The sequence below is a fragment of the Variovorax paradoxus genome, assembly GCA_016806145.1.
Taxonomy (GTDB): Bacteria; Pseudomonadota; Gammaproteobacteria; order Burkholderiales; family Burkholderiaceae_C; genus Variovorax.
Window position 1 is genome coordinate 5,190,749 of sequence record CP063166.1, and the last position, 56,812, is coordinate 5,247,560.

The following is a 56,812-nucleotide window of genomic DNA, read 5'->3' on the forward strand; positions in this document are numbered from 1 at the left end:
CTCGCCGGGCGCGAAACTCACGAGGCGTTCGCCCTGCGTGCCCTGCAGTGCGGTCGCGTCGACGCGGCACTTGGCGAAGTCGAGCCGGAAGTCGCTGCGGCCATGGGCGCTGACGCGCAGGTTGACCAGCTCGAGTGGCTCATCGCTGCTGTAGCCGAAGGTCTGTTGGTAGAGCGCATGGAAGTCGCTCGCCAGTTGCTCGAGCACGGCCGTGTCGAGCGTGCCTGCGGGCAGCGCCACGGTGAGTTCCGAACTCTGGCCGAGGTAGCGCAGGTCGGCGAAGCGCTCCACGCGCACCGCATCGGCCGCGTAGCCTTCGGAGGCCAGCACCGTGAAGCCCTGGTCGGCGAGCACCGCGGTGGCGCGTGCCAGCGCGGCCGGTTCGCAATCCGCCAGCGGACGCAGCACCGCTTTCACGAAGTTGTGCTCGGCGTCGGCCGAGAGCATGCCGGCCGAGCAGAAGACGCCGGCCATGATCGGCGCGATCACGCGGCGGATGCCGAGCAGCCGCGCCACCGCCACCGCATGCAGCGGGCCGCCGCCACCGAAGGCGATCATCGACATGTCGCGCGGATCGCGGCCGCGCTCCACCGTCACCGCGCGGATCGCGCGCGCCATGTTCACGTTGGCGACCTGGCGGATGCCGTGCGCCGCGGCGAGGCGGTCGAGCTTCAGCGGCCCGGCCACGTGAGTATCGATCGCCCGCCCCGAAAGCTCGAGCGAGACCGGCAGGCTGCCGCCCGCGAGCGCTTGGGGATTGAGGTAGCCGAGCACCATGTTGGCGTCGGTCACGGTCGGGCGCTCGTTGCCGTTGCCATAGCAGGCCGGGCCCGGCGAAGCGCCGGCCGACTCGGGCCCGACGCACAGCAGGCCGCCACCGTCGATCCAGGCGATCGAGCCGCCACCCGCACCCACCTCGGCGATGTCGATCGCGGGCACCTTGAGCACGTAGCCACCGCCCTTGACGAAGCGGCTCGGCGCGCTGATGCCGTCGCGGAACTCGTATTCGTTGGTCAGCGAGGGCTGGCCGCCGACGATGACCGAGGCCTTGGCGGTGGTACCGCCCATGTCGAAGACGATCAGGTCGTCGTCGCCGCCCATCGCGCCGATGCGCGCGGCGCCGGCCACGCCGCCCGCCGGGCCCGAGGCCACGGCGAACACCGGCTTTTCGGTCGCGGAGGCGATGCCCATCATGCCGCCGTTGGAGGCCATCACCTGCAGCGAGGCATCGACGCCCATGTCGCGCAGGTCCTTCTTCAGGCGCGCGAGGTAGGTCTTCATCGCGGGCAGGATGTAAGCGTTGACCACCGTCGTGCTGGTGCGCTCGTACTCCTTGATCTCGGGCAGCACCTCGCACGACACGCTCAGCAGCAGTTCGGGAAAGTGCGCCTGCAGCGCGGCCTTGGCCTGGAGCTCGTGCGCCGGGTTGATGTAGCTGTTGAGGAAGCACAGCGCGACCGCGTTCACGCCGTCGGCCACCAGTTCGCCCGCCTGTTCGAGCAGGTGCTCGACGTCGAGCGGCACGACCACCTCGCCGCGCGAACCCATGCGCTCGCGCACGCCGCGGCGCCAGCGGCGCGTGGCCAGCGGCTGCGGCTTCTGCCAGCCGAGGTCGAACATCGTGGGCGTGCGGATGCGGCCGATCTCCAGCACGTCGCGGAAGCCATCGGTGGTGAGCACGCCGGTGTTGGCGCCGACCTTCTGCAGGATCGTGTTCGACGCGGTGGTGGTGCCGTGCACGATCTCGGCAATGTCTCCGGGCGCGATGCCGGCCTGGTCGATCAGTACGCGCAAGCCGTTGACGATGGCCTTGCCGAGGTCCTCCGGCGTGGTGGACGTCTTGTTGACGAAGAGCCGGCCGTCGGGCATCGCGAGCACGATATCGGTGAAGGTTCCTCCGATATCGCATCCGACGCGCACGCCTTTGCTTCGCTGTGGTGCAGAACCCATTGTGATGCTCCGTTCTAGCGGGGTTGGACGATAATGGGACCGGCCTTAACTAACTAACTGGCTAGTACCATTGAGGGCGAAATATATGAGCCGTGACCGCACGATGTCAACCTTTGTTTTGCATCTTTTTCGCGGCCGCGCCGGAAGTAGACTCGCGACCTCGGTGGTGCCTCGCCGACATCAGGACCCATGACACACGACACAAAGACGCCCAAGCCGCGGCAGCGCAATGCCGTGGCAACGCGAGACCGGATCTTGAAGATCGCGAGCAAGGAGTTCGCCGCGCACGGCTACGACGGCGCGCGCATCGACGCGATCGTGGCCCGCTGCAAGATCAGCAAGAACCTCGTCTATCACTACTTCGACAGCAAGGAGGCGCTGTTCATCGAGGTGATGGAGCGCGCCTACGGCGCGATGCGCGAGCGCCAGAACGAGCTCGCGCTCACGGGCGAGGACCCGGTGCGCGACATGCGCGAGCTGGTCGAGAAGACGGTGCAGCACTTCATCGACCAGCCCGAGTTCCACCAGCTGCTGTCGACCGAGAACCTGCACAAGGCGGTGCACATCCGCAAGTCGAAGGTGATCTCGGAGATGTTCAACCCGCTGCGCACCGCGCTGTCGACCATCCTCGAGTCGGGCAAGCAGAAGGGCGTGTTCCGCCGCGATGCCGACTGGGTCGACCTCTACGTCTCGATCTCGGGCCTGGGCTCGTACTTCATCACCAACCGCTACACGCTCTCGTACGTGCTCGACGTCGACCTCGGCGCCTCGGACCGCCAGCAGTCGCGGCTCAGGCACGCCTCGGACATGGTGATCAGCTACCTCTGCGACCGCAGCGGCGACGCGGCCTAGCCGCTTCGGCCGCTTCGGTCAGATCATCGCCAGCGCCGTCTTGCGCTTCGGCGGCGGATGCAGCCGGTCGAGCTTCGCGAGCACGCCGGCATCGAGCGTCAACGAGGCCGCCGCGAAGTTCTGCTTCAGATGCGCGCTGCCCACCGCCTTCGGAATCGCCGCCACGCCCGGCCGCGCGATGACCGCCGCCAGCGCGAGCTGGGCCGCGCTCACGCCGAGGTCCGCCGCGAGTTCGCCGAGGCCCTCGTCGTCGGCCAGCGCGCCCTGGTCGATCGGGCTGTAGGCCATCAGCGGGATGCCGCGCTCGCGCTGCCAGGGCAGCAGGCTGAACTCGGGACCGCGCTCGCCGAGCGACAGGTAGACCTGGTTCGCCGCGCACGAGGGACCGCCCTGCCCCAGCGGCGCCAGCTCCTCCATGTCGTCGGTGTCGAAGTTGCTCACGCCCCAGCGCGCGATGCGCCCGCGCGCCACCAGCGCCTGCAGGGCATCGACGGTCTCGGCCAGCGGATGGCTGCCGCGCCAGTGCAGCAGGTAGAGGTCGATGGCATCGAGGCCCAGGCGCTTCAGGCTGCGCTCGCAGGCCTCGGGCGTGCCGCGCCGGCTCGCGTTGTGCGGATAGACCTTGCTGACGATGAAGAGCTCGTCGCGCCGCAGCTCGTTGGCGCGCAGCGCCTCGGCCACGGCCTGGCCGACCACGGTCTCGGCGCCGCCCTCGCCGTACATCTCGGCGGCGTCGATCAGGCGGTAGCCGAGTGCGATGGCCTCGCGCACCGCGGCCACCTCGGCCTGGCGGCGGCCCGCGGCCTCGCCCATGCGCCAGGTGCCCAGCCCGAGCACGGGCATCTCGTTGCCGTTGCCGGCGCCTTGGGGAAAGGAGAGTGTTCGCATCGGGCCATGCTAGCGCCGCCCGAATGCCTGCACGCGAGCTACTTGAATTCCTCGGCCGCGATGCCGAGCTTGCGCAGCTTGTCGAACAGGGTCTGGCGCGCGATGCCCAGCGCGCTCGCGGTGGCCGGCTGGTCGCCCTGGTGCTGGCGCAGCGCCTCGACGATGACGGCGCGCTCGAAGGCCTCCACCTGCTGCGGCAGGGCCTGCGGCAGCACCTCCTCGTCGCTCGCGCGCAGCAAGGTGAGCCGCTCGCCGAGCAGGCCCAGCACGAAGCGGTCGGCCACGTTGCGCAGTTCGCGCACGTTGCCGGGCCAGGCATAGGCCATCAGGTCGGCGAGCTGCGCATGGCTGGGCACCGGCGCGGGCCGGTCGTATTTCTTCGCGGCCTGCAGCGTGAAATGCTCGAACAAGAGCGGGATGTCCTCGCGCCGCTCGCGCAGCGGCGGCAGCTCGATGAACGCAACGCCGATGCGGTAGTAGAGGTCGGCGCGGAACTTCTGCCGGTCGCTCAGCGCCTTCAGGTCCTCCTTGCTCGCGGCCACCACGCGGCAGTCGAAGGGGATCGGCTTGTTCGAGCCGATGCGCTCGATGCTTCGCTCCTGCAGCGCGCGCAGCAGCTTGATCTGCACCGCCATCGGCATGCTCTCGATCTCGTCGAGGAACAGGGTGCCGCCGCTCGCGTATTCGAACTTGCCCACGCGCGTGCGGTTGGCGCTGGTGAAGGCGCCGGCCTCGTGGCCGAACAGCTCGCTCTCGGCCAGCGCCTCGGGCAGGCCGCCGCAGTTCAGCGGCACGAAGTGCTCGCGCCGCCTTTCGCTGTGGTCGTGCAGGCAGCGCGCCACCATCTCCTTGCCGGTGCCGGTCTCGCCGTAGATCAGCACGTCGGCCGAGGTGCCGGCCAGCGTCATCACGTTGCGCCGCACCCGCTGCATCTGGGCCGAGCGGCCGATCAGCACCGACTGGATGCCGTTCCAGTTGTCGAGCGCCTCGCGCAGGCTGCGCACCTGCAGCGCCAGCTGCCGCCGCTCGATCGCATGCCGCACGATGGCCACCAGCCGCTCGGTGGTGAAGGGCTTCTCGATGAAGTCGTAGGCGCCGTCGCGCATCGCCGCCACCGCCATCGCGATGTGGCCATGGCCCGTGACCAGGATCACCGGCAGCTCGGGATCGATGCCGCGCACCTCCACCAGCCACTCGGTGCCGCTCATGCGCGGCAGCCGCACGTCGCACACCACCACCGCGGGCACGCCGAAGGCGATGTGCGGCCGCACCCGCTCCACGCTCGCGAAGGCCTCGACCTTGAAGCCCGCCAGGCCCAGCATCTGCGCGGTGCTCAGGCGCACGTCGTCGTCGTCTTCGACGAGCAGCACGCGGATAGCGGAGGCTTCGTTGGCGGGCGGTGGTGTCATGGGTGGGCGTGGGGGCTGGCGGCCGGCAGGTCGACGACGAAGTATGCCCCGCCGCCCTCCCGGTTGTCCGCCCGCAGGCCGCCGTTCATGGCGCGCACGAGTTGCGCGCACAGCACGAGGCCCAGCCCCAGCCCCGAACCCGCGGGCTTGGTGGTGACGAAGGGCTCGAACAGCTTCGGCACCACGTCGTCGCGGATGCCGGGGCCGGTGTCGCTCACGGTCAGCACCGCGCGGCCGTCCTCGTTCAGCCGCCCCTGCAGGCGCAGCACGCGCTGCGGCATGTGCTCCATGGCCTCGATCGCGTTGCGCATCAGGTTCACCAGCACGCTGCCGAGCGCGGCCTCGTCGGCCATCACGGCGAGCTGCGGCGGCTCGATGTCGACCTCGACCTGCACGCCGTGCTTCTGCTCGGCGCCGGCGACGATCACGCGCGCATCGTCGATCGCGGCGGCCAGCGCCACGGGCGAGGGCCCGAGCTGGTTCTTGTGCGAGAAGGTCTTGAGCTGCGCGGTCAGCCGCGCGAGCCGGTCGACCATGTCGCGGATGCGCTGGAGGTTGCCGCGCACCTCGTCGTGGCGTTCGTGGTCGAGCAGGATGGCCGCGCTCTCCGACAGCGTGCGCATCGCGGTCAGCGGCTGGTTGAGCTCGTGCGCGAGGCCGGCCGACATCTGGCCCAGCGCGGCCATCTTGCCGGCCTGCACCAGCTCGTCCTGCGCGGCGCGCAGCTGCGCGGTGCGCGCCGCCACCATCGACTCGAGGCCGTCGTGCGCGGCCTGCAGCGCGGCCTGGTTGGCGAGCTTCTGGCGCTCGGCGCGGCGGCGCTGCCACAGGGTCACGCCCAAGAGCAGCAGCGCGACCATGCCGAGCCCGGCGGTCACCGCGGCATTGCGCGCGGCCACGCGCAGCGGCGCCATGTCGTCGAGCGTGAGCAATTGCCACGGCGCATTGCGCAGGGTGCGGCTGGCGACGAGCCGGTCGGCGCCCTCCACGCGAATCAGTTGCACGCCCGGTGCCAGCGCCTCCAGCCGCTGCCAGCGCAGCGGCGCGAGCGCGGCCTCGCCATAGGGCCGCGAGCGCAGCACCTCGGCGCGCTGCAGCGCGTCGAGCGGCAGCAGCGGCCGGAACTTGAGGTCGTCGCGCGTGGCGAGGATCACCACGCCGCGCTGGTCGACCACCACCACGTCGCCCGGCAGCTTGCGCCACGCGGCCTCGTTGTCCTCGAGGTTGATCTTCACCGTGACCACGCCGGGCACGGCCGGCTCGCGGCGCAGCGCGTACGAGAGGTAGTAGCCGGGCCGGCGGCTCGTGATGCCCACGCCGTAGAAACGGCCGCGCCCCTGGGCCAGCGCGTCGATCATGTAGGGCCGGAACTCGTAGTGCTGGCCCAGCGTGGTGCCGGGCCGGTCCCAGTCGGAGGCCGCGAGCGAGGTGCCGCCGGCGTCGAGCACGTAGAGCATCTCGGCGCGCGCGGTGGCGTTGACGCCCGCCAGATAGCGGTTGGCGGCGTCGCGCAGCGAGGCGTCGGCCGGCGCGTTCAGCAGCGCGGGCACCACCGGCGTCATCTCGAGCAGCGCGGGCAGGTAGTCGAAGCGCGTGAGCTCGGCGTCGAGCCCGGTGGCGACCATGTCGAGCCGGTGCTCGGCGGCCTCGCGCAGGCGCGCCAGGCCGGCCTGCGTGGAAAGGTGGTGGCCGACCAGGGCGGACAGCGCCACCAGCACGAGCGCGGCGCACCAGCGCACCACCGCGCGCCGGGTGCGGGGACGGAAGGTCACGGTGGAAGTCTCCATGGAAGGGCGCGCCGCTCGGTTCGGTTCTCGGGGCGCAGGTTAATGCAGATCGCGGTCCGCAAGGCAGGACGCCCGCGCGAGGCGGGCGTCCGGGGAAAGACCGGCACGAACGCCGGCCCCGATCAGCGCCCGCTGCCCGCGGGCATGCGCGCTTCCTTGGCGTCGAGCACCAGCTCGGGCTCGTCGGCCTCGGCGCCGCTGCCCTGGTTCAGCTGGTTGGTCAGGCGCTCGGTGTCGAGGTCGCCGGTCCACTTCGCGACCACCATGGTGGCCACGCCGTTGCCGATCAGGTTGGTCAGCGCGCGCGCTTCCGACATGAAGCGGTCGATGCCCAGGATCAGCGCCAGGCCCGCCACCGGCACGTGGCCCACGGCCGAGAGCGTGGCCGCCAGCACGATGAAGCCGCTGCCGGTCACGCCGGCCGCGCCCTTCGAGGTCAGCAGCAGCACCAGCAGCAGCGTGATCTGCTGGGTGATCGACATCGGCGTGTTGGTGGCCTGGGCGATGAACACCGCGGCCATGGTCAGGTAGATCGAGGTGCCGTCGAGGTTGAACGAGTAGCCGGTGGGAATCACCAGGCCGACCACCGACTTCTTGGCGCCGAGGTTCTCCATCTTGGCCATCATGCGCGGCAGCGCCGCCTCGCTCGAGGAGGTGCCCAGCACGATCAGCAGCTCTTCCTTGATGTACTTGATGAACTTCCAGATGCTGAAGCCGTGCGCGCGCGCGATCGCGCCGAGCACCACGAAGATGAAGAACAGGCAGGTGGCGTAGAAGGTCGCCATCAGCGCGCCGAGCTGCACCAGCGAGCCCACGCCGTACTTGCCGATGGTGAAGGCCATCGCGCCGAAGGCACCGATCGGGGCCACCTTCATGATGTAGCCGACGATGGTGAACAGCACGTGCGAGAACTTCTCGATGAAGTCGAACACCAGCGTGCCGCGGCCGCCGAAGCGGTGCAGCGCGAAGCCGAACATCACGGCGAACAGCAGCACCTGCAGGATCTCGCCCTTGGCGAAGGCATCGACCACGGTGGTCGGGATCACGTTGAGCAGGAACTCGGTGGTCGAGGCCATCTTGCCCGGGCCGGTGTAGGCAGCGATCGACTTGGCGTCGAGCTGGCTCGGGTCCACGTTCATGCCGTGGCCGGGCTGCACGATGTTGATGATGACCAGGCCGACGATCAGCGCGATGGTGCTGACGATCTCGAAGTACAAGAGCGCGAGGCCGCCGGTCTTGCCGACCTTCTTCATGTCCTCCATGCCGGCGATGCCGACCACCACCGTGCAGAAGATGATCGGCGCGATGATCATCTTGATCAGCTTGATGAAGCCGTCGCCCAGCGGCTTCATCGCGGCGCCGGTGTCGGGATAGAAGTGGCCGAGCAGCACGCCGATGACGATGGCGGTGATGACCTGGAAGTACAGCGATCTGTAGAAGGGCTTGGGGGCGGATGCGGATACGTGGTCCACGGGAAATCTCCTTGAGGCCGGGGGCCGGCCGGGGCTGAACACTGGGATGGAAAAGGGGTGCGCCCGACGGGCGCGGTCGGACGGGGTCAGCGCGCCGGCGCGCCGCCGCGCGGGGCGGGGCATGCTGGCGAAGGGGGTCGCAAGGCCGGTCGGCTGAAGGTCATGGTTGTCTCCTGGGCTCGTTGTCGCCGGCTGCGCCTTCGGAAAAGGCGGCGCCGGCAGTGGAGAACACAGAGCAACGCACATGCCAGTCAAAATGGCACGTGAACCCGACTCAAGTCGTTGATTTCATTAAAGAAAATCGGGGGCCAACAAGGCCCCGCGCCGCGCTTCCGGACGCGGCCCGCGCAGGCCGTCCGGCGTTTCGGACGCACCCTTCAGGGAAAACCCTAGGCCGATGCGGAGGCGTGGAATTCCGCGCGCAGCCCGCGCACCACCTGCTCGACCGTGGCCAGCCCGGCCACCCCGCCGACCGAATGCCCGGCGCTCCACAGGTCGGCCCAGCGCTGGATCACGGCGCCCTCGGAGCCGCCGCCGAAGCGCTGGCGCGCCTGCTGCACCGACACCGTCTCGTCGAGCGCCGCCGGATCGAGCCCCGCGTTCAGCACCGAGGGCCGCAGGAAGTTGGCCGGCAGGCCGGTGAAGGCGCGCGTGGTCATCACGTCGTCGAGCGAGCTCGCGGCCAGCATCTTCTTGTAGGGCGCCGAGGCCAGGCTCTCCTCGGTGGCGATGAAGCGCGTGCCCATCGAGCCCAGGTCGCAGCCCAGCACGGTGGCCGCGCGCAGCGCCACGCCGTCGGGCAGGCCGCCGGCCAGCACCAGCGGGCCGTCGAAGAAGGCGCGCACCGCACGCACGAAGGCGAAGGGATTGGCCCAGCCGGTGTGGCCGCCCGCGCCCGCGGTCAGCAGCACCAGGCCGTCGGCGCCGGCCTCGATGGCGCGCTCGGCGTGGTGCACCGAGGCCACGTCGGCCAGCACCAGGCAGCCGCCGTCGTGCAGCGCGGGAATCACCGCCGCGGGCGAGCCCACGCTGGTGATCACGAGTTCGGCGCGATGCCGCACGATCAGCTCGACCTCGGCGCGCACGCGTGCCGGGTCGCGCCGCATGATCAGGTTGGGGCACCAGGGCGCATGCGCGGTGCCGGCATCGCGCGCCGCGCCCGCCTCGTCGTTGAGCCGCGCCATCCAGCCCGCGAAGGCCTCGAGCGACTCCGCATTGGCGGTCGGAAAGGCACCGACCACGCCGGCGCGGCAGGCGGCCGACACCAGTTCGATGCCCGACACGCGCAGCATCGGCGCGGCGATCGCGGGCACCGCCAGGCGGTCGAGGAAGGGCAGGCGCTGCGTCATGACGGCTCCGGTGCGGGGGAAACGAGGGAAGGCAGGCGCGCGAGCGAGGCCCGCGCCTGCGCCAGCAGCTCGGCCACGATGGCCGCCAGCGGCTCGATGCGCCGCGCGAAGGCGATCGATGGCCCCAGCGACACCATGCCGCGCTGCCAGTCGCCCTGCGCATAGCAGTGGTCGCGCGTCGCGCGGCCGTCGATCAGCGTGCCGAAGGCCGCATGGTCGGCCGCGCCCGCGCGCTCGATCGCCTCGACCTCGCGCGCGGTCTCATTGCGCAGCACGCGCCAGGTGTTGCCCAGCGTGTGCAGCAGCCGCACGGTGGACTGCTCGTCGCAGTCGAGCAGGTGCCGCTTGTAGGCCGGATGGGTGGCGATCTCCTCGGCCACCAGGAAGCGGCTGCCGATCAGCACGCCGTCGAGCCCCTGCGCGAGCACGGCCGCGAGCTGGCGCCCATGGCCGATGCCGCCGGCCAGCACCACGGGCACGCGCAGTTGCTCGGCCGCGAGCGCGCCCAGCAGCATGGTCGGCAGCTCGTTGGCGCCCGGATGGCCGCCCTCCTCCATGCCGACCAGCGCCACCGCATCGGCGCCCGCGCGCTCGGCCGCGAGCGCATGGCGCAGGCCCGGCGCCTTGTGGAGCACCACCGCGCCGGCCGCGTGCAGCGTGCCGATCAGCTCACCGGGCGCATAGCCCGCGGTCTCGAAATGGCGCACGCCGTGCGCGAGCGCGATCTCCATCCAGCGCCGCACCGCGGTGTTGGCCTCGGGCCGCTTCGAGAGCGTGAGGTTCACGCCGAAGGGCCGCCCACGCGTGAGCTCGCGGCATTGCACGAGCGCGGCCGCGAAGGCCGCGTCGTCGGCGAAGGAGCGCGGCGTGACGAAGCCCATGCAGCCGGCATTGACCAGCGCGGCCACGTAGCGTGCGTCCGACAGCCACATCAGCCCGCCGCCGAGGATCGGATGGTCGATGCCGAACAGCTCGGTGATGCGGGTACGGAAGAGCGGTACCGTCATGGCCGCTCAGCCGCGCGCGCGCTGTCGAGCCGCGGCGCGCCGCCGAGCCCGCCAGGCGTGACGCCCGCCATCGGCACCGGATAGCGCGCGAGCGCGAGCGCCGCATCGCCTTCGAACTTGCCGCGCTGCGCGAACTGCGGCAGCGTCGCGAGCGCGGCCGGTTCCACCACCGGCGCCACCGGCACGTCGTGCCGCTGCAGCAGCGCGAAGGCATCGTCGGCATCGAGCGCGGCCAGCGCCTCGGCCAGCCGCGCATTGATCGCCGGCGCCACTTTCTTGCGCGCACCATGCGAGCGAAAGGCCGCGTCGCCATAGGGCGAGAGATCGAGCGCCTCGCACAGGCGGGCCCAGAAGTGGTCCTCGAGCGCGGCCACCGACAGGTGCTTGCCGTCGCGGCACAGGAAGGCGCCGTAGGCCGCCTTCACCAGCGTGGCCTCGCGCTGCGCTTCCAGGTCCGCATCGCCCGACGAGCGCCAGGCGCCAAGGCGCGGATTCATCCAGTGCAGCGCGCAGTCGGCCAGCGCCACGTCGAGGTGCTGGCCCTGGCCCGTGTGCTGGCGCTGCAGCAGCGCGGCCAGGGTGGACGACAGCGCATACATCGCGCCGCAGAGGTCGGCCACCGGCAGGCCGAAGCTCTGCGCCGGACCGCCGCCGGGCACGCCCGAGACCGCGAGCACGCCGGCCGCGCCCAGGTAGTTGATGTCGTGCCCCGGCAGATCGGCCCACGGCCCCTGCTGGCCATAGCCGCTGAGCGACACGTAGACCAGCCGCGGAAACGCCGCGCGCAGGCCGTCTGCATCGAGCCCCAGCCGCGCCATCACGCCGGGCCGGTACGACTCCACCACCACGTCGGCCGTGGCGATCAGCGCGCGCACCTCGGCGCGCTGCGCCTCGTCCTTGAGATCGACCAGCAGGCTCTGCTTGCCGCGGTTCACGGCCTCGAACACGCCCGGGCCCATGCGCCGCACGTTGTCGCCATGCGGCGGGCGCTCGATCTTGATCACGCGCGCGCCGAGCTCGGCGAGGTTCTGCGTGAAGAAGGGGCCGGGCAGCAGCTCGCTGAAGTCGACCACCACGATGCCGGCCAGCGGCGGCGTTGCGACGTCCCGCGTCATGCCGGCACGCGCTCGATGATCACGGCGTCGAGCGGCAGCGCACCCTCGCCCGCCGCGCCCACCCAGACCGGGTTGAGGTCCATCTCCTCGATGCGGTCGGCATTCGCCACCACGAACTCCGACACGCGCAGCAGCAGCGCCTCGAGCGCCGCGAGGTCGGCCTTGGGCCGGCCGCGCGCGCCGTCGAGCAGCGCGAAGCTGCGGATCTCGCGCACCATCGCCGCCGCGTCGCGCGGACCGATCGGCAGCATGCGCCGCGTCACGTCGCGCAGTACCTCGACGTAGATGCCGCCGAGGCCGAAGGTCATGACATGGCCGAACACCGGGTCGCGCGTGACGCCCACCATGAGTTCGGTGCCGCCGCGCGGCGCCATCTTCTCGACCAGCAGGCCGTCGACCGCAGCCTCGGGATGGTGCTTCGCGGCCGCGGCCATGATCTCGCGCCAGGCCTCGGCGACCTGGGCCGCGTCCTGCAGGCCCACCTTCACGCCGCCGATGTCGGACTTGTGGACGATCTGCGCGCTCGCGATCTTCGCGACCACGGGGTAGCCCATGCCTTCCGCCAGCGTGCACGCCTGCTCGGCCGAGCTTGCGAGCCCTTGCGGCAGCAGCGCGATGCCCGCTTGCTTCAACTGCGCCTTGGCCTGCGATTCCGACAGGCTGCGCGTGGCGAACTCGCCCTCGGGCGCGCGCGTCGGCAGCACCAAATGCGCCTCGGGGTTCGACGGGTTCGCGCGCTTCCAGCGCCCGTACTCGACCCAGCGCGCGATCGCCGCGATCGACTTGTTGACCGAGCGCGGCGGCGCGAAGCCGGCCGCCACCAGCTTGCGATAGCCCTCGCCGAGCCGGTCGCTCATCCAGATCGGCACGATCGGCGAGGCGCTGTCCTTCTGCGCATTGATGATGTTGTCGGCCATGCGCGTGGTGGTCTCGCCGTAGTCGAGCGCGATCGGCACGATGGTCAGTCCCGTGTGCGGATCGTTCGCCACGCAGCCCAGCGTGGTCTCGACCACGGTCTTGTCGCTGAGCACCATCGCCGTGGTGTCGACCGGGTTGCCGATGGCCGCGTAGTCGGGCAGCTTGGCGCGCAGCACCGCGGTGGTCTCGGGCGCGAAGGTGGCCAAGGTGAGGCCGGCGGCGCCCACCGCGTCGGCGGTGAGCGCGGCCGTGCCGCCCGAGGAGCAGTAGATGCCCAGCGCCTCCTGCGCCCCCGGCATGGCGCGCGCGAACAGCCAGGCGGTATCGACCAGCTCGTCGATGTCGTCGACCTCGATCACGCCGAACTGGCGGAACACCGCGCTGTTGACCTCAGCCGAGCCCGTGAGCGAGGCGGTGTGCGACTGCGCGGCCTTGCGCCCGTATTCGGAGCGGCCCACCTTGAGCCCGATCACGGGCTTGCCGTTGGCCGCGCAGCGCTGCACCGCGGCCGCGAACTTCGCGCCGTCCTTGATGCCTTCGAGCAGCGTAACGACGACCTGGATGTCGGGCGCGTCGGCCATGTAGTGGATGAAGTCGGCCACCTGCAAGTCGACCTCGTTGCCGGTCGAGGCCCACAGGCCGATGCCGATGCCGCGCTCCATCGCCTGCATCACGTTGCGGCCCAGGCCGCCGCCCTGCGTGGCCAGGCCGATCGGGCCCTTGGTGAGGTCGTGCGGGAACGAGGGCGAGAAGGTCAGGCCCAGCCGGTGGTTGACGTTGGTCAGCCCCGGGCAGTTGGGGCCGTAGAGCCGCAGGCCGCCGCGCGCGGCGATCTCCTTCATGCGCTGCTGCTCGCGCTCGCCTTCCTCGCCGGCCTCGCCGAAGCCCGAACTCAGGATCACGGCGAAGCCCACGCCGCGAGCGGTGCACTCCTCGATCACGGCCAGCACGCCGCTCGCGGGCACCGCGACCACGGCCACGTCGGGCGTGGCGGGCAGCGCGGCCACGCTGGGCCAGCACTGGCGGCCGCGGAGCTCGGCCTTGGTGGGATTGACGAGATAGACCTCGCCATCGAATTCGGAGTGCTCGATCAGGTTGGTCAGCGTGCGCTCGCCGATGCTGCCTTCGCGCTCGGAGGCGCCGACCAGCGCGATGGAGCGCGGGCGGATCAGCCGTGCGATGTCGACCGGGCGCGTGTCCTGGGTGCCTTGCATTGCCGTGCTCCCCTCAGGCGATCGCCGACATGCCGAGGATCTCGCGCCCGACGATCAGCGTCTGGACCTCGGTCGTGCCCTCGGGAATGGTGCCGCCGCGGGTGTCGCGGAAGATGCGCTCGATCGGGTAGTCGGTGGAATAGCCGAGCCCGCCATGCACCTGCAGCGCCATGCTCGCGACCTCGTGCGCCGCCTCGGTGGCATAGAGCTTGGCGATCGAGCAGGCCATGCGCGCGTCGTCGGCATTGGCGTCGAGCGCCGCCGCCGCGCGCAGCGCCAGCGCGCGCGCCGCCTCCACGCGCACCGTCATGTCGACGATGAGCTTCTGCACCAGCTGGAAGCTGCCGATCGGCTTGCCGAACTGGGTGCGCGTGCGTGCATAGTCGATCGACAGCTCGAGCGCCGCGCGCGCGGCGCCGACCGCGCCCATCGCGATGTTCACGCGCGCGCCGTCCAGCCCCACCAGCATGCGCTTGAGCGCGCTGCCCTCCTCGCCCAGCAGGTTCTCGCGCGGCACCTTCACGTTGTCGAAGCTCAGCTCGGCGGTGCCGGTGCTGCGCAGCACCATGGTGTCGACGCGGCGCGCCTCGAAGGGCGAGACCTCGCGCTCCACGAGGAAGGTCGACAGCTGCCCCTGGCAGTCGGGGCTGAAGGTGCGCGCCACCACGATGCCGAAGTCGGCGAAGGCGCCGTTGGTGATCCACAGCTTGCGGCCGTTGAGCACGTAGTGGTCGCCCTGCAGGTCGGCGCGGGTCTGGATCTGCGCGATGTTCGAGCCGGTGCCGGGCTCGCTGATGGCGGTGAAGACGCGGCGCTCGCTCGCCAGCAGCGGCTCGAGGAACCGCTTCTTCTGCGCCGCCGTGCCCTCGCTCGCGATCTTGTGGATCGGCCCGTTCGTGATGTTGAGCATGGTGCGCAGCGACAGCCAGGTGTGGCCCGCCTCCTCCATCAGCATGGCCCAGGTCATCTGGTCCAGGCCCATGCCGCCATCGGACTCGGGCAGGCGGCCGCCGATGTAGCCGAACTGCGCGAGCTGCTTCAGGATCTCGAACGGGAAGGTCTTCTCCACGTCGTGCTTCGCCACCAGGGGCGCCACCTCGCTCTTCATGAAGCGCCGGATGCTGTCGCGCAGCAGTTCCTGGTCGGCGTCGGGGGTGAAATTCATCGAGATGTCTCCTGTGGCGTTGGATGGAAAGGGACGCACGCCGGGCGCCCGGCCCTCGGTCTACGAGGCGCCGGGCTCCCGGGCGTTGCGGGGACGGAAGACCAGCGCCTGCACTTCCTGCAGGGCGGCCAGGAAAGGTTCGCGCTGCTGGCGCAGGCGGTCGGTGGGGCCGGCGACCGAGAGCGCGATCGGCTCGCCGCCCACGTAGCCGGCGACGGCCAGGGCCGAGAGCCCGTCGCCGCCTTCGTTCTCGACCCAGATCCAACCCTGCTCGCGCGCGCGCGCCACCTGCGCCTCGAGCGCGGCGAGGTCGGTGATGGTTCCCTCGGCGAGCTGGCGCAGCGGCTTCAGGCGCAGCTGGCGCGCCGCCTCCTCGGGCGTGCCGAGCGCCAGCGCCGCCTTGCCGAGCGCCGAGACGTGCAGGCTCAGCTTGTCGCCGGGGTTCTGCATGTAGCGCAGCGGATGGCGGCCCTCGAAGAAGGCCAGCACCTTGACCACGCCGCCCTCGACGCGGCCGACCAGGCCGGTCTCGCCGGTCTTGTCGCGCAGCAGCTCGGCGGCTTCCGAAGCCACGGCATAGAGCGGGTCGCTGGCCGAGATCTCCCGGGCCACGGCCAGCAGCCGGGCCGTCGGATAGAAGCGCCGGCTGCGCGCGGTGCGCAGCAGGTAGCCGAGCTCGTGCAGCGTGTGCAGCAGATCCGAGCAGCTGCTCTCGGGCAGGTCCATGAGCCGCGCCAGGTCGGAATTGGAGAGCTCGCGCTTTTCGCGCGCGAACAGCTCGAGCAGCGCCATCGTGCGGGCGGCGGCAGGGACGAGTGTGGGCATATTTCCTCCGATATTTCGTAGAGACCCACGAATATTAACGAAGGGACGGTCTAGAACTTCCATTGGTGACGGGCAGTTTCTTCAGATACGGGTTTTCCGGCATCGGCGGATTTCCTCTTGTTTTTCTACGAATGGTCGAAGTATATTGCGATTACTCGTAGACAAACGAGACCCAAAACAAACCCGGAGACAAGGCATGCAGAAGTTCTGGAAGACAGCATTCGTGGGGCTGGCGGCCGTGTCCGCCCTGCTCGGCGGCACCGCCCGGGCGGCCGGCGAGGCCTGGCCCACCAAGCCCATCACCTTCGTGGTGCCGTTCACGCCCGGCGGCATCACCGACAACACCTCGCGCGTGCTCGCGAAGATCGTGGGCGACAAGCTGGGGCAGCCGGTGGTGGTCGACAACCGGCCCGGCGCGGGCGGCTCGATCGGCGTGGAGGCGGCTTCGCGCCAGGCGCCCGACGGCTACACCATGATCTACGGCACCCAGGGCACGCAGGCCGCCAACCTCGCGCTCTACAAGAACATCCGCTACGACCCGGTGAAGGACTTCGTGCCGGTGCACGCCATGTCCGAGACGCCGCTGATCCTGGTGATCAACCCGAACCGGCCGTTCAAGACCGTGCCCGAGCTGATCGCCTATGCCAAGGCCAACCCCGGCAAGCTCAACTTCGGCTCGGCCGGCCCGGGCACCGGCACGCACCTGACGGCCGAGCTGTTCCAGGTCGCCACCGGCATCAAGATGACCCACGTGCCCTACAAGGGCAGCAGCCCGGCGCTGACCGACCTGATGGCCGGCAACCTCGACCTGATGTTCGACTACCCGGTGGTGGTCATGCCCTTCGTGCAGGCCGGCAAGCTCAAGCCGCTCGCGATGACCGGCCGCGCGCGGCTGTCGGTCATGCCCGAGGTGCCCACCGTGGGCGAGCTCGGCTTCCCGCGCGCCGAGTCCACGGCCTGGAGCGCGGTCTTCGTGCCCGCGAAGACGCCGCCCGAGGTCGTGAAGAAGCTCGGCGACGCGATCGCGCTGGCCATCGTCGACCCCGAGATGCTGCAGGTCACCGAGAAGTTCGGCAGCGTGCCGCTCAAGGACCTGCGCGACGCCAGGCTCGGCGAGTTCGTCAAGACCGAGATGGTGCGCTGGCGCGAGGTGGTGCAGCAATCGGGTGCCCGCATCGACTGACCTCCGCCCTCTTCCTTCCCTCCGCGATCCCTTCCTCCATGACCCCAGACCTGACCACGCTCCAGCCCCTGCGGCCCACGCTCTACCGGCTCGCGGCCGACGGCCGCTCGCTCGACTTCCTGTTCGCGCAATGCCCGCAGTGCCGGCAATTGAGCTTTCCGGCCAACGCGCCGGGCTGCATGCATTGCGGCCACGCCATCGACGCCTCGGCGCAGGTGGCGCGGCCCGGCGGCGGCACCCTGCTCGAATACGTGACCCTGCACGTGGCGATGGTGCCGGGCCTGAGCGCGCCCAGCATCGCGGGCGACATCCGCATCGCCGAGCAGGTGGTGGAGGAAGGCGTGATCGGCGTGGCCGACGAAAGCCTGCTCGCGCCGGGCATGGCGCTGCGCGCGATCGCGGTGCCGCTGCCCTCGGGCGAGCACTACGGCTGCCACTTCGTACCCGCGGGCGCCCAAGGAGCCACGGCATGAGCGGCGGCAACTGGCTGGCCGGCAACGGCGGCGTCTACGTGGTCGGCATCGGCCTGCATCCCTACCAGTTCCCGAGCGACACGCCCTACACCCAACTGGGCCTGACGGCCGTGCGCGCCGCGCTGGCCGATGCCGGCCTGGCCTGGAAGCAGGTGCAGGCCGCGTACGTGGGCACCACCTCGATCGGCATGGCCGCGGGCCGCGTGATGCTGCGCCACCTGGGCTCGACCGGTCTCGCCGTGACGCAGGTCGAGAACGCCTCGGCCTCGGGCTCCTTCGCCTTCCGCCAGGCCTGCATGGAAGTGGCGCACGGCATCAGCGACGTGGTGCTCGCGATGGGCGTGGACAAGCACGGCGACGGCCGCCGCGCGGCCAACAAGGACGGGCTCGAACGCCTGAGCGACACCGCCACCATCCCGGCCGTGAAGTTCGCGCTGATGGCGCGCAGCTACCTGCGCGAGCACGGCGGCGGCATGGAATCGATGGCGAAGGTGGCGGTCAAGAACCACGGCAACGCCGCGCTCAACCCCTATGCGCAGTTCCGCAAGCCGCGCACGCTCGAGCAGGTGCTGGCCTCGCCCAGGGTGGCGGGCGACCTCACGGTGCAGCAGTGCTGCCCGCGCGGCGAAGGCGCCGCCGCGGTGCTGCTGGTGTCGGGCCAGGCGCTGGCGCGGCTCGGGCTGGATCCGGCGCGCTGCGTGCGCGTGCACGCATCGGCCGCCAGCAGCGAGCGCGACGAGACCCGCTACGGCGAGGGCCCGATCGATCTGGTGCGCGACAGCGCGCGCGCCGCGCTCGAGCAGGCCGGCATCGGCGCCACCGAGCTCGACCTGCTCGAGCTGCACGACGCCTTCTCGGTCGAGGAGCTGCTCTACAGCGAGGCCGTGGGCGTGTGCCAGCCGGGCGAAGGCGCGGCCTACCTCGAGCGCGGCGACTCGCGCATCGGCGGGCGCTGCGCCATCAATGCCTCGGGCGGGCTGATCGGCATGGGCCATCCGCTCGGGCCCACGGGCATCGGCCAGGTCGCCGAGATCGTGCGCCAGATCCGCGGCGAGGCCGAGGGCCGCCAGCACCCGGCCGCGCGCTGGGGCATGGCCCACATGATCGGCCTCGGGTCGGTGGCGATCGCGCACGTGCTCGGCGGCACGGCGCGCTGCTGAAGAACAGACGACACAGGAAGAAGCTCCCCATGAACCCGAACACCCCTGCCCTCGAAACCCTGCTGTACGAAGTGCGCGGCAACGTCGCCGTGGTCACGCTGAACCGGCCCGATCGCATGAACACGCTCGGCGGCTCGATGAAGCCCGACCTAGCGCGCGCCTTCTTCGAGTACGCGCGCGCCGACGAGCGCGTGCGCGCCGTGCTCGTCACCGGCAGCGGCGAGCGCGCCTTCTGCGCCGGCGCCGACATCAAGGAGCGCGCCGGCAACGCCACCATTGGCACCGACTACTTCGTGGCGCAGAAGGCCACGCACGACCTGTTCCGCAACATCGAGGAGTTCGAGAAGCCGGTGATCGCCGCCATCAACGGCGTGGCGCTCGGCGGCGGGCTCGAGATCGCGCTGTGCGCCGACATCCGCCTGGCCTCGCAGGCCGCGCGCTTCGGCCTGCCCGAGATCAAGCTCGGCGTGATCCCCGCGGCCGGCGGCACGCAGCGGCTGCCGCGGCTGATCGGCGAGGCGCGCGCCAAGGAGCTGATCCTCACGGCCGACCTGGTCGACGCCGACACCGCGCTGCGCTACGGCATCGTGAGCCGCGTGCTGCCGCAAGCCGAGCTGATGCCCGCCGCGCTCGCACTGGCCCAGCGCATCGCCGAGCATCCGCCGCTGGCGGTGCGCTTCGCCAAGCGCGCCATCAACCGCGGCATGCAGACCGACCTCGACTCGGGCCTCGAGTACGAGCGCTACGCGGCCGCCATGATCATCGACAGCGAGGACCGCAAGGAAGGCATGCGCGCCTTCGTCGAGAAGCGCAAGCCGGTGTTCACCGGGCACTGAGCCCCTCCCCCATTCCCCATCCACACAAGCCAAGGAACACATCCCATGAAACTCGGATTGGAAGGCCAGGTCGCGCTGGTCACCGGCGGCGGCCAGGGCGTCGGCCGCCAGATCTGCATCGAGCTCGCGGCCGAGGGCGCGCGCGTCATCGTCAACGACCTGTTCGCCGAGCGCGCCGAAGCGGTGGCGGCCGAGATCGCGGCCGCCGGCGGCCAGGCCATCGCGGCGCCGGCCGACATCACGCGCGCCGACCAGGTCGAGGCCATGGTCGCCAAGGGCACCGCGCACTTCGACGCGCCGGTCAGCGTGCTGGTCAACAACGCCGGCATCATTCCCGAGCGGCGCGAGAAGGGCGGGCGCACGCCGCCCTTCCTCGACATGCCCATCGAGGACTGGGCCAAGATCGTCAACCTCAACGTCTACGGCACCATGCACTGTTGCCGCACCGTGCTGCCGGGCATGGTGGCGCGCAAGGGCGGGCGCATCGTCAACATCATCTCGGAGGCCGGGCGCATCGGCGAGGCCAACATGGCGGTGTACTCGGGCGCCAAGGCCGCGATCGCCGGCTTCGGCAAGGCGCTGGCGCGCGAGCACGGCCGGCACGCGATCACCGTCAACTCGATCGCGCTGGGCGCGGTCTCGCACGCCGGCATCAAGGACGGCCCGCTGCGCGTGGACGCCACGGTCGAGAACGACGAGCGGCTGCCGAAGATGCTCAACGTGTATCCGATCGCCAAGGGCGTGGGCCGGCTCTCGCGGCCCGAGGACGTCTCGGGCGTGGTGGCCTTCCTGGCCTCGGACCGGGCGCTGTTCGTCACCGGCCAGACGCTGGGCGCCTCGGGCGGATTCGCGATGCTCTGAGCGCGCGTTCCTGAAGATCGGGCGGCGCCCAGGGTTCTCCCGCAGACCCCGGGCGGCACGGCCTTCGCGCGGCAATGCAGAATCCGGTCCCATGGCTGCGCTGCCCTCCGTCCTCGATCCCCGCTCCGTCATCATGCTGGCGGGGCTGATGGGCGTCGTGATGTCGGTGGTCGTGTTCTTCATGCGCCGCAGCTATCCGGCCACCATCCAGGGCCTGCGCGAGTGGGCCTGGGCGCCGCTGGTGGCCTTCGTCAGCACCCTGCTGTTCGCCGCGCGCGACGTGCTGCCGGACTTCATCACGATCGTGGTCGCGAACGTGGTGCTGTTCGAGGCCTGCCTCCTCTACTACGCCGGCAGCCAGCGCTTCCTGTACGGACGCAGCGACACCGCCGGCTGGCACGGCCTGACCGTGGTGATGGCCTGCGCGCTGTTCTGGTTCAGCGAATTCAGGCCCGACTACGAGGTCCGGCTGGTGATCGTCACGGCGGTGGTGGCCGCCCTGTTCCTGAGCCACGCCCTGCTCTACATCCGTCATCGCGGCAGCGTGGTCTTCGGCATGCGGCTGATGATCGGCCTGCTGCTGCTGCAGTCGCTGGTGGCCTTCGCGCGGCTGGTGTCGGCGCTGCTGGGCATGGCCGGCGTCGGCCTGCTCGACGCCACCGTGCTGCAGTCGATCTACATCTCGATGTATTCCTTCACCGTGCTGCTGCTGTCGATCGCCGCCATCCTGATGGCGACCGACCGCATGCACTCCGAGTTCCAGTTCCTCGCCACCCATGACCCGCTGACCGGCGTGCTCAACCGGCGCGCGCTGCTCGACGCCTGCCAGGCCCAGTTGGCCGCGGCCGGGCGCGACGGCGGCTCGAGGACGCGGCGCATGGCGCTGCTGATGATCGACGTCGACCACTTCAAGTCGATCAACGACCGCTTCGGCCACCAGACCGGCGACGCCGTGCTGCGCGAGGCCGTCGGCCGCATGCAGCGCGCCATCGGCGACAACGGCCTGCTCGGACGCTACGGCGGCGAGGAGTTCGTCGTGATGCTGCCCGAGGCCTCGCCCGCCGAGGCCACCGAACTGGCCGCGCGGGTCAAGGCCAGCGCCGGCGAGGCCTTCCCCGCCGACTCGCCGCTGGCCGCCGTGGGCGCCTTCACCGTGAGCATCGGCGTGGCGCCGCAGCAGCCGGGCGCCGACATCGACGACATGCTCGGCCAGGCCGACGAGGCGCTGTACCGCGCCAAGTCGCTGGGGCGCGACCGCGTGGTGCTGGCCGGCTGAGCGCGGCCGCATCGGCTGCGCCCTCCTTCCGACGCCCTCCTTCCGACGTCATCAGCCGCCGGCTTCCTACGCCCGGCCGATGCGCGCCTGGGCATCGTGTCGCCATGTCCCGGCCCCCGCTTCGCCGTCTGGCGGTGTTCGTCGAGGCGCCCGATGACGGCCGCTTCGAATGGGTGCTGGGCGAGCTCGACGAAGACGACCGCATGCAAACGATCGCCCGCGCGCGCCGCGGCGTCGACAGCTACCAGCGCGCGATGGCGGCCGGCCTGTTGAGGCTGCAGCAAGAGGTCGAGGACCTCGACGCGGGGCCGAGGGACGAGAACCGGGCCGACGACGAAGACGACGACAGCGCCGAGACCTCGCCCCGGCCGGCGCCCCGCGGCACGGCCTTCGGATTCGGCCGGCCCTCCTGAGCCTTCACTCCACACCACCACGAGGACCCCCACCATGGCCACCGGCACCCGAACCATCTGGAAAGGCGCGATCACCTTCGGCCTGGTCCACATCCCCGTCGGCCTGCACACCGCGAGCACCGAGCAGGGCGTGGACTTCGACTGGCTCGACAAGCGCAGCATGGACCCGGTGGGCTACAAGCGCATCAACAAGCGCACCGGCCGCGAGATCGACCGCGACAACATCGTCAAGGGCATCGAGTACGAGGACGGCAAGTACGTGATCGTCTCGCCGGCCGAGATCGAGGCCGCCTTTCCGCGCACCACGCAGACCATCGAGATCGAGCGTTTCATCGACGCCAACGACATTCCCTTCGTCTACCTCGAACGGCCCTACTACGTGGCGCCGATCAACAAGGGCCAGAAGGTCTACGCGCTGCTGCGCGAGGTGCTCGTGAAGACCGGCAAGGTCGGGCTCGCGAAGGTGGTGATCTCGACCAAGCAGCACCTGGCCGTGCTCGTGCCCTCGGGCAAGGCGCTGGTGCTGAACCTGATGCGCTGGGGCGACGAGGTGAAGTCGCTCGAGGGTCTGGAGCTGCCGCCCGAGGGCGTGAAGAGCGCGAAGATCACGCCGGCCGAGATGAAGATGGCCGAGCAGCTGGTCAAGGACATGTCGGGCGCCTGGGACCCCGAGGACTTCCAGGACGAGTTCAAGCACGCGGTGATGAAGATCGTGCAGAAGAAGGTCAAGGCCGGCGACACCGAGACCGTGATCGAGCCCGAGGAGGAAGCACCGCGCGAGGGTGCGAAGGTGATCGACCTGACCGAGCTGCTGACGCGCAGCCTCAAGGGCGCGAAGGCGGGGGCCGCCGCGAAGAAGGGCTCGCGCGCGGCGCCCAAGGCGGGGAAGACCGCGGCGAAGAAGACCACGCGCGCCAAGGCCGCGCCGACGAGAAAGTCGGACGAGCGCAAGGCGGCCTGAGGGCCGCGAGGGGGGGACAATCGGGCCCTCGTCCGAAAAGACCCCTCCATGCCGCCCACCCCCTACCTGTTCCTTTCCCTCTCGACCTCGCCAGCCTCGGACCGGCCGGACACGCACGCGCGCTGCCTCAATGCCGCGGGCCGCTGGGCGGTGCACGGCACGGCGGACGCGCCGCTGCTGGCCTGGCACGCGGACCAGGCCGACGAAGCGCGCGCCGCCGCCGAGCGCGCGGCCCAGGCCCAGGGCCGGCGGGTCGAGGTGCTGTCGCGCGGCGACGCCGCCTGGGAGGAAGGGCGCGAGATCCGCCTGTTCAGCGAAGCCGCGGCATCGGCGCTGCTCGGTGCGGCGGCCCCGAGCGCAGCCAGGGCCCGCCGCCTGCGCGTGGAGACCGACAAGCTCGAGGCCTTCTGCCTGGTGGTGCGCCAAGCCTCGGCCGCGACCGACCATGAGGCGTTCATGCGCGTCAGCCGCGCCGCGGGCAAGGCGCTGCAGGTGCGCTTCGGCGGCGGATCGGTCTCGTCGGCCTCCACCTGGCTGGCCGGCCCCAAGGGCCAGGAGGCGCTGCAACACGTGCTGGCCGGCGAAGCCGAACTGGCCGGGCGGCTCACGCTGCGCGGGATCGCCGAGACCGTCGCGCTGGCGCAGCAGACCGAACGCCTGCGCCTGGAAGCCGAGCACCCGGGCACGCTGCACTGAACCTCGCGCCGCTCAGCGCGCCGGCTCCGACGCCGAAGACAGCCGCCGTATCTGCGCCTTCGCGATCGCCCGCCGCGCGAGCGAGCGCGAATTGCCGATGAACCATTCGTAGGTCGCGATCGCCGCCTGGGTCTCGCCGCGTTCCTCGAGCTCGATGGCTTCCGCCATGCAGCGCGCGAACAGCAGGATGGCATCGCGCTCGCGCGGCGGCGCGGCCAGCGTCCGGAGCCGGAGCTCGGGCTGCAGGAGCTGGATCTGCCGCTGCACCTCCATCGCCTCGATCAGCGCGCGGCCTATTCTTTCGATGTTGTCGGACAGGGGTTGGAGCCGGGTCTTGTGGACGTCGTCCGCCGCCTGGTCCAGCAGGTGCGAAGCCACTCGCAGCAATTGATGAAGGCGCTTGAGCGTCATCGGACGACGATAGTTTTTCCGCCCCCGCCGCACATCCCCTCATGCGAGGGGCCAACGCACCGCCAGCCCCTCGATGGTGTAAAAACGCGGCCGCGCGGCCAGCACCGGCCCTGCGCAGGGAGAGGCACAAGATGAAGATTCTTGTCGTGGACGACCACGCGCTGTTCCGTGCGGGACTGCGCCTGCTGCTCGCCGGCATGGAGAGCCGCGCGGCCGTCTACGAGGCCGCCACCCTCGGCGAGGCGACCGCGCTCGCCGCCGAACATCCCGACCTCTCCGTCTGCCTGCTCGACCTCACGCTCGCGCGCGAACGCGGCCTCGATGCGCTCACGGCCTTCAAGGCGGCCGCGCCCGATGTCGCCGTGGTGATCGTCTCGGCCACCAGCGACCTCGCGACCGTGCATGCCTGCATCGATGCCGGCGCCATGAGCTTCGTGCCCAAGAGCATGCCGCCCGCGACCCTGACGCAGGCGCTGCAACGGGTGCTGGCGGGCCAGATCCATCTTCCCGATGAAGTGCTGAGCACCGTCGCGGTGGCCCCCCGGCGCCCGGCGCTGAGCCCGCGCGAGCTCGACGTGCTGCGCGGCCTGGCCCGGGCCCTGCCGACCAAGTCGATCGCGCGCGAGCTGCGGCTGTCCGAGTACACGGTCAAGGAATACATACGCGGGCTGTTCGAGGCGCTCGACGTCCACAACCGGACCGAGGCCGTGATCACCGCGGGGCGGCTCGGCCTGCTGGACCTGCCGCGTCCGTCCTGAGCCGCCGCGGGGTCCCGTGCCAGCGACACCCGCCCCTGCCGCCGAGGCCTCGTTCGAGCACGAGCTGCGGCGGGAGTTCGTCGAACTGCATGCGCGTGTTCTTCTGCGCATGCCGCTCGTGCAAGCGCTGATGGTCGTCGGATCTGCATTCGTGCTTCTGCCTCAGGTCCCCGTGATCGAGTTCGCGCTCTGGGCGGGAGCGGTCATGTGCATGGAGGCGGCAAGGGCGGCCCACTCATGGCACCTGCTGCGGCGTCTCTCGCGCATCGATCCGCGCAAAGCGTTGCGCCAGCAGTTCTTCTTGGCGTTCCTGGCGGGTGCCGAGGCAGGCGTGATGCTGCCTCTTTTCAAGCTTGACCTGAGCGCGTTGAATCAGACATTCCTGATGTTCATCCTGGTCGCGATGCCCGCCATCGGGGCCGCGGTCTCGATTTCCTCGCGCCTGGTCGCGGGCGCCTATGTGAGCGCCATCCTCGTTCCCACGTCCATCTCGTGGGTACTGATGCATCCGGAGCACCTGCTTGCGACCACGTTCATGACCATTGCCTACATCCTGGTGCTTCTGTTCGCATCCCACGAGAACGAGAAACTGCTCACGCGCTCGGTGGCGATCCGGCGCGAACGCGACGAGATGGTGCGCCACCTCGAGCGCAGCAACGAGGAGGTCAAGGCCGCGGTCACGCGCGCGGAGGCCGCGGCGCTGGCGCGCACGCGCGTGCTCGCGGCCGCGAGTCACGACCTGCGCCAGCCGCTGCACGCGCTGTCGGTCTACAGCGCGATCCTGGCCGCGAGCCCCACGCCGGCCACGCTGGACGAGGTGGCCACGCACATCGACCAGCTGGTACGTTCGCTCGGCGCGCTGCTGCACGGGCTGCTCGACCTGTCGCAGCTCTCCTCGGGCCACTACGTGCCGGTGCGGCAGCGTTTCGCGCTCGACGCGCTGATCGCGAGCGTCTGCGCCGAGTTCGAGGCGGCCGCCGCGGCCAAGGGCCTGTACTTCACGCGCGAGCTGCGGCCCGTCACGCTCGAGAGCGATCCCACCGCGGTGCTGCGCATCGCGCGCAACCTGATCGACAACGCCATCAAGTACACCGAGCGCGGCGGCCTGCGCGTGCGGCTGCGGCACGACGGCCTGTGCGCCATCCTGGTGGTGGAGGACAGCGGCCGGGGCATCGCCCCTGCGGAGCACGACCGCGTCTTCGAGGAGTTCTACCAGCTCGGCAACGCGGGGCGCGACCGCAGCCAGGGCGTGGGCCTGGGGCTGGCGATCGTCGAGCGGCTGGTGACGCTGATCGGCGCGCGCATCTCGCTGCGCTCGCGGCTCGGTGCCGGCAGCCGCTTCGAGGTGCGCATGCCCGGCGTGCGCGAGACAGCGCCGCCCGTGGCCGTGGCCACGCCACCGCCGCCGCCAGCCGCCGCGCTCGAGGCCGCGACCGGCGCCCGACCGACGATCTACCTGGTCGACGACGAACCCGACATCGTGCGCGGCATGACGACCCTGCTGCGGGCCTGGCAGCTCGAGGTGCGCACCGCCCTCGATGCCGCCGGCACGGCGGCGCTGTTCGACGCCGGCGGCTGCCCCGACCTGCTGATCGCGGACCTGCGGCTGCGGGGCAACGAGCACGGGCCGGCGCTGGTCGCGCGGCTGCGCGCGCTGCATGGCGAGTTCCCGGTGGTCTTCATCACGGGCGAGACCTCGTCCGAGGCCTTGCGCGAGGCACGCGCCACGCGCTGGCCGCTGCTGCACAAGCCTGTCGATGCGCAGACCTTGCGCGCGACGATCGCGTCGCTGCTGGCGCCGGCGGCGCGGCTTTGAACTTTATTTATCTTATGAAGAAATTAGACTGAATATTTTTCACGTCGATGTAACGAACAAACACCATCCTTTGGTTTTCATTTCGACGGAATCCTTCCGGCCGCGCAGCCCTGCATGGCGGAAGCCGTCTTCTTTTCCAGAGGTTCATGGTGTTCACGACGCCCCCGTCTTTTTCCAAGTGCTTCCTCGCGGTGGCCTGCGCTGTCTTTCTCGCCTCGTGCGGGGGCGGCTCGGGCGGCAGCGGATTCGCTTTCCTTCCCCCACCCGCCGGCCAGGGTTCGGGCGGCGCCGATGGCACCGGCACGCCCGGCACGCCCGACACCTCGAACGCGCGCCAAGCAGCGGCCGTGAGCGTGCAGGGCAACGGCAGCGGCGACGTGGAGTCGCTCGACACCGCGCTCGCCTGCGACACTCAGTGCAGCGCCGACTACGCCCAGGGCGCGAGCGTCAAGCTCATCGCCACCGCCGCGCGCGGCTCGGTCTTCGACGGCTGGCAGGGCGCCTGCGAAGGCACCGAGGCCTGCGAACTGACGATGGACCAGGCGCGCAACGTGGTGGCGAAGTTCTCGCTGGCCGCGAACGCCGCGCCCAGCGGCACCTGGTTCAAGGGCGACACCCATGTGCACGACGACCACTCCGACGACGGCAGCGCGCCGCGCCAGCTCAACAAGGACAAGGCCAAGGGCAACCTCTCGCTGGCCGACCAGATCGGCCAGGCCGGGCGCACCGGCCTGGACTTCGTGCCCTTCACCGACCACCGCACCTACGACCAGCACTACGACCCCCTGTGGGAGTCGTCGTCGCTGCTGCTGATCCGCGGCGAGGAAGCCAACGGCAAGCCCCATGCCATCGCGCTCGGCGGCGTGGACTCGGTCGAGCAGGGGGCCATGCATCCCGACCGCGCGCAGTTCGCGCTGGTCCAGCAGTCGATCTGGGACGCGCATTCCCAGGGCGCCATCTGGTCGGTCGCGCATGCCGACGACGGCGAGACGAATGCCGACGGCACGCCCAACGTGAACGCCAACGTGCAGGGCGTCAACCTGGTCGAGGTCTGGAACCGATCGAAGAGCCCCGACAAGCAGATGGACTACGCCGAGAACCGCTGGAACGCGGGCTTCCGCTTCGGCGTGGCCGGCGCCAGCGACAACCACTTCCGCGAGTACTGGGGCGCGCCCTATCTCAACAGCCCCGGCATGCCGGTGACCAAGGTGCTGGCCAAGGGCTACAACGAGCGCGGCATCCTCGAGGCGCTGCGCGCGGGCTACACCAGCCTGTCGATCAACCCGACCGGCCCCGGCGTCTCGATGACCACGGACCTCAAGGGCGGCGGCTACACCGCCATGAGCGGCGACGAGGTCTTCGTGCCCGCGGGCACCACCGGCCATCTGCGCATCGGCGTGCAGCGTGCCGCCGGCATGGACGTGCTGCTGTTCCGCATGCCCGGCAAGAGCGCCGGCCCGATGAAGACCTTCAAGCCGACCCGCGACGACGAGACCTACACCGTCGACATCACCGCCGGCTCGCAGCCCGACTGGTACCGCGTCGAGGTGCGCGGCATCAACGTGCCGATTCCGCCGGCCGCGCCCGCGATGGAACTCAAGGCCGCCGTGTCGCCGATCTTCGTCTCGCCGGCCCCGGTCGAGGCCAAGGCCGAGATCACCGTGCCGAAGGAAAACAGCGTGGCCGACGGCGCCCTGCGCGTCGCCGGTGCGCGCGGCGACTTCGCCGGCTTCCCCGACATCGTGACCGCCGACGGCGTGACGCACGTGGTCACCGAGATGCACGGCGACGCCACCAGCACCGTGGTCTACCGCCGCCGCGATGCCAAGGGCGCCTGGAGCGATGCCGGCCGCACGCTGAGCGGCAAGGGCCAGGCGCGCTTCCCGCGCGTGGCCGTGCGCGGCAACGACGTCTGGGTCGCGTGGGAGGAAGACGCGGTGCAGGTGCCGCACCGCCCGGTCATCAACCTGCGCCATTCGGCCGACGGCGGTGCCACCTGGGCCTCGACCGACACCGTGCGCTCGCTCGAGGGCCGCGCCGAGCATCCGGACGTCGCCGTGGCCGCGAGCGGCAAGCCGGTGCTGGCCTGGCAGGAGATCCGCGCCGACCAGCCCTTCGACATCATGGTGCAGGAGGTCGGCACCGACGCGCAGCCGCGCAACCTCTCGCGCGCCGGCAAGTCGGTCGACGCCGGCGTGCTCGACGACACGCGCTCGCCGCACTACCCGGCCTCGGTGCTGCCGAACCTGACGGTCGCGGCCGACGGCCGGGTCGCCGTGGCCTGGCAGGACAACCGCAACGACCAGGATCCGCTGTGGACCGGTGCCGCCGCCTACGGCGACGGCTCGAACCCCGACGACTGGCAGATCCAGGTCGCGGTGCGCGACGCCGCCGGCACCTGGAAGACGCCCGTGAGCCTCGGCGCCACCGACCGCGCCGATCGCCACCCCGACGTGGTTTTCGGCGGCAACGGCGACCTGGTCGTGGCCTGGGAGAGCAAGGAGCAGGAACCGGCCGGCAAGAACCTCGCGGTGCTCGCGGCCGTGTCGGCCGACGGCGGCGCGACCTTCTCGGCCCCCACGGTGCTGGCCGCGGAGCCGACCACCATGAGCCAGCGCCCGCGCCTGGGCGTGGACAAGGACGGCTCGGTGCGCGCGGTCTGGTTCGACTCGCGCTCGGCCGACTGGCGCTGGCGCGTGATGACCGCGGTCTACAAGAAGCCCGCGGGCTGGGACACCGGCACGCTGCTGAAGGGCACCGGCATCAACACCTGGCCCGTGACCTCGGGCGGTGTCATCGCCTTCGCGAGCACGCGCAACGCCACGCGGCTGCAGCGGGACCAGACGCAGCAGGTGTTCCTGCTGGCCACGAAGTAGACGGCCCGACCGCCTGGAGGCAGATGCCCCGCTCGCGGGGCATTCTTCATGGGCCGGACGCACGGGCCGAGGGCCCTCCTGCCCATGAAACAAGAACTGCCGCGCAGACCTGGCGAGATCTTCAGTCCGAGAACCAGCGCGCCGGCGTGGTGACCAGCGCCGGGAACAGGACCAGCAGGAACATCACGGCCAACTGTGCCGCCATGAAAGGCAGCACGCCCCGCGTGACGTCGTCCATTCGCATGCGCCCGACGCCCGCCACCACGTTCAGCACGGTCCCCACGGGAGGGGTGATCAGGCCGATGGCGTTGTTGATGATGAACAGCACCCCGAAGTAGACCGGGTCGATGCCCGCCGCCTTGACCACAGGCATCAGCACGGGCGTCAGGATCAGGATGGTGGGCGTCATGTCCATCGCCGTGCCGACGATCATCACGAGCACCATGATCGCCATCAGCAGCAGGGTCGGGTTGCCCATGAAGGGCTCGAGCAGCGCGATCACCTTGCCCGGCAGTTCGGCCACCGTGATGAGCCACGCGGAAACCATCGCCGCCGCAATGAGCAGCATGATCACCGAAGTGGTCTTGGCGGCCATGACGAAGATCGCGTGAAGCTGGCGCAGCTTCAGCTCGCGGTAGACGACGGTGGAGACGAACAACGCATAGACCGCCGCGACCACCGCGGCCTCCGTCGGGGTGAATACGCCCAGGCGCAGCCCGACGAGGATGATGGCTGGCAGCATCAGCGCCCATGTCGATTCGCGCAATGCCTTCAGCACCTGCGCGCGCGATGTCCTGGGCCCTGTCGCGATCTTTTCATACCGCCCCAGCCACCACCAGGTGCACCACAGCGCCGCGCCGAGCATGAGGCCGGGCGCAATGCCCGCGAGGAACAGCTTGCTGATGGAGACATTGGCCGCCACACCGAAGATCACGAAGCCGATCGAAGGCGGGATCACGGGGCCGATCACACCCGACGCCGCGATCAGGCCGCCTGAACGCGCCTTGTCATGGCCGGCCTGCACCATCATCGGCAGCAGCAGCGCGGTCAATGCGGCGGCATCGGCCACTGCCGAACCCGACAGGGCGGAAAGCAGCACGGCCGCCATGATCGTCACATAGCCCAGGCCGCCCTTCACAGGGCCGACCAGGGTCAGCGCGAGGTTGACGATGCGGCGCGACAGGCCACCGACGTTCATGATTTCGCCCGCCAGCATGAAGAACGGGATCGCGAGCAACGGAAAACTGTCGGCGCCATTGATCACGTTTTGCGCCAGGATCTGCGCATCGAAGAGCTCCAGGTGCCACATCAATGCGACGCCGGTCGCAAGCAATGCAAAGGCAATGGGAATGCCCAGCGCCATCGCACCCAACAGCGCACCGAGAAAGATGGCGATGGTCATGGCAATTGCCGCGGTGCGTCGACCCGCAGGGCGTCCTCACGCGCCAGTTCGGCCCGCAACGCCTCCAGTTCGCCCTGCTCCTCGGACTCCCTGACCATCACGAGGTCCGCTTCGCCGAGCCGGCCCGCCAGGGCCAGACACAGGTCGCGCAGGACCAGCACCGCTGCGGAGACGGCAAAGACCAGGCCGGAGGCATAGAAGATGGCACCCGATGCCCCTGTCACCGGCGCCGCGACGTCCCAATTGATCCTGATCTGCTCCAGGCTCCCCTTGAAAAGCAACCAGGCGACGAACAGCATGAGGAGGTGGCCCGCGAACAGGCAGGCCTTCTTGCCGGCCAGGGGAAGGCGCGAAACCAGCATGTCGGTGCCCAGGTGCGCATGCTCCTTCAGTGCCACGATTGCGCCCAGGAAGGTGAGCCAGACGAACAGCCAGCGCGACACTTCTTCGGACACAGTGATGCCCGAATTGAACCCATAGCGCAAGACCACATTGCCGAACACAAGCACCACCATGACTGCGAGAAACAAGGCGATCAGGCTGCTCAGCAGCCGGCAATAGCCGTCGACGCAGCGCGCCGCGAAGCCGGCTGCACGGTCCGCACACGTACCCGAGCGGCTACCTCGCGACACCGCGCACCTTGCCAAGCTCGGAGAAAAGTTCCTGCGTCAGCGCCGGATCGATCTGCCTGACGTACTTGTCCGTGACCGGCTTGAGCTTGTCGCGCAGGCGTTCTCGCTCCTGCGCCGAAAACTCGGTCAGCACCATCCCCTTGCTCTTCAGGAATTCGGCGGCCCTGGCATTCACGTCGCGGTTGGCGGCGCGCTGGAAGGGCTGCGTTTCCCTGGCGGCGTCGCGCAGAATCATGCGTTCGTCCTCGGACAGCCGGTCCCACACCTTCTTGCTGAACAGCAGCACGACGGGGTTGAACGCGTGGCGCGTGTCGGAACCGTACCTCTGGACTTCGTAGTACTTCGAGGCCTCCACCAGCGAGTACGGATTTTCCTGGCCATCGACGGCCCGTTGCTCCAGCGCGGTATAGACCTCGGGCAGCGGCAGTGGCGACGGATTGGCGCCCAGCGCACCGAAGGCATCGATCATCACGGGGATCTGCATCACGCGCAGCCTCAGGCCTTGCAGGTCTTCCATGCGGGCCACCGGCCGCCGCGAGTTGGTGACGTTGCGAAAGCCGTGCTCGAAGTAGGTCAGGCCGATCAGGCCCTTCTCTGGCAGCTTGTCCAGCAGCTTGCGGCCGACCGGACCGTCGAGCACCACGTCGGCCTCCTTCTCGTTGTTGAAGAGAAAGGGCAGGTCGAACAGCGAAAACTCCTTGGCCATGCCCGACAGCAGGCCCGGGATCGCCATGGTCAGGTCCACGGTGCCACCTTGCAGCGAGGAAATGACAGCGGCATCGCCCCCCAGCACGCCCGAGGCAAAGAGCTTGACCTTCATCTTGCCGCCGCTCTTCTTCTCCACGATCTCCGCGAAGCGCTGAGCCCCCATGCCTTGCGGATGCTCTTTCTGATTGACGAAGGCGAACTTGAAGTTGCGCTCCTGGATGTTCTGGGCATCGGCGACGCCGGCCATCCCCAGGGACGACAGGGCAACACAGAGAGCGGCCAGGCGATGCTGCAGTTTTCTTGGCATGGTGTTGTCTCGGTGAGGGCTGGGATGGTTGTTCACACAGGCTCGTCAGATCGCGACGCGCTCATGGGCGACGCTCCGGCAGTCCATCTCGTATTCGAGGTCGACCACGGGCGGGCGGTTGTAGTGCCAGGTCAGCCCGTGACGCGCGGCACCACGCTTGACGATTTCGTCGGCGATGAAGGGATGAATGTCGTGCACGGTGTAGAGCTGCGAGCCCGTGGTGTTCGCCCAGGTAAAGCCCAGCGATGCCAGACGCCGCTCCATCTCGTCGAGCACCCACCGGGCTTTTTGAAGGATGGCGGGCGGCGAGGTGTCGCCCAGGCACACGGCATGGTCGCGATAGGGCCCCTTGCCTTCAGGTGCTTCGGCGCTGCCCGCCACGATGAAGGAAGCCGCCGCCGTGGCGTCGGGCACGGTATAGCTGAAGGCATGGAACGAGGGCTCCGACGGAGGGAACAGCACGGGGCAGACGTTGCTTCGCGCAACCGGATTGAGGTGCCCGATGAAAAGCCCCCACTCCCTCAAGGTTCCCACGTAGAGGTTGTTGAACTCGACAAAGCCGTGTTCGGTGAACGGGGCCGGGGAACGCAGTTCGCAGGCGCAGAAGGCAGCCAGCGGGCGCGAGGCATGTTCGAGAAATTCCCTGATGCGCCGGAAGCCCTGCTTCAGCGGCAGCGGCTCCGGGAACCGCACGCGTTCGATGCGAAATCCGGGCTCGGCAGCCACGCCAGCCGAGTATTGGTCCACCCCCGGAATGAACCGATAGCCGCCGGGCAGGGAGATTGGAATTGCCGACACGTCGTTTCCTTTTGAGAGGCTGAGAGAGCGAGAAAAGAAGGACGGGAGGCAGGAACGTCATCAGGAAGGCGTCCGGCGACGGGATGCGTCGCGCTGCTTTCTCGATGCCTGTTTCATCCTCGCGAATTCGATCGGGACATCGTCCTTCGGGGAAAGGATTCGACCGAAATCTAGCAGCGGATGCGCGCGGGAACGGCATCGAATTTCGAAGGCAGCGTTCGAATATTTGGATCATCGATAGCGCCGGACCGCGATGTGTTTGCATCGGCCGTGCTTCACCGTTCGCGCCTCGAATCAGCGCCCCCTGCCTCCCCGTTGGCCCACCAAGAAGGGCCCGTACTCCACCCCTCCCCTGCCTGGCGCCCGCCCCGCCTCTCGGCCTTTTCCTCACGTAGAGTGCACGCATGATCGAATCGACAACCCTTCGGTACTTTCACGAGGTCGCGGCCTTCGGCTCGGTGCGCATGGCAGCGGAAAAGCTCTTCGTGGCCCAGAGTGCCGTGAGTCGCCAGATCGCGTTGTTGGAGGACGAACTGGGCGTTCCCGTCTTCGAGCGCCATGCGCGGGGCATGGCCCTGACCGCCGCGGGAGAACTGCTGCTTCGCTACGCGCAGGACAACAAGACCCAGCTGGCCGATCTGAAGGGCCGCATTCACGAGTACGAGACGCTGGTCAAGGGCCATGTCAGGGTCGGGTGTGTCGAAGGCATCCTGCACGGCCTCCTGTCCAGCTTCATGCCGAGCTTCATCGCCACGCACCCAGGCATCGGCTTTTCCCTCGATCTCATGGGATCGCATGCCGTGGGCGAAGCCGTCGCCGAACACAAGTACGACCTGGGCATCCTGTTCGGTGCCTCGCCCCGTCCCGATCTGATCGAGCTGCAGAAGATCGATCAACCCCTGTGTGTCATCGCCGCAGCCCGGCATCCCGCCGCCGGGTTGCGCAGTTGTGCACTCGCGCAGGTTGCGGACGTTCCCCTTGTGTTGCCCGACAGGTCCTTCGGTCTGCGCCAATTGGCCGATCGCGTCAGTTCGAAAGGCAAGTTCAAGCTGAACATCGCGATCGAGACGAATTCGCTTTCTTTTGCGAGCCAGCTGGTGGCGGATTCGGGGCTGATCACATTGCAACCAAGGGACGTCGTCGCCCCCCTGATCGACGCGGGAAAAGTGGTGGCGATTCCGCTGACCGACGCCCCGCTGCGATCCGCGCGCGCCACGCTGGTCGCCAGCTACTCCCGCCGACTGTCGCTCGCCGCCGACCATCTTTCCCAGTCGCTGATCGCCTACATGCGTGCATGGCAACGCTCTCCGAAGCAGGGACAGGGCGGGCGTTCGCGGCGTCCGAGGTCGAGTTCGGCCTGAGCATCAACGCCCCCAGTTCGTCGAAGCCGTTCGACCGCCGCGCGGCGGCCGCTTTCCTCCAGGCGGCGCTCCCGCAGGCCCGGGAATACCCTCTGCCGACCCGGGCCCTTTCTTGCCTACATTTCTTGTATGCAAGATTTCCGACGACTTGCATGCAAATAACACAGGAGATTTCCATGCGTCGTTTCACCCGCTCCCTGTTCGGCCAGGTCGTGCTCGCCCTGCTGATCGGCGTGGTGCTGGGCCTCCTGGCCCCGCAGTTCGCCGTCAAGCTCAAGCCGCTGGGCGACGGCTTCATCAAGCTGATCAAGATGATCATTCCCGTGCTGGTCTTCTGCGTGGTGGTGCATGGCATCGCCGGCGCGGGCGACCTCAAGCGCGTGGGCCGCGTCGGCGTGAAGGCGCTGATCTACTTCGAGGTGCTCACCACCGTCGCGCTGGCGATGGGGCTGGTGCTGGCCTTCGTGTTCCAGCCCGGCGTGGGCATGAACGTCGATCCGGGCAAGCTCGATCCGGCCGCGATGAGCGCCTATGCCTCCAATGCCGACAAGCTCACCAGCGGCGGCACGGTCGAGTTCCTGCTGAAGCTGATCCCCACCACGGTGGTGAACGCCTTCGCGACCGGCGACGTGCTGCAGGTGCTGCTGTTCGCGGTGCTGTTCGGCTGCGCGCTGTCGCTGCTCGGCGAGCGCGGCAAGCCGGTGGCGGTGGTGGTGGACGCGCTGTCGCTGGTGCTGTTCAAGATCATGGGCATCCTGATCAAGCTGGCGCCGCTGGGCGTGCTCGGCGCGATCGCCTTCACGGTCGGCCAGTACGGCGTGGGCTCGCTCAAGCAGCTCGGCATGCTGATCGCGCTGTTCTACCTCGCGGTGCTGGTGTTCGTGTTCGTGGTGCTCGGCTTCGTGATGCGCATGTCGGGCTTCAGCCTCTGGAAGCTGCTGCGCTACCTGCGCGAAGAACTCGCGATCGTGTTCGCCACCACCTCGTCGGACAGCGTGCTGCCGCAGATCATGGCCAAGCTGCGCCGCATGGGCATCCGCGACTCGACGGTGGGCCTGGTGATCCCCACGGGCTACTCGTTCAACCTCGACGCCTTCTCGATCTACATCACGCTGGCGGCGGTGTTCATCGCGCAGGCCACCAACACGCCGATCACCATGACCGACCTGCTGACGATCCTCGCGATCTCGCTGGTCACCTCCAAGGGCGCGCACGGCGTGCCGGGCTCGGCGATCGTGGTGCTGGCCGCCACCCTGCACGCGATTCCGGCGATCCCCGCGATCGGGCTGGTGCTGGTGCTGTCGGTCGACTGGTTCATGGGCATCGCGCGCGCGCTCGGCAACCTGATCGGCAACTGCGTGGCGACGGTGGCGATCGCCGCCTGGGAAGGCGACATCGACCGCGAGCGCGCCCATGCGGTGCTCGACGGCCGCGTGGCGCCCGACGAACCGGCGCTCGATCCGGCGCTGGCAGAATCCGGCGCGCCGCCCGCCGGCGCCGCCCTCGGCCGCCACTGAAACCACCCACGCCACCCGCCCCGCCACCGATGAGCTCCACCGAAGTCAGCCCCACCGTCATCGCCGAGCGCGTGGTCGAGGCGATCCTCGCGCAGAAGCTCGCGCCCGGCGAGCGGCTCGGCGAGCAGGCGCTGGCCGAGAACTTCGCGGTCAGCCGCACCATGGTGCGCGAGGCGCTGATGCAGCTGCAGGCGCGCGGCTTCGTCGAGGTGCAGTCGCGCCGCGGCTGGTACGTGGTCGAGCCCTCGGCCGAGGAGGCGCGCGACGCCTTCCGCGCGCGCCGCATCATCGAGTCGGGCATCCTCTCGGAGCCCGAGGGCCGGCCGCTGGCGAAGGTGATCCGCAAGCTGCGCGACCACATCGCCGACGAGCAGCGCGCGGTGGAAGGCGCCGACGCCGCCACCCGAGCCTTCCTGCTGGCCGACTTCCACGTCTGCCTGGCCGAGCAGCTCGGCCACCAGCTGCTGGTCGACGTGCTGCGCGACCTGACGGCGCGCACCACGCTCGCGGCCACGCTCTACCAGTCGAAGCACGAGGCCGGCCAGTCCTGCGCCGACCACGAGGCCATCGTGGCCGCGCTCGAGAACGGCGACCGGCCGCGCGCGCGCAGCCTGATGCTGGCGCACATCGGCAACGTCGAGCGCGCGCTCGAGGTCGAGGCCAGCGCCGAACCCGATGCCTCGGCGCGGCTGCGCGCCACGCTGGCGCCGGTGGCCTTGCCGCGCGCCAAGCGCTGAAAACGTGCACTAGGTCCGCGGCCACGGTCCGTGGCGGCGCACGAAGGCGCCCGCGACTACAGGGGAGGCCCGACGGGCTGGGCTACAGTCCGGTTCAACCATGAACTCACCCCAACTCCAGCGCGGCGTGTTCCTCGCCCTGCTCGCCGCCGTCACCGTCGCTTTCCTGTGGGTGCTGATGCCGTTCTTCGGCGCGGTGCTCTGGGGCGTGGCGCTCGCGATCCTGTTCACGCCGCTCTACAAGTGGCTGCTCAGGAAGATGCCCGGCAAGCGCAACGCGGCGGCGCTGTCCACGCTCGCGATCTGTCTGGTGATCGTGATCCTGCCGCTGGCGATGATCGGCGTGTCGCTGGTGCAGGAAGTGGTGCTGGTCACGCAGAGCATCCGCTCGGGGCAGATCGACTTCGCGGCCTACTTCCAGCAGATCCTGGCCGCCACGCCGCAGTGGCTGCTGAACCTGGTCGAGCGCTTCAACCTCGGCGACGCGGCGGCCTGGCAGGCGCGCATCTCGGCCATCGCCGGCCAGGGCAGCCAGCTGATCGCGAGCCAGGCGCTGGCCATCGGGCAGAACACCTTCGACTTCGTGGTCAGCTTCTTCGTGATGCTGTACCTGCTCTATTTCCTGGTGCGCGACGGCGCCTCGCTGTCGAAGACCATGCGCGACGCGCTGCCGCTGGCCAAGCCGCACACGCACTACCTGCTCAACAAGTTCACCACCGTGATCCGCGCCACCATCAAGGGCAACGTCGCGGTGGCGGTGGCGCAGGGCACGCTGGGCGGGCTGGCCTTCTGGTTCCTCGGCGTGCAGGGCGCGCTGCTGTGGGCGGTGCTGATGGCCTTCCTGTCGCTGCTGCCCGCCGTGGGCGCGGCGCTGATCTGGGGCCCGGTGGCGATCTACTTCCTCGCCACCGGCCACTTCTGGCAGGGCGGCATCTTGATCTTCGTCGGCGTGTTCGTGATCGGCCTGGTCGACAACATCCTGCGCCCGGTGCTGGTGGGCAAGGACACGCAGATGCCCGACTACATCGTGCTGATGTCGACCATCGGCGGCATGGCGATCTTCGGCATCAACGGCTTCGTGATCGGGCCGGTGGTGGCGGCGCTGTTCATGGCGGCATGGAGCCTGTTCGCCGACTCGGGCCATGTGGGCACGGGCCACGAGACGCCGGCCGACGGCGCCCGGGAAGACCATCCCAAGGGCCCGCACAAGGGCTGAAACCGTTCCGCAGGCCGGCCGTTCGCGCCGGCCTGCGCGCATTTCGCGCGCGCATTCGCGCGTTCCGTCGCATGGCGCTGGGCAGCATCCGCCGCCTTTGGGATCGTCGGGTCTTCCATCCACACGACGAGGACCGCCATGCACCTTCCCGCCTTTCTTCCCCGCCCGGCCGCGCGCACCCTGTACGCCGCGACCGCCATCGCGGCGCTCACCGCCGCCACGCTCGCGCCGCTGAGCGCGCGGGCCGCCGACCTCAGCCTCAACGTGGCCGAGGGCCCGGCCACCGAGGCCACGCTCTACATCGCGCTGTACGCCGATGCCGCCAGCTTCGGCGCCAGCAAGCCGCTGGCCTCGCAGAGCCTGCCGCTGCGCGAGGGCAAGGCGCGCGTGGTGTTCACGGGCCTGGCGCCGGGCCGCTATGCGGTGCGCGCCTATGCCGACGAGAACGGCAACGGCAAGCTCGACACCAACCTCGTGGGCCTGCCGACCGAGCGCTACGGCTTCTCGAACGATGCCAAGGGCAAGCTCGGCGCGCCCGACTTCGAGGCCGCGGCGATCGGCGTCGACGCCGACCTGCAGAGCGCCATCCACCTGCGCTGAGGAGGCCGCCATGCAACGACGCGAACTGCTGCGCCTGCTGGCCGGCACCGGCGCCCTGCCCCTGCTCGCGCCCTGGGCCCGCGCGGCGGGCGCGGCCGGCGAGGAGAACTGGCAGGCCCAGTTCGAGGCCGCCGACGCCCCCTGGAAGATCGGCTTCGCCACGCCGCCCGGCGATCTGCCGCCGACCCGCGCCACGGTGCGCGGACGCTTTCCCGACGCGGTGGCCGGCACGCTGTTCCGTGTCGGCCCCACCGGCCACGACCTGGGCGGCGAGCGCTACCACCACTGGTTCGACGGCGACGGCATGGTGCACCGCTTCGCGATCGAAGGCAGCGAGGTGCTGCACCAGGGCCGCTACGTGGCCACGCCCAAGCGCGTGGCCGAGCTGCGCGCCGGGCACCGGCTGGTCGAGGCCTTCGGCACCGTGCCGCCGGGCGTGGAGCCGCCGACCTCGCCCGATGCCATCAACGTCGCCAACACCAGCGTGCTGCCGCTGCAGGGCGAGGTGCTGGCGCTGTGGGAAGGCGGCTCGGCCACGCGCCTCGATGCGAGCACGCTCGACACGCTGGGCCTGAAGACCTGGCGCGCCGACCTCGCGGGCATGCCGTTCTCGGCCCATCCGAAGGTGGACCCCGACGGCACGGTGTGGAACTTCGGCGTGAGCTCGGGCGCGAGCCTGCTCGCGCTCTACGAGATCGCGCCCGACGGCGGCCTGCGCCGCGCCGCCGCGGTGCCGGTGCCCGACCTGCCGATGGTCCACGACTTCGCCGTGACCGAGCGCCACCTGGTGTTCCTGATGCCGCCGCTGGTGTACGACGGCAAGCGCAAGGAGGCCGGCGCCAGCTTCCTCGACGCCCACGTCTGGCGGCCCGAACTCGGCATGCGCGCGCTGGTGGTCGACAAGCGCGACTGGGAACGAAGGCAGATGCTGACCTTGCCGGCCGGCTTCCTGTTCCACGTCGGCAATGCCTGGGAGGAAGACACGCCGCGCGGCTCGCGCATCCACGTCGACTACGTGCGCACCGAGGACGCCGAGTCGGTGTTCACGACCAACCGCGAGCTGATGCGCGCGCGCCGCGTGCGGCAGAACGAACCGCGCCTGACCGTCGCGACGCTCGACCTGGCCGCCGGCCGGGCCACGCAGAAGGTGCTACCGCAGGAGGCCGAGTTCCCGCGCATCGATCCGCGCCGCGTCGGCCTGCGCCATCGCCAGGTGATCCATGCCACGCTGACGCGGCCCGACGTGCCGGGCTTCCAGGCGGTGGCGCGCACCGACGTCGAGAGCGGCCGCAGCGAGCGCTTCGTCCACGGCGCGCAGTCGATCGTCGAGGAGCATGTGTTCGTGCCCGACGGCGGGAAGCCGGGCTGGGTGCTGGGCACCTCGCTCGACTTCGGCCGCAAGTGCACGGTGCTCTCGTGCTTCGCGGCCGACCATCTCGCGGCGGGGCCGGTGGCGCAGGCCACGCTGCCCTATGCATTGCCGCTGGGGCTGCACGGGGCCTTCGTGAAGGCCTGAAGAAAACCAACCGTTCACGCTGAGCTTGTCGAAGCGCCGCGCAAGGCTTCGCCCTTCGACCTGCTCAGGACAGGCCAGGCTCAGCCCGAACGGATGTCGGCCGATCGCAGGACGCCTCAGGCGTCCCACCAGCCTTCGTCGAAGCGCCCCTGCAGGAAGGCCACGAAGCTCGACACCTTGCCCGGCACCAGCTTGGGCGAGGGAAAGACCGCGTGGATCTCCTGCTCGGGCAGCGCATGGTCGGCCAGCACCGCGCGCACCTTGCCCGCGGCCAGCGATTCGCTGGCCACGTAGCGCGGCATCAGCGCGATGCCCAGGCCGTCGCGCGCGGCCGCCAGCACGGCCGAGAGGTTGTTGGAGCGGAAGCGGCCCGACACCGGCACCGTCACCGGCTCGCCCTTGGGCGTGTGCATGCGCCAGAACTCGTCGCCCACCACGCTGCTGTAGATCAGCGCCACGTGCGCGCTGAGGTCCTGTGCGCGCTTGGGCGTGCCGTGCTTCTTGAGGTAGGCCGGCGAGGCGACCATGGCCCAGGGGTTGGCGCCCAGGTAGCGCGCGCCCAGCGAGGAATCGGCCAGCTTGCCCATGCGCACCGCCACGTCGATGCCCTGCGCGATCAGGTCCACGTAGCGGTCCTCGAAGCTCAGGTCGATCTGCACCTGCGGATAGCGGCGCATGTACTCGAGCGCGAGCGGCACCACCACGCGGCGGCCGAAGGCCACCGAGGTGCCGACGCGCAGCAGGCCCTGGGCCTGGTTCTGGCGCAGCTGCACCACGCTGTCGGCCTCCTCGGCGTCGCGCACGATCGACTTGCACTTCTCGTAGTAGAGCGCGCCGGGCTCGGTGAGGCTCACGCCGCGCGTGTTGCGGTTGAGCAGCCTGACTTTCAGGCGCGCCTCGGTGGCGGCGATCTGCTTGGTCACCGTGGGCTGGGTGGTGTGGAACTCGAGCGCGGCCTTCGAGAAGCTGCCGGTCTCCACCACGCGCACGAACATTTCCATTGCCAACAGCCGGTCCATCGCCACTCCTTCGGATCGCCGCCATCCTAGCCACTTATTCCGGATTGGAATAGGTTTTATGGCCCGGTGCCGTCTTCTTGGAATCCGCCCCGCTTCCTACAGTGGACCCAAGCTTTTAAGGAGACTTTCAATGGCAAAGATGACCGCGGTCCAGGCCGCCGTGCTGGTGATGGAGAAGGAGGGCGTGACGCAGGCCTTCGGCGTGCCCGGTGCCGCCATCAATCCGATGTACTCGGCGCTGCGGCAACGCGGCAGCATCGCGCACATCCTCGCGCGCCACGTCGAGGGCGCCTCGCACATGGCCGAGGGCTACACCCGCGCCGTCGCCGGCAACATCGGCGTGTGCATCGGCACCTCGGGCCCCGCGGGCACCGACATGATCACGGGCCTGTACTCGGCCTGGGCCGACTCGATCCCGATCCTGTGCATCACCGGCCAGGCACCGCGCGCGCGCCTCTACAAGGAAGACTTCCAGGCGGTCGACATCGAGTCGATCTCCAAGCCGGTCACCAAGTGGTCGGTGACGGTGCGCGAACCCGGCCAGGTGCCGCAGGTGTTCCAGCAGGCCTTCCACCTGATGCGCTCGGGCCGCCCGGGCCCGGTGCTGATCGACCTGCCCTTCGACGTGCAGATGGCGCAGATCGAGTTCGACATCGACAGCTACGAACCGCTCAAGCCCTACAAGCCGGCCGCGAGCCGCGCCCAGATCGAGCGTGCGATCGAGATGCTGAACGCGGCCGAGCGCCCGCTGATCGTGGCCGGCGGCGGCGTCATCAACGCCGACGCGAGCGAACTGCTGGTGCGCTTCGCCGAAGCCACCGGCGTGCCCGTGATCCCCACGCTGATGGGCTGGGGCTCAATCCCCGACGACCATCCGCTGATGGCCGGCATGTGCGGCCTGCAGACCAGCCACCGCTACGGCAACGCCACCATGCTGGCCTCCGACTTCGTGCTGGGCATCGGCAACCGCTGGGCCAACCGCCACACCGGCTCGGTCGACGTCTACACCAAGGGCCGCAAGTTCGTGCACGTGGACATCGAGCCCACGCAGATCGGCCGCGTGTTCACGCCCGACTTCGGCATCGTCTCCGATGCCAAGGCCGCGCTCGAGCTGTTCGTGCAGGTGGCCGAGGAGATGAAGGCCGCGGGCCGACTTCCGAGCCGCCGCGAGTGGGCCAACGCGTGCATCGAGCGCAAGAGGACCATGCTGCGTAAGACCAACTTCGACGAAGTGCCGATGAAGCCGCAGCGCGTGTACCAGTGCATGAACAACAACTTCGACAACGACACCTGCTACGTCAGCACGATCGGGCTGTCGCAGATCGCCGCGGCGCAGTTCCTGCACGTCTACAACCCGCGCCACTGGATCAACTGCGGCCAGGCCGGCCCGCTGGGCTGGACCATTCCCGCCGCGCTCGGCGTGCGCGCGGCCGACCCCACGCGCAAGATCGTCGCGCTCTCGGGCGACTACGACTTCCAGTTCATGATCGAGGAGCTCGCGGTGGGTGCGCAGTTCAAGCTGCCCTACATCCACATCGTGGTCAACAACTCCTACCTCGGCCTGATCCGCCAGGCGCAGCGCGGCTTCGAGATGGACTACTGCGTGCAACTGGCCTTCGACAACATCAACGCGGGCCCCGACGCCGGCATCGAGAGCAGCTACGGCGTGGACCACATGAAGGTGGTCGAAGGCCTGGGCTGCAAGGCGATCCGCGTCAACCGCCAGGAAGAGATCGCCCCCGCGATCCGCCGCGCCGAGGCGCTGATGGCCGAGCACGGCGTGCCGGTGGTGATCGAGGTGATGCTCGAGCGCGTGACCAACATCGCGATGGGCACCGAGATCGACAACATCACCGAGTTCGAGCCGCTCGCGGAAACGCCGGCCGATGCGCCCACCGCCGTCGCAGCGGTGCTGTTGGACTGAATGCGGGCAGCCGGACGCAGAGGACGCGAAGGTTTCGCGAAGGACGCCAAAGAAATTCAAGAAAACTTTTGTGGCTGTTCTTTCGCGAACTTCGCGGAACCTTTGCGTCCTTCGCGTCCGGAAGTCCGATCCCGATTTGACTTGCTTTGATTGAGAGACCCCCATGCCCAAGTTCGCAGCCAATCTCACCATGCTCTTCACCGAGCTGCCGTTCCTGCAGCGCTTCGAGGCCGCCGCCAAGGCAGGCTTCGAGGCGGTGGAGTACCTGTTCCCCTACCCCTTCGAGAAGAAGGACCTCACCGCCGCGCTGCGCGCCAACGGCCTCGTGCAGGTGCTGCACAACCTGCCGGCCGGCGACTGGGACAAGGGCGAGCGCGGCATCGCCTGCCATCCGGAGCGCACCGGCGAGTTCCGCGAAGGCATCGCGATGGCCATCGACTACGCCACGGCGCTCGGCTGCCCGCAGGTCAACTGCCTGGTCGGCAAGGTGCCGGCCGGCGTGAGCCACGACATCGCCCACCGCACGGTGGTCGAGAACCTGCGCATCGCCGCTTCCGAGCTCGAGTCGGCGGGCATCCGCCTGCTGGTCGAGCCGATCAACCCCTTCGACATTCCCGGCTTCTTCCTCAACCGCACCGAGCAGGCGATCGCGCTGATCGACGAGGTGGGCTCGCCCAACCTGCGCGTGCAGTACGACATCTACCACGCGCAGCGCACCGAGGGCGAGCTGGGCAACACGCTCACCCAGCACTTCGCGCGCATCGGCCACATCCAGCTGGCCGACAACCCGGGCCGCGGCGAGCCGGGCACGGGCGAGATCAACTACCCGTGGCTGTTCCAGCACATCGATGCGCTCGGCTACGACGGCTTCATCGGCTGCGAATACAAGCCGCGCGCCACCACCGTCGAAGGCCTGGGCTGGCGCGAGACGCTGACCCGCGCGCAGTGAACGACGACACGACCAGATTCAAGGAAACCAAGACATGACGCAACAAGCATCGCAACGCATCGGATTCATCGGCCTGGGCATCATGGGCGCGCCCATGGCGGGCCACCTGCTCGAGGCCGGCCACCAGCTGTTCGTGAACACGCACGGCAACACGCCCGAGCCCTTCATCTCGCGCGCCACCATCTGCGCCTCGCCGGTCGAGGTCGCGCGCCAGGCCGACATCGTGTTCGTGATGGTGCCCGACACGCCCGACGTGGAGAAGGTGCTGTTCGGCGAACCGGGCCGCGAGGGCGTGGCCGCGGGCCTGAGCAAGGGCAAGATCGTGGTGGACTGCAGCTCGATCGACCCGATCGCCACCAAGGGCTTCGCGCAGCGCATCGAGGCGCTGGGCTGCGGCTACATCGACGCGCCGGTCTCGGGCGGCGAGGTGGGCGCCAAGGCCGCGAGCCTCACGATCATGTGCGGCGGCGACGAAGGCATCTTCGGCCGCGTGCGTCCGCTGCTCGAGAAGATGGGCAAGAACGTGACGCTGGTGGGCGGCGTGGGCGACGGCCAGGTCTGCAAGGTGGCCAACCAGATCATCGTGGCGCTGAACATCGCGGCCGTGGGCGAGGCACTGCTGTTCGCGAGCAAGGCCGGTGCCGATCCGGCCAAGGTGCGCCAGGCGCTGATGGGCGGCTTCGCGAGCTCGCGCATCCTCGAAGTGCACGGCGAACGCATGATCAAGCGCACCTTCGCGCCGGGCTTCCGCATCTCGCTGCACCAGAAGGACCTGAACCTGGCGCTGCAGAGCGCGCGTTCGCTGGGCGTGGCGCTGCCGCAGACGGCCGGCGCGGCGCAACTGATGAACGCCTGCGCGGCACTGGGCCATGGGCAGCAGGACCACTCGGCGCTGGTGCGTGCGCTGGAGGCGCTGGCGCAGCACACGGTGGCGCCGGACTGAAACCATCGAAATCGGGCAGCCGGACGCAGAGGACGCAAAGATTTCGCGAAGAACGCGAAAGGGACCGAAGACAACTTTGAGATTTCTTTTGCGTCTTTCGCGAAACCTTCGCGTCCTCTGCGTCCGGAAGCCAGCTCCCTACTTCGCCGCCTCCAGCGACTCCTTGAGGTTGCGCCGCCGCCAGGCCCAGGTCTTGATGGCCTGCGGCAGGATGCCGAGGCAGGAGGCGTAGTAGGTCACCTTGAAGCCCCAGAAGCGCGGGCCGATGGGGGTGTCGCGGAACAGGTCGCCGGCCAGGATCGACAGCAGCGCCTCCTGCATGCGCCAGATGTTGCGCGGCGCCATGAACAGGCGCCGGATCGCCGGCGAGGTGATGCGGTAGATGAACCACGAGAACATCCTCGGCCCGCGCTTCATGACCTTCTCGTAGTGGCGGAACGCGCGCTCGGCCTCCTTCGCCTCGCCGCGCAGCCACAGATCGGCGGCTGCCGCGGCCTCGAAGCCGCTGTTCATCGCGAGGTAGACGCCCGAGGAGAACATCGGGTCGACGAAGGCATAGGCGTCGCCCACCATCATGAAGCGGTCGCCGCGGCAGAACTTGGAGTCGTAGGCGTAGTTGCCGGTGGCGGTGGCGCCCTCCATCAGCGTGGCGTTCTTCAATCGCGCGGCCAGCTTGGGCGCGAGCGCGATGGTCTCCATCAGGAAGTCCTCGAGCGAGGCGCCCTGGCGCCGCTTGAAGTAGGCCGGCGAGGCCACCGCGCCGACGCTCACGGTGCCGTCCTTGAGCGGGATGTACCAGAACCAGCCGTGGTCGAACCAGAAGAGCGAGATATTGCCCTCGAAGCGGCCCGGCCGGCGCTCGGCGTTGGCGAAGTGGCCGTACAGCGCGGCGCTCGCGTGCTTGCGGTTGCGCTGCTTGGCGTCGAACTGGTTCGACAGCAGGGTGTCGCGCCCGCTGGCATCGATCACGAAGCGCGGGCGCCAGGCGGTCTCGGTGCCGTCGTCGGCCTTGATCTTCACCAGCGGGCGGTTGTCGGGCGTGCCCTTGCCCGCGTCCATGTCGACGCCCGTGACGCGCTGGCCTTCGAAGGTCCGCGCGCCGCGCTTGCCGGCATGGCGGAACAGCAGTTCGTCGAACTCCGAGCGGCGCACGTGCACCGCGTACGGGAAGCTCTTGTCCATCGCCTCGCCGAAGTCGAAATGGCTGCTGTGGTCGTGCCAGGGCGAGACGAACTCGGCGCCGTGCTTGCGGATGCCGATGGCCTCGACCTCGGTGCGCACGCCGAGCCGGTCGAACAGCGGCATGTTCATCGGCAGCAGCGATTCGCCGATGTGGAAGCGCGGGTGCTGCGCCTTCTCGAACAGCACCACGTCGTGGCCCTTGTCCGCGAGCAGCGCGGCCACGGTGGAGCCCGAGGGGCCGCCGCCGATGACCACGACGTCGGGTTCGGTGCCGGTGAAAGGTCCGGAAGTCATTCGCTGCAAGCCCCTTGTTGTCGTTCTGTCATGTGGAGGATGAAGCCGCCCTCGCGGCCGGGCCGTAAACGGCCGGAGCGCAGTTTAGCGGCCCCCCGGTCCGCGCCGGGAGCGTCGCGGTGCGCGGTCGCGGCCGCCGCGCGCCCATCGGCGCCCGTGCCCGCTATGGGTTCAGGCCGTTTCGGCATCGCCCTGGCAGGAAGAGGTAGCGCTTTTGCGGTAGCCTCGTTCCCCGTCAGAAACAAGGAGACTTTCCATGGCCGCCCCCCTGTCACCGGCAGAAGAAGCACTGCGCGAAGCTGCCCGTGAATACCATCGCTCGCCCGTCAAGGGCAAGATCTCGATCACCCCGACCAAGCCCCTGCTGAACCAGCGCGACCTGTCGCTGGCCTATTCGCCGGGCGTGGCCTATCCCTGCCTCGACATCGCGGCCGATCCCGCCACCGCCGCCGAATACACCGCGCGCGGCAACCTCGTGGGCGTGGTCACCAACGGCACGGCCGTGCTGGGCCTGGGCAACATCGGCCCGCTGGCCGCCAAGCCCGTGATGGAAGGCAAGGGCTGCCTGTTCAAGAAATTCGCCGGCATCGACGTGTTCGACATCGAGCTGGCCGAGAACGATCCCGACAAGCTGGTCGACATCATCGCGGCGCTCGAGCCCACGCTGGGCGGCATCAACCTCGAGGACATCAAGGCGCCCGAGTGCTTCTACATCGAGAAGAAGCTGCGCGAGCGCATGAACATCCCGGTGTTCCACGACGACCAGCACGGCACGGCCATCATCTCGGCCGCCGCGCTGATCAACGGCCTGGAACTCGTCGACAAGAAGATCGAGGACGTGAAGATCGCCGTCTCGGGCGCGGGCGCCGCCGCCATCGCCTGCCTCGACGTGATGGTGGGCCTGGGCGTGAAGCCCGCCAACATCCACGCCTGCGACTCCAAGGGCCTGATCTACACCGGCCGCGCGGGCGGCTTCGACGAATCGAAGGCGCGCTACGCGCAGCCCGACACCGGCGCGCGCACGCTGGCCGACGTGGTGAAGGACGCCGACGTGTTCCTCGGCTGCTCGGCCCCGGGCGTGATGACCGCCGACATGGTCAAGACCATGGCGCGCCAGCCGATCATCCTGGCGCTGGCCAACCCCGAACCCGAGATCCGCCCCGAGCTCGCCAAGGCCGTGCGGCCCGACTGCATCATCGCCACCGGCCGCTCGGACTATCCGAACCAGGTCAACAACGTGCTGTGCTTCCCGTACATCTTCCGCGGCGCGCTCGACTGCGGCGCGAGCAAGATCACGGAGGAGATGAAGCTGGCCTGCGTGCGCGAGATCGCCGACCTGACCAAGGCCGACATCAGCGAGGAAGTGGCCACCGCCTACGCGGGCCAGGAACTGGCCTTCGGCCCCGACTACATCATTCCCAAGCCCTTCGATTCGCGCCTGATCCTGCGCATCGCGCCGGCCGTCGCCAAGGCCGCGCAGGCCTCGGGCGTGGCCACGCGCCCGATCGAGGACATGGAGGCCTACCGCCAGCACCTCACGCGCTTCGTCTACCAGACCGGCATGTTCATGCGCCCGGTGTTCACCGCCGCCAAGCTGGCCACCGCCAAGCGCGTGGCCTATGCCGAGGGCGAGGACGAGCGCGTGCTGCGCGCGGCCCAGTACGCGGTCGACGAAGGCCTGGCACGGCCGATCCTGGTGGGACGCCCCGCCGTGATCGAGACGCGCATCAAGAAGGCCGGCCTGCACATCCGCCTGGGCACCGACTTCGAGGTGGTCGATCCCGAGGACGATCCGCGCTTCCGCATCTACTGGGAGAGCTACCACAAGCTCATGGGCCGCCGCGGCATGACGCCCGAGGCCGCCAAGGCCGCGGTGCGCCGCTCGAACACCGTGATCGCCGCGCTGATGATCCACCTCGGCGACGCCGACGCGATGATCTGCGGCATGGTGGGCCGCTTCGACGCCCACCTCGAGCACATCCGCGACCTGATCGGCCTGAAGCGCGGCGCGCCCGGCTTCGCGACCTTGAACGCGCTCACGCTCGACAAGCGCACCATCTTCATCACCGACACCAACGTGAACGAGGACCCGAGCGCCGAGATGCTCGCCAGCATCGCGCTGATGGCGGCCGAGGAGATTCACCGCTTCGGCCTGCCGCCGAAGGTGGCCTTCCTCTCGCACTCGAACTACGGCAGTTCCTCGCGCGGCTCGGGCCGCAAGATGCGGCTGGCGCGCGACCTGTTCGCGCAGATGGCGCCCGACATCGAATGCGATGGCGAGATGCACGGCGACGCGGCACTCTCGGAAGAGATCCGCCGCACCGCGCTGCCCGACAGCACGCTCTCGGGCGAGGCCAACCTGCTGGTGTGCCCGAACCTCGATTCGGCCCACATCCTCTACAACGTGCTGAAGATGACCGGCGCCAACGGCATCACGGTGGGCCCGGTGCTGCTGGGCGCCGCGAGCTCGGCGCACGTGCTCACGCCCTCGTCGACGGTGCGCCGCATCATCAACATGACGGCGCTGGCGGTGGCGAAGGTCACGGTCGACAAGTAAGCGGGTCGCTTCCTCGGAAGCTTCTCACGCAATGGCGTCCTCGGCGGGTGCGAAAGCCTCGCCGAGCGACTGCTCGAGCGGCCGGTAGAGCTCGGGCATGAACATGGTGCGCGACAGCAGCAGCCGCGCGCGCGGCGCGACCAGCACGCGCAGGCGCGCGCCCTCGCGCACATGGGCCGACACCACCGGCCGGCCTTCGTCCGAGAAGGTCATCACGAGGTCGGGGAAGCGCGCGACGCGCCGGCCCTGCTGCTCGAGCAGCATGTATTCGTTGATGAAGCGCAGCACGGTGCGCGATGCATCGTCGAGCTCGACCACGCCCACGTCCAGCCCCTCCTGCTGCTCGCAGCGGTAGCCGCGCACCGTGCCCTCGGCCACGATGCGGCCCTCGAGCGAGCGCGCCACGGCATCGACGCCGCCGTCGAGCCAGGCCTGGCCGAGCGCGATCGCATGGCTGATCGCGCCGGGCGCGCCGTGCCGCTGCGCATAGCCCACCTCGACCGGATTGCGCGCCACCGCCACCAGGCCGCCCGCCTCCACCGAAGCACGCCGCACCACGGCCGAGGTGCGCTCGAGCCGGCCCGACACCACGCCCTCGACGTAGCGCTGCGGCTCGCCGCCCGCATAGGCCTGCACCGAGAGGTAGTCGGGCTCGGTGTGCAGGCCCAGCGCGCCCATCACGCTCGACGGATGGGCGCGGCCGTTGCAGGCCAGGTCGATCACCGGCAGGCCGCTCATCGCGGCATGGAACCAGCCGTTGACCGTGGTCTCGGCGCCGTTCTCGTTGGCATGCAGGCCGACCAGCTCGCGGCCCGGCGGCAGTTCGCGGCGCAGCAGCTCGAGCGTGCGCAGCAGGTGCGCGGGCTGCACGTGCGGATCGGGCGCGGCCGGCGCGCCGACCAGCGCCATGGTGGCGGTGAGCGCCGAGGGCTCGAACTCGTCGACGCTCCACAGCTGCGGCGTGCCGACCTGCAGCGCGAGCGTGGCGGCGCGCTCGCCGGCCGCGATCAGCCCGCCGCCGCCACCGCCGAGGATGGCGCCGCCCCAGATGGCCGCGCGGACGTCGTCGGGGGTCAGATTGCGTTTCATGGATGCATGGCTCCTGTGTGTGACGAATGAGAAGAAGGGATGGCTACTTGCGCAGGCTCTTCACCGCGCCCGAGAAGAAGCTGTAGAGCGCGTCGCCCGCGATCACGCCGCCCGCGAACACCTCGAGCCGCTCGCGCGCGGCGCTGCCGAGCACGCGCTGCACGAGCAGCCGGCAGGCGATGCCGGCCGCGACCATCCAGCCGGCCAGCGGGCTCGCGATCAGCAGGCCGGTGGCGAACAGCACGCCGAGCTGTTGGCGCGCGCCGCCCGCGAGCTGCAGCAGCGCGCCGGGCACAGCCCACAGCGCGAGGTTGCGCGCGGTGTCGCCCGAGATGCCGGCCTTGATGGCCGCGACGTAGGCCGCGTTGATCGGCGCCGTCTGGTGGTTGGCGAAGAACAGCCGCCAGCTGCAGGCCACGACCACGATCGCCACCGCGAAGCCCACCATGCCGGCGATCATCTGTTCGCGCCGGCCCGCGGTCTCGAAGGCCGTGCCCGAGGTCTCACCGCGCAGCAGGTGGCCGGCCTTGAGGTCGTAGCCCATGTCGGCGAAGGCCGGCCCGGTGGCGGCCGAGAAGCCCGCGAGCACCACCAGCGCCTCGGGCGGAAAGCCGATCAGGATGCCGATCAGGAGCGAGATCAGCGCCACCGCGAAGGCCGGGAACCAGCCCGAATGCATGGCCGCGATGCCCACGATCAGCTCATGCACGAAGGCCGCGAAGGTGCCGTAGAGCACGAAGCCCACGAGCATGCCCAGCGACATGCCGTGGTAGACGCCCGTGCCCACGGCCAGCAGCACCATGATCGCGAGGTAGCCGATGCCGCCCAGGCGCAGCGAGCGGCCCAGCGCGCGGGCGCCGCGCGCATCGGGCGCGCCTGCAGTGACGCCGTGCTTCTTCAGCACCACGCGGCCCACCTGCGCCAGCGCCACGATGCCGGCGCCGATCATCATCCCGTGCGGCAGGTAGAGCGCGCCGATGTCGATGCCCGTCAGCGGCAAGGCGTAGCCGCGCACCAGCAGCCCGATGCCGAATGCCGTCATCGCGCCCAGCCCGCCGATCAGCGCCACGCCGAAGGCCGACATCGGCAGCTTGAACACCGCGCCCAGCGCGCCCGTGGCCAGCCCGCCCAGCAGCAGCCAGGCCTGCTTGCCGCCGCCGTCGCCGGCCTTGATCGCCTCGGCCGCCGCGATGCCCAGCGGCCACGGGTTCTTCGCGGGGAAGGCCGGCGTGTCGAACATGCGATAGAGCAGCCAGGCATCGAGCAGCATCGCGAGGCTCACGCCGACCAGCATCGGCACCACCATCTCGGGCAGGCCGAACAGGAACGGGATGCCGATCGGCAGGAACAGGCTGTTGGCCGCGCCGAAGGTGGCCGACGAGATGCTGGTCTGCGCGAGGTTCTGCGCATGCACCGAGCGGAAGCCGCGGAACATGGCCAGCGGCACGCGCGCCAGGGTCATGGCCGCGAGCGCGCCGATCAGCGAGGTGCTCGGCGTGATGCCCAGGCTCGCGAGCATCTGGATACCGACGATGGCGCCGAACACGCTGAGCACCAGCGTGAGGACCAGGTTGGCCGGTGCCAGGGCCTTGGGGTGCAGCGCGGGCGGGGTGTGGTCGTGCAGCGGCGCGAGCGCCGTGGCCTCGGTATCGATGCTCATCTTTTTGGTAGTTCCATTTTTTGGAACTTGATGCAATAATATCGAACCGCATCATAGGACCGGTCCGGGCGCTGTCAAGCGCGGTTCACCCGAGCCCGTATGGCCGTCGCGCGCCGAACCTATGATTCCCCTCGATCCACCGACCCCAGATATGAGCACCCTCGCCAACGCCATGGACGTCCTGAAACTGATCGCGCGCCTGCGCCGCGACATCACGGTGACGGACGTGGTGAACGAGCTCGGCCTGCCCAAGAGCTCGGCCTCGCGCACGCTGAGCATGATGGCCGGCTACGGTTTCCTCGACCGCGACGCCGCCACGCGCGCCTACCGCCCGGGCGGCGTGATCATGGAAGCCTCCTACCACTTCCGCGCCTCGCGCAACGCCGCCTCGCTGGTGGAGGAGGCGCTCGCCGCGCTGGTCGACCAAACCCGCTTCACGGGTTACATCAACGTGCTCGACGGCGCCGACACGCTGGTGATCCAGATGCGCGCCGGCGCGGGCGCGCTGCAGATCTACACGCCGCCAGGCAGCCGCGCGCCGGCCTACTCGAGCGCGATGGGCCGCGCGCTGCTCGCGCGCCTGAGCGACGCGGAAGTGACGGCGCTGCTCGGCGGCCGGCTCGACCAGGGCCGCGGCGACGCGCCGCGCACGCGCAAGGACCTGATGGCGCGGCTGGCCGTGATCCGCGAGACCGGCTGGGCCCTGTCGCGCGGCGAGTACGTGACCAACGTGGCGGGCATCTCGTCGGCGGTGTTCGACGCGGCCACGCGCCAGACCTATGCCTTCGGCGTCGCGCTGCCGGCCGAGCTGCTGTCCGAGCCGCTGGTCGAGCGCTACGGCGCCGTGGTGCGCGATGCCGCGGCGAACGTGGGCAAGCGCATCGGCGACCCGTATTGGCTCGCTTTCGGTGCCAACGTCCCCTGAATTTCGAAGGTTTTTCCCGTGTGCGGTGCAGTTTTTCGCTGGGCGCGCACCGCCTTGAATCGCGGGAAGGGTTCGCACCAATCACGTGCGGGCACCGTTTTTGCTTGAATCCGGAAGCATTCACCTTCACGGAACCAAGCCCGCATGAACAAGCGCCATCTGCTCCAGTCCTTCCTCGCCGCCTCGGCCCTGAGCTTCGGCCTGCCCTCGGCCTTCGCCCAGGCCACGACGCCGATCAAGTTCCAGCTCGACTGGCGCTTCGAGGGACCGGCCGCGCTGTTCCTGCATCCGGCCGCCAAGGGCTACTTCAAGGCCGCCGGCCTCGACGTGACCATCGACGCGGGCAACGGCTCGGGCGGCACGGTCACGCGCGTGGCCTCGGGTGCCTACGACATGGGCTTCGCCGACCTCGCGGCGCTGATGGAATTCCACGCCAACAACCCCGACAGCCCGAACAAGCCGGTCGCGGTGATGATGGTCTACAACAACACGCCGGCCTCGGTCATGACGCTCAAGAAGAGCGGCATCACCAAGCCCGCCGACCTCACGGGCAAGAAGCTCGGCGCGCCGGTGTTCGACGCGGGCCGCCGCGCGTTCCCGATCTTCGCCAAGGCCAACAACATCGGCACGGTCAACTGGACCGCGATGGACCCAACCCTGCGCGAGACCATGCTGATGCGCGGCGACATCGACGCCATCACCGGCTTCACCTTCACCTCGCTGCTCAACCTCGAGGCACGCGGCGCCAAGACGGCCGACGTGGTGATCCTGCCCTACCCCGACTACGGCGTGAAGCTCTACGGCAACGTCATCATCGCCTCGCCCAAGCTCATCAAGGAGAACCCCGAGGCGGTGAAGAAATTCCTCTCGGCCTTCGCCAAGGGCGCCAAGGAAGTGATCGCCAATCCCGCGCAGGGCATCGAGTCGGTGAAGGCGCGCGACGGCATCGTCGACAGCAAGCTCGAGACGCGCCGCCTGCAGCTCGCGATCGACACCGTGATCAACAGCCCCGACGCGCGCGCCGACGGCTTCGGTGCGGTCAACGCGGGCCGCCTGTCGCTGATGGCCTCGCAGGTGTCGGACGCCTTCAACACCAAGACCCGCGTGAGCCCCGAGGCCGTGTGGTCCGCCGCGCTGCTGCCGCCGGCGGCCGAACTCAGCGGAATCCTGCGCAAGTGATGGCGGACACCGCGAACGAGGCCGCCCCCTTCGTCGACTTCCAGGACGTCTGGCTCGCCTACAACGAGGAACTGCTGCGCGCCAACCACTTCGCGGTCGAGGCCATCGACCTGAAGGTGAAGCGCGGCGAGTTCATCGCCATCGTCGGCCCCTCGGGCTGCGGCAAGTCGACCTTCATGAAGCTCACGACCGGGCTCAAGATGCCGTCGATGGGCCGTATTCGCATCGACGGTGCGCCGGTGACCGGGCCGCTCAAGATCTCGGGCATGGCCTTCCAGGCGCCCTCGCTGCTGCCCTGGCGCACCACGGTCGACAACGTGCTGCTGCCGCTGGAGATCGTCGAGCCCTATCGCTCGAACTTCAAGGCCAAGCGCAAGGAGTACGAGGAACGCGCGCGCCGCCTGCTGCAGAAGGTGGGCCTGGGCGGCTACGAGGACAAGTTCCCGTGGCAGCTCTCGGGCGGCATGCAGCAGCGCGCGAGCATCTGCCGCGCGCTGATCCACGAGCCCAAGATGCTGCTGCTCGACGAGCCCTTCGGCGCGCTCGACGCCTTCACGCGCGAGGAGCTCTGGTGCATCCTGCGCGACCTCTGGACCGAGCAGCAGTTCAACGTGATCCTGGTCACGCACGACCTGCGCGAATCGGTGTTCCTGGCCGACACGGTCTACGTGATGAGCAAGAGCCCGGGCCGCTTCGTGGTCAAGCGCGAGATCGAGCTGCCGCGTCCGCGCGAGCTCGAGCTCACCTACACCAAGGAGTTCACCGACATCGTGCTCGAGCTGCGCAGCCACATCGGCGCGATCCGCGGCAATGCCGCCGGCGCGACCGGTGCCGCGGCGGTGGCCCACTGAGGAGCGGCCATGAAGAACAACAAGCAACTCGAACGCTGGTCGCCGTGGCTGCTGCTCGTGGCGGTGATCCTGCTGTGGCAGGTGATCTGCGCGGGCTTCGGCGTCTCGGACTTTATCTTCCCGAGCCCGCTGCGCATCTGGAACCAGTTCTGGGAGTTCAAGGAGATCATCGCGGGCCATGCCTGGCGCACCTTCTGGGTCACGATGGCGGGCTTCGGCCTCGCGATCGTGGTGGGCGTGCTGCTCGGCTTCGTGATCGGCAGCTCGCGCCTGGCCTATGCGGCCATCTATCCGCTGATGACGGCCTTCAACGCGCTGCCCAAGGCGGCCTTCGTGCCGATCCTGGTCGTGTGGTTCGGCATCGGCATCGGGCCCGCGATCCTCACGGCCTTCCTGATCAGCTTCTTCCCGATCATGGTCAACATCGCGACCGGCCTCGCCACGCTCGAGCCCGAGCTCGAGGACGTGCTGCGCGTGCTCGGCGCCAAGCGCTGGGACGTGCTCATGAAGATCGGCCTGCCGCGCTCCATGCCCTACTTCTTCGGCTCGCTCAAGGTCGCGATCACGCTGGCCTTCGTGGGCACCACGGTCAGCGAGATGACCGCGGCGAACGAGGGCATCGGCTACCTGCTGATCTCGGCCGGCTCGTCGATGCAGATGGGCCTGGCCTTCGCGGGGCTGATGGTGGTGGGCGCGATGGCGATGCTGATGTACGAGCTCTTCAGCGTGGTCGAGAAGCACACCACGGGCTGGGCGCACCGCGGTTCGCAGAACCAGTGAGGCGCTTCAGGGGCCGAGCGCCGACAGCGCCCAGGCCGCGAGGTAGAGGCCCAGCCCGAACACCGCGTGCGTGGCGAGGCTGTGCCAGCGCGCCACCCACGGGCGCGGCGTGCGGCGCGCGGCGAGGCCCGCGCCCATGCCGGGCTGCATCAGCAGCCACGGCGCCGCCACCGTGCCGATGCCCACCAGCAGCGCGAGGCCCGGTGTCGGCCGGCGCGCCCAGTCGAGGCCGCCGATTCCCAGCAGCACGAGCGCGAACGCGATGCCTGTCGCATAGTGGAGCGCCCAACCCAGCAGGCGCTCGCCTGGCACGGGCGCGGTGGCCGCGATCGGCCGATGGACGAAGCGCCCGCGCGGCAGGTGCGCGGCCCAGCGGCCGACCAGCGCGTAGTCGAGCGAAGGCAGGCCGAACACGCGCCGGCGCACGCAGGCCCAGAGGTCCATCACGGCCGTGGCGCCGATGCCGATCGGCACGGCGCGCGCCAGCAGTTCGGCGAGTTCAGCCATGGAACACCTCGTGCGGCGCGGCCGCCTCGGCGCTGGCCAGCCAGCAGGCCGCGGTGAAGCGCACTTCTTCGCCCTGCACGAAGGGGTCGAAGGCGGCACGCACGGTCTCGATGACGCGCTCGCGCGTCGCCGCATCGACCTGCTCGAGCGCGAGGCCGACGGGCCCGAGGCGGCTCAGGTAGGGCACGAGTTCCCGCGCGGGCAGGCTGCAGGCGAGATCGACGGGACGGAGCGCGATCGCGCCCCAGCCGGCCTGCGCGAGGATGGCCTCGACCTGCTCGCGGTCGGCGAAGCCGAACTGTCCCGGCGCGCCCGGCCGGCGCGCGGGCAGTTGCGGCAACAACGGCGCCGCGGCGCGTTCGGCCGTGGTCATGAACGGGTTCTCCGCGGCCGCGCGCCACGCGAGGAAGCGCAGCGCGGCACCGTCGCGCGCGGCACGCCGCAGGTTCGCGAAGGCCGCGACCGGGTCGTCGAAGAACATCACGCCG

The 56,812-nt window shown here is 69.7% G+C and carries 49 protein-coding genes (2 of these 49 cut by a window edge); 27 read left to right on the forward strand and 22 right to left on the reverse strand.

All coding sequences use genetic code 11. The features are described from left to right. Window positions 1-1,950 carry the 5' portion of a hydantoinase/oxoprolinase family protein gene (locus INQ48_24130; protein ID QRF56412.1) on the reverse strand. 171 nt of this gene lie to the left of the window's left edge, so only the first 1,950 of its 2,121 coding nucleotides appear in the window; it begins with the start codon at window positions 1,948-1,950; its stop codon lies off the left edge, out of view. Window positions 1,951-2,139: 189 nt separating this feature from the next. Here INQ48_24130 and INQ48_24135 point away from each other — a divergent pair, with 189 nt between their 5' ends. Next, on the forward strand, window positions 2,140-2,802 hold the full coding sequence (locus INQ48_24135; protein QRF56413.1) for a TetR family transcriptional regulator: 663 nt from the start codon (window positions 2,140-2,142) through the stop codon (window positions 2,800-2,802). A gap of 18 nt (window positions 2,803-2,820) precedes the next feature. Here the strand turns inward: INQ48_24135 and INQ48_24140 are convergent, their stop codons facing one another. The 10 genes from INQ48_24140 to INQ48_24185 all read right to left on the reverse strand — a co-directional run bounded on the left by INQ48_24140 (window position 2,821) and on the right by INQ48_24185 (window position 15,951). Beyond that, window positions 2,821-3,690 (reverse strand): aldo/keto reductase, encoded by an 870-nt coding sequence (locus tag INQ48_24140; GenBank protein QRF56414.1) that lies wholly within the window; start codon window positions 3,688-3,690, stop codon window positions 2,821-2,823. 38 nt (window positions 3,691-3,728) lie between these two features. After that, a complete protein-coding gene (locus INQ48_24145) occupies window positions 3,729-5,099 on the reverse strand; it encodes a sigma-54-dependent Fis family transcriptional regulator (protein ID QRF56415.1) in 1,371 nt (456 codons plus the stop codon). Next, complete coding sequence (locus INQ48_24150; protein ID QRF56416.1) at window positions 5,096-6,886, reverse strand: sensor histidine kinase; 1,791 nt, start codon at window positions 6,884-6,886, stop codon at window positions 5,096-5,098. The genes INQ48_24145 and INQ48_24150 overlap by 4 nt, the downstream gene beginning before the upstream one ends. A 122-nt stretch (window positions 6,887-7,008) precedes the next feature. Further along, entirely contained in the window at window positions 7,009-8,481 is a 1,473-nt protein-coding gene (locus tag INQ48_24155) for a dicarboxylate/amino acid:cation symporter (GenBank protein QRF56417.1), read from the reverse strand. A gap of 266 nt (window positions 8,482-8,747) precedes the next feature. Further along, on the reverse strand, window positions 8,748-9,707 hold the full coding sequence (locus INQ48_24160) for a nitronate monooxygenase (GenBank protein QRF56418.1): 960 nt from the start codon (window positions 9,705-9,707) through the stop codon (window positions 8,748-8,750). Next, a complete protein-coding gene (locus tag INQ48_24165; GenBank protein ID QRF56419.1) occupies window positions 9,704-10,714 on the reverse strand; it encodes a nitronate monooxygenase in 1,011 nt (336 codons plus the stop codon). The genes INQ48_24160 and INQ48_24165 overlap by 4 nt, the downstream gene beginning before the upstream one ends. Next, complete coding sequence (locus tag INQ48_24170; protein QRF56420.1) at window positions 10,711-11,829, reverse strand: CoA transferase; 1,119 nt, start codon at window positions 11,827-11,829, stop codon at window positions 10,711-10,713. The genes INQ48_24165 and INQ48_24170 overlap by 4 nt, the downstream gene beginning before the upstream one ends. Further along, the gene (locus tag INQ48_24175; protein ID QRF56421.1) at window positions 11,826-13,961 is read right to left on the reverse strand and encodes an acetate--CoA ligase family protein; all 2,136 of its coding nucleotides are present in this window, start codon (window positions 13,959-13,961) and stop codon (window positions 11,826-11,828) included. Before INQ48_24175 ends, INQ48_24170 begins: the two co-directional genes overlap by 4 nt. A 13-nt stretch (window positions 13,962-13,974) precedes the next feature. Continuing rightward, the gene (locus INQ48_24180) at window positions 13,975-15,126 is read right to left on the reverse strand and encodes an acyl-CoA/acyl-ACP dehydrogenase (GenBank protein ID QRF56422.1); all 1,152 of its coding nucleotides are present in this window, start codon (window positions 15,124-15,126) and stop codon (window positions 13,975-13,977) included. A gap of 60 nt (window positions 15,127-15,186) precedes the next feature. Then, window positions 15,187-15,951 (reverse strand): IclR family transcriptional regulator, encoded by a 765-nt coding sequence (locus INQ48_24185; GenBank protein ID QRF56423.1) that lies wholly within the window; start codon window positions 15,949-15,951, stop codon window positions 15,187-15,189. Between the two features lie 196 nt (window positions 15,952-16,147). On the opposite strand from INQ48_24185, the gene INQ48_24190 reads away from it, so the two are divergent. The 9 genes from INQ48_24190 (at window position 16,148) to INQ48_24230 (ending at window position 23,810) form a co-directional block, all read left to right on the forward strand. Next, window positions 16,148-17,134 (forward strand): tripartite tricarboxylate transporter substrate binding protein, encoded by a 987-nt coding sequence (locus INQ48_24190; protein ID QRF56424.1) that lies wholly within the window; start codon window positions 16,148-16,150, stop codon window positions 17,132-17,134. 38 nt (window positions 17,135-17,172) lie between these two features. Then, window positions 17,173-17,607 (forward strand): hypothetical protein, encoded by a 435-nt coding sequence (locus INQ48_24195; GenBank protein ID QRF56425.1) that lies wholly within the window; start codon window positions 17,173-17,175, stop codon window positions 17,605-17,607. Then, complete coding sequence (locus INQ48_24200) at window positions 17,604-18,767, forward strand: thiolase family protein (protein ID QRF56426.1); 1,164 nt, start codon at window positions 17,604-17,606, stop codon at window positions 18,765-18,767. Before INQ48_24195 ends, INQ48_24200 begins: the two co-directional genes overlap by 4 nt. A 29-nt stretch (window positions 18,768-18,796) precedes the next feature. Then, window positions 18,797-19,603, forward strand: coding sequence for an enoyl-CoA hydratase/isomerase family protein (locus INQ48_24205; GenBank protein QRF56427.1), 807 nt, complete (start codon window positions 18,797-18,799; stop codon window positions 19,601-19,603). A gap of 45 nt (window positions 19,604-19,648) precedes the next feature. Next, window positions 19,649-20,464 carry an SDR family NAD(P)-dependent oxidoreductase gene (locus INQ48_24210; GenBank protein QRF56428.1) on the forward strand — a complete coding sequence of 272 codons (816 nt, stop codon included), beginning with the start codon at window positions 19,649-19,651 and terminating at the stop codon, window positions 20,462-20,464. 91 nt (window positions 20,465-20,555) lie between these two features. Then, window positions 20,556-21,740, forward strand: coding sequence for a GGDEF domain-containing protein (locus INQ48_24215; GenBank protein QRF56429.1), 1,185 nt, complete (start codon window positions 20,556-20,558; stop codon window positions 21,738-21,740). Window positions 21,741-21,844: 104 nt separating this feature from the next. Continuing rightward, complete coding sequence (locus INQ48_24220) at window positions 21,845-22,153, forward strand: hypothetical protein (protein QRF56430.1); 309 nt, start codon at window positions 21,845-21,847, stop codon at window positions 22,151-22,153. Between the two features lie 34 nt (window positions 22,154-22,187). Further along, on the forward strand, window positions 22,188-23,114 hold the full coding sequence (locus INQ48_24225; GenBank protein ID QRF56431.1) for a Ku protein: 927 nt from the start codon (window positions 22,188-22,190) through the stop codon (window positions 23,112-23,114). A gap of 48 nt (window positions 23,115-23,162) precedes the next feature. Further along, entirely contained in the window at window positions 23,163-23,810 is a 648-nt protein-coding gene (locus INQ48_24230; GenBank protein ID QRF56432.1) for a hypothetical protein, read from the forward strand. Window positions 23,811-23,822: 12 nt separating this feature from the next. On the opposite strand, the gene INQ48_24235 is transcribed toward INQ48_24230, so the two are convergent. Beyond that, a complete protein-coding gene (locus tag INQ48_24235) occupies window positions 23,823-24,221 on the reverse strand; it encodes a hypothetical protein (protein QRF56433.1) in 399 nt (132 codons plus the stop codon). Between the two features lie 131 nt (window positions 24,222-24,352). On the opposite strand from INQ48_24235, the gene INQ48_24240 reads away from it, so the two are divergent. From INQ48_24240 to INQ48_24250, 3 genes are all read left to right on the forward strand, one after another. Further along, complete coding sequence (locus INQ48_24240) at window positions 24,353-24,979, forward strand: response regulator transcription factor (GenBank protein ID QRF56434.1); 627 nt, start codon at window positions 24,353-24,355, stop codon at window positions 24,977-24,979. Window positions 24,980-25,346: 367 nt separating this feature from the next. Further along, the gene (locus INQ48_24245; protein ID QRF56435.1) at window positions 25,347-26,795 is read left to right on the forward strand and encodes a response regulator; all 1,449 of its coding nucleotides are present in this window, start codon (window positions 25,347-25,349) and stop codon (window positions 26,793-26,795) included. 149 nt (window positions 26,796-26,944) lie between these two features. Further along, window positions 26,945-29,671: a PHP domain-containing protein gene (locus INQ48_24250; protein ID QRF56436.1), complete on the forward strand. Its 2,727-nt coding sequence runs from the start codon at window positions 26,945-26,947 to the stop codon at window positions 29,669-29,671. A 121-nt stretch (window positions 29,672-29,792) separates the two neighbouring features. Here the strand turns inward: INQ48_24250 and INQ48_24255 are convergent, their stop codons facing one another. The 4 genes from INQ48_24255 to INQ48_24270 form a co-directional block, all read right to left on the reverse strand. Continuing rightward, a complete protein-coding gene (locus tag INQ48_24255; GenBank protein ID QRF56437.1) occupies window positions 29,793-31,073 on the reverse strand; it encodes a TRAP transporter large permease subunit in 1,281 nt (426 codons plus the stop codon). After that, window positions 31,070-31,588, reverse strand: coding sequence for a TRAP transporter small permease (locus INQ48_24260; GenBank protein ID QRF60870.1), 519 nt, complete (start codon window positions 31,586-31,588; stop codon window positions 31,070-31,072). Before INQ48_24260 ends, INQ48_24255 begins: the two co-directional genes overlap by 4 nt. Window positions 31,589-31,691: 103 nt before the next feature. Then, window positions 31,692-32,720, reverse strand: a complete 1,029-nt coding sequence (locus tag INQ48_24265) for a TRAP transporter substrate-binding protein (GenBank protein ID QRF56438.1) — start codon at window positions 32,718-32,720, stop codon at window positions 31,692-31,694. A gap of 45 nt (window positions 32,721-32,765) precedes the next feature. Further along, a complete protein-coding gene (locus INQ48_24270) occupies window positions 32,766-33,518 on the reverse strand; it encodes a hypothetical protein (protein QRF56439.1) in 753 nt (250 codons plus the stop codon). Window positions 33,519-33,922: 404 nt separating this feature from the next. Here INQ48_24270 and INQ48_24275 point away from each other — a divergent pair, with 404 nt between their 5' ends. The 6 genes from INQ48_24275 (at window position 33,923) to INQ48_24300 (ending at window position 40,465) form a co-directional block, all read left to right on the forward strand. Continuing rightward, on the forward strand, window positions 33,923-34,879 hold the full coding sequence (locus INQ48_24275) for a LysR family transcriptional regulator (protein ID QRF56440.1): 957 nt from the start codon (window positions 33,923-33,925) through the stop codon (window positions 34,877-34,879). A gap of 176 nt (window positions 34,880-35,055) precedes the next feature. Then, window positions 35,056-36,396 carry a C4-dicarboxylate transporter DctA gene (locus INQ48_24280; GenBank protein ID QRF56441.1) on the forward strand — a complete coding sequence of 447 codons (1,341 nt, stop codon included), beginning with the start codon at window positions 35,056-35,058 and terminating at the stop codon, window positions 36,394-36,396. Window positions 36,397-36,425: 29 nt separating this feature from the next. After that, window positions 36,426-37,133 (forward strand): GntR family transcriptional regulator, encoded by a 708-nt coding sequence (locus INQ48_24285; GenBank protein ID QRF56442.1) that lies wholly within the window; start codon window positions 36,426-36,428, stop codon window positions 37,131-37,133. Window positions 37,134-37,233: 100 nt separating this feature from the next. Then, window positions 37,234-38,349: an AI-2E family transporter gene (locus tag INQ48_24290; GenBank protein ID QRF56443.1), complete on the forward strand. Its 1,116-nt coding sequence runs from the start codon at window positions 37,234-37,236 to the stop codon at window positions 38,347-38,349. A 138-nt stretch (window positions 38,350-38,487) separates the two neighbouring features. After that, on the forward strand, window positions 38,488-38,949 hold the full coding sequence (locus tag INQ48_24295) for a DUF2141 domain-containing protein (protein ID QRF56444.1): 462 nt from the start codon (window positions 38,488-38,490) through the stop codon (window positions 38,947-38,949). 10 nt (window positions 38,950-38,959) lie between these two features. Then, window positions 38,960-40,465, forward strand: a complete 1,506-nt coding sequence (locus INQ48_24300; GenBank protein ID QRF56445.1) for a carotenoid oxygenase family protein — start codon at window positions 38,960-38,962, stop codon at window positions 40,463-40,465. 116 nt (window positions 40,466-40,581) lie between these two features. On the opposite strand, the gene INQ48_24305 is transcribed toward INQ48_24300, so the two are convergent. Further along, window positions 40,582-41,484, reverse strand: coding sequence for a LysR family transcriptional regulator (locus tag INQ48_24305; protein QRF56446.1), 903 nt, complete (start codon window positions 41,482-41,484; stop codon window positions 40,582-40,584). A 130-nt stretch (window positions 41,485-41,614) separates the two neighbouring features. Between INQ48_24305 and gcl the strand changes: the two genes are divergently transcribed. The 3 genes from gcl to INQ48_24320 all read left to right on the forward strand — a co-directional run bounded on the left by gcl (window position 41,615) and on the right by INQ48_24320 (window position 45,300). Further along, window positions 41,615-43,408, forward strand: coding sequence for a glyoxylate carboligase (gene gcl, locus INQ48_24310; protein QRF56447.1), 1,794 nt, complete (start codon window positions 41,615-41,617; stop codon window positions 43,406-43,408). 163 nt (window positions 43,409-43,571) lie between these two features. After that, a complete protein-coding gene (hyi, locus tag INQ48_24315) occupies window positions 43,572-44,357 on the forward strand; it encodes a hydroxypyruvate isomerase (protein ID QRF56448.1) in 786 nt (261 codons plus the stop codon). Between the two features lie 34 nt (window positions 44,358-44,391). Further along, the gene (locus tag INQ48_24320; protein ID QRF56449.1) at window positions 44,392-45,300 is read left to right on the forward strand and encodes a 2-hydroxy-3-oxopropionate reductase; all 909 of its coding nucleotides are present in this window, start codon (window positions 44,392-44,394) and stop codon (window positions 45,298-45,300) included. Window positions 45,301-45,438: 138 nt separating this feature from the next. On the opposite strand, the gene INQ48_24325 is transcribed toward INQ48_24320, so the two are convergent. After that, window positions 45,439-46,776, reverse strand: coding sequence for a tryptophan 7-halogenase (locus INQ48_24325; protein ID QRF56450.1), 1,338 nt, complete (start codon window positions 46,774-46,776; stop codon window positions 45,439-45,441). Between the two features lie 256 nt (window positions 46,777-47,032). Between INQ48_24325 and INQ48_24330 the strand changes: the two genes are divergently transcribed. Next, entirely contained in the window at window positions 47,033-49,333 is a 2,301-nt protein-coding gene (locus tag INQ48_24330; GenBank protein ID QRF56451.1) for an NADP-dependent malic enzyme, read from the forward strand. 24 nt (window positions 49,334-49,357) lie between these two features. On the opposite strand, the gene INQ48_24335 is transcribed toward INQ48_24330, so the two are convergent. Together INQ48_24335 and INQ48_24340 are read right to left on the reverse strand one after the other, a co-directional pair. Further along, window positions 49,358-50,422, reverse strand: coding sequence for a DUF917 family protein (locus INQ48_24335; protein ID QRF56452.1), 1,065 nt, complete (start codon window positions 50,420-50,422; stop codon window positions 49,358-49,360). 43 nt (window positions 50,423-50,465) lie between these two features. Continuing rightward, on the reverse strand, window positions 50,466-52,082 hold the full coding sequence (locus tag INQ48_24340) for an OPT/YSL family transporter (protein ID QRF56453.1): 1,617 nt from the start codon (window positions 52,080-52,082) through the stop codon (window positions 50,466-50,468). A gap of 151 nt (window positions 52,083-52,233) precedes the next feature. On the opposite strand from INQ48_24340, the gene INQ48_24345 reads away from it, so the two are divergent. The 4 genes from INQ48_24345 to INQ48_24360 all read left to right on the forward strand — a co-directional run bounded on the left by INQ48_24345 (window position 52,234) and on the right by INQ48_24360 (window position 55,817). After that, window positions 52,234-53,007, forward strand: a complete 774-nt coding sequence (locus tag INQ48_24345; GenBank protein ID QRF56454.1) for an IclR family transcriptional regulator — start codon at window positions 52,234-52,236, stop codon at window positions 53,005-53,007. A 144-nt stretch (window positions 53,008-53,151) separates the two neighbouring features. Further along, a complete protein-coding gene (locus INQ48_24350) occupies window positions 53,152-54,186 on the forward strand; it encodes an ABC transporter substrate-binding protein (GenBank protein QRF56455.1) in 1,035 nt (344 codons plus the stop codon). Further along, on the forward strand, window positions 54,186-55,037 hold the full coding sequence (locus INQ48_24355) for an ABC transporter ATP-binding protein (protein ID QRF56456.1): 852 nt from the start codon (window positions 54,186-54,188) through the stop codon (window positions 55,035-55,037). The genes INQ48_24350 and INQ48_24355 overlap by 1 nt, the downstream gene beginning before the upstream one ends. A 9-nt stretch (window positions 55,038-55,046) precedes the next feature. Then, window positions 55,047-55,817 carry an ABC transporter permease gene (locus INQ48_24360; protein ID QRF56457.1) on the forward strand — a complete coding sequence of 257 codons (771 nt, stop codon included), beginning with the start codon at window positions 55,047-55,049 and terminating at the stop codon, window positions 55,815-55,817. Window positions 55,818-55,823: 6 nt separating this feature from the next. Here the strand turns inward: INQ48_24360 and INQ48_24365 are convergent, their stop codons facing one another. Both INQ48_24365 and INQ48_24370 read right to left on the reverse strand, forming a co-directional pair. Next, complete coding sequence (locus INQ48_24365) at window positions 55,824-56,324, reverse strand: DUF2938 domain-containing protein (protein ID QRF56458.1); 501 nt, start codon at window positions 56,322-56,324, stop codon at window positions 55,824-55,826. Next, on the reverse strand, window positions 56,317-56,812 hold the 3' portion of the coding sequence (locus tag INQ48_24370; GenBank protein ID QRF56459.1) for a methyltransferase domain-containing protein. The gene runs 374 nt beyond the window's last position; the window shows 496 of its 870 coding nt (coding positions 375-870); its start codon lies off the right edge, out of view; the stop codon is at window positions 56,317-56,319. The genes INQ48_24365 and INQ48_24370 overlap by 8 nt, the downstream gene beginning before the upstream one ends.

Bases quoted from the DNA above. Each gene is read 5' to 3' on its own strand.
- INQ48_24135 (QRF56413.1), top strand. From the start codon at position 2,140: ATGACACACGACACAAAGACGCCCAAGCCGCGGCAGCGCAATGCCGTG.
- INQ48_24140 (QRF56414.1), bottom strand. From the start codon at position 3,690: ATGCGAACACTCTCCTTTCCCCAAGGCGCCGGCAACGGCAACGAGATG.
- INQ48_24145 (QRF56415.1), bottom strand. From the start codon at position 5,099: ATGACACCACCGCCCGCCAACGAAGCCTCCGCTATCCGCGTGCTGCTC.
- INQ48_24150 (QRF56416.1), bottom strand. From the start codon at position 6,886: ATGGAGACTTCCACCGTGACCTTCCGTCCCCGCACCCGGCGCGCGGTG.
- INQ48_24155 (QRF56417.1), bottom strand. From the start codon at position 8,481: ATGCCCCGCCCCGCGCGGCGGCGCGCCGGCGCGCTGACCCCGTCCGAC.
- INQ48_24160 (QRF56418.1), bottom strand. From the start codon at position 9,707: ATGACGCAGCGCCTGCCCTTCCTCGACCGCCTGGCGGTGCCCGCGATC.
- INQ48_24165 (QRF56419.1), bottom strand. From the start codon at position 10,714: ATGACGGTACCGCTCTTCCGTACCCGCATCACCGAGCTGTTCGGCATC.
- INQ48_24170 (QRF56420.1), bottom strand. From the start codon at position 11,829: ATGACGCGGGACGTCGCAACGCCGCCGCTGGCCGGCATCGTGGTGGTC.
- INQ48_24175 (QRF56421.1), bottom strand. From the start codon at position 13,961: ATGCAAGGCACCCAGGACACGCGCCCGGTCGACATCGCACGGCTGATC.
- INQ48_24180 (QRF56422.1), bottom strand. From the start codon at position 15,126: ATGAATTTCACCCCCGACGCCGACCAGGAACTGCTGCGCGACAGCATC.
- INQ48_24185 (QRF56423.1), bottom strand. From the start codon at position 15,951: ATGCCCACACTCGTCCCTGCCGCCGCCCGCACGATGGCGCTGCTCGAG.
- INQ48_24190 (QRF56424.1), top strand. From the start codon at position 16,148: ATGCAGAAGTTCTGGAAGACAGCATTCGTGGGGCTGGCGGCCGTGTCC.
- INQ48_24195 (QRF56425.1), top strand. From the start codon at position 17,173: ATGACCCCAGACCTGACCACGCTCCAGCCCCTGCGGCCCACGCTCTAC.
- INQ48_24200 (QRF56426.1), top strand. From the start codon at position 17,604: ATGAGCGGCGGCAACTGGCTGGCCGGCAACGGCGGCGTCTACGTGGTC.
- INQ48_24205 (QRF56427.1), top strand. From the start codon at position 18,797: ATGAACCCGAACACCCCTGCCCTCGAAACCCTGCTGTACGAAGTGCGC.
- INQ48_24210 (QRF56428.1), top strand. From the start codon at position 19,649: ATGAAACTCGGATTGGAAGGCCAGGTCGCGCTGGTCACCGGCGGCGGC.
- INQ48_24215 (QRF56429.1), top strand. From the start codon at position 20,556: ATGGCTGCGCTGCCCTCCGTCCTCGATCCCCGCTCCGTCATCATGCTG.
- INQ48_24220 (QRF56430.1), top strand. From the start codon at position 21,845: ATGTCCCGGCCCCCGCTTCGCCGTCTGGCGGTGTTCGTCGAGGCGCCC.
- INQ48_24225 (QRF56431.1), top strand. From the start codon at position 22,188: ATGGCCACCGGCACCCGAACCATCTGGAAAGGCGCGATCACCTTCGGC.
- INQ48_24230 (QRF56432.1), top strand. From the start codon at position 23,163: ATGCCGCCCACCCCCTACCTGTTCCTTTCCCTCTCGACCTCGCCAGCC.
- INQ48_24235 (QRF56433.1), bottom strand. From the start codon at position 24,221: ATGACGCTCAAGCGCCTTCATCAATTGCTGCGAGTGGCTTCGCACCTG.
- INQ48_24240 (QRF56434.1), top strand. From the start codon at position 24,353: ATGAAGATTCTTGTCGTGGACGACCACGCGCTGTTCCGTGCGGGACTG.
- INQ48_24255 (QRF56437.1), bottom strand. From the start codon at position 31,073: ATGACCATCGCCATCTTTCTCGGTGCGCTGTTGGGTGCGATGGCGCTG.
- INQ48_24260 (QRF60870.1), bottom strand. From the start codon at position 31,588: ATGGTGGTGCTTGTGTTCGGCAATGTGGTCTTGCGCTATGGGTTCAAT.
- INQ48_24265 (QRF56438.1), bottom strand. From the start codon at position 32,720: ATGCCAAGAAAACTGCAGCATCGCCTGGCCGCTCTCTGTGTTGCCCTG.
- INQ48_24275 (QRF56440.1), top strand. From the start codon at position 33,923: ATGATCGAATCGACAACCCTTCGGTACTTTCACGAGGTCGCGGCCTTC.
- INQ48_24280 (QRF56441.1), top strand. From the start codon at position 35,056: ATGCGTCGTTTCACCCGCTCCCTGTTCGGCCAGGTCGTGCTCGCCCTG.
- INQ48_24285 (QRF56442.1), top strand. From the start codon at position 36,426: ATGAGCTCCACCGAAGTCAGCCCCACCGTCATCGCCGAGCGCGTGGTC.
- INQ48_24290 (QRF56443.1), top strand. From the start codon at position 37,234: ATGAACTCACCCCAACTCCAGCGCGGCGTGTTCCTCGCCCTGCTCGCC.
- INQ48_24295 (QRF56444.1), top strand. From the start codon at position 38,488: ATGCACCTTCCCGCCTTTCTTCCCCGCCCGGCCGCGCGCACCCTGTAC.
- INQ48_24300 (QRF56445.1), top strand. From the start codon at position 38,960: ATGCAACGACGCGAACTGCTGCGCCTGCTGGCCGGCACCGGCGCCCTG.
- INQ48_24305 (QRF56446.1), bottom strand. From the start codon at position 41,484: ATGGACCGGCTGTTGGCAATGGAAATGTTCGTGCGCGTGGTGGAGACC.
- gcl (QRF56447.1), top strand. From the start codon at position 41,615: ATGGCAAAGATGACCGCGGTCCAGGCCGCCGTGCTGGTGATGGAGAAG.
- hyi (QRF56448.1), top strand. From the start codon at position 43,572: ATGCCCAAGTTCGCAGCCAATCTCACCATGCTCTTCACCGAGCTGCCG.
- INQ48_24320 (QRF56449.1), top strand. From the start codon at position 44,392: ATGACGCAACAAGCATCGCAACGCATCGGATTCATCGGCCTGGGCATC.
- INQ48_24325 (QRF56450.1), bottom strand. From the start codon at position 46,776: ATGACTTCCGGACCTTTCACCGGCACCGAACCCGACGTCGTGGTCATC.
- INQ48_24330 (QRF56451.1), top strand. From the start codon at position 47,033: ATGGCCGCCCCCCTGTCACCGGCAGAAGAAGCACTGCGCGAAGCTGCC.
- INQ48_24335 (QRF56452.1), bottom strand. From the start codon at position 50,422: ATGAAACGCAATCTGACCCCCGACGACGTCCGCGCGGCCATCTGGGGC.
- INQ48_24340 (QRF56453.1), bottom strand. From the start codon at position 52,082: ATGAGCATCGATACCGAGGCCACGGCGCTCGCGCCGCTGCACGACCAC.
- INQ48_24345 (QRF56454.1), top strand. From the start codon at position 52,234: ATGAGCACCCTCGCCAACGCCATGGACGTCCTGAAACTGATCGCGCGC.
- INQ48_24350 (QRF56455.1), top strand. From the start codon at position 53,152: ATGAACAAGCGCCATCTGCTCCAGTCCTTCCTCGCCGCCTCGGCCCTG.
- INQ48_24355 (QRF56456.1), top strand. From the start codon at position 54,186: ATGGCGGACACCGCGAACGAGGCCGCCCCCTTCGTCGACTTCCAGGAC.
- INQ48_24360 (QRF56457.1), top strand. From the start codon at position 55,047: ATGAAGAACAACAAGCAACTCGAACGCTGGTCGCCGTGGCTGCTGCTC.
- INQ48_24365 (QRF56458.1), bottom strand. From the start codon at position 56,324: ATGGCTGAACTCGCCGAACTGCTGGCGCGCGCCGTGCCGATCGGCATC.